Annotated in this window: 49 protein-coding genes and 1 pseudogene (1 of these 50 running past the window's edge); 9 read left to right on the top strand and 41 right to left on the bottom strand. The window is 42.8% G+C overall.

Going from position 1 to position 57,671, the window contains the following annotated elements:
* Positions 1 to 148, top strand: a pseudogene (locus tag BGP78_RS22875) (IS5/IS1182 family transposase); the annotation flags it as partial.
* Positions 149 to 374: 226 nt separating this feature from the next.
* Here BGP78_RS22875 and BGP78_RS07250 read toward each other — a convergent pair.
* From BGP78_RS07250 to BGP78_RS07360, 24 genes are all read right to left on the bottom strand, one after another.
* Positions 375 to 848 carry a hypothetical protein gene (locus BGP78_RS07250; protein ID WP_119860768.1) on the bottom strand — a complete coding sequence of 158 codons (474 nt, stop codon included), beginning with the start codon at positions 846 to 848 and terminating at the stop codon, positions 375 to 377.
* An 88-nt stretch (positions 849 to 936) separates the two neighbouring features.
* On the bottom strand, positions 937 to 1,542 hold the full coding sequence (locus BGP78_RS07255) for a hypothetical protein (RefSeq protein WP_119860769.1): 606 nt from the start codon (positions 1,540 to 1,542) through the stop codon (positions 937 to 939).
* A 247-nt stretch (positions 1,543 to 1,789) separates the two neighbouring features.
* Positions 1,790 to 3,580: a contractile injection system tape measure protein gene (locus tag BGP78_RS07260; RefSeq protein ID WP_119860770.1), complete on the bottom strand. Its 1,791-nt coding sequence runs from the start codon at positions 3,578 to 3,580 to the stop codon at positions 1,790 to 1,792.
* A gap of 80 nt (positions 3,581 to 3,660) precedes the next feature.
* The gene (locus BGP78_RS22880; protein ID WP_259386228.1) at positions 3,661 to 3,789 is read right to left on the bottom strand and encodes a hypothetical protein; all 129 of its coding nucleotides are present in this window, start codon (positions 3,787 to 3,789) and stop codon (positions 3,661 to 3,663) included.
* Positions 3,790 to 4,011: 222 nt separating this feature from the next.
* Positions 4,012 to 4,380 (bottom strand): hypothetical protein, encoded by a 369-nt coding sequence (locus BGP78_RS07265; protein WP_182912242.1) that lies wholly within the window; start codon positions 4,378 to 4,380, stop codon positions 4,012 to 4,014.
* Between the two features lie 45 nt (positions 4,381 to 4,425).
* Complete coding sequence (locus tag BGP78_RS07270) at positions 4,426 to 8,262, bottom strand: contractile injection system tape measure protein (RefSeq protein ID WP_119860772.1); 3,837 nt, start codon at positions 8,260 to 8,262, stop codon at positions 4,426 to 4,428.
* Positions 8,263 to 8,264: 2 nt separating this feature from the next.
* Positions 8,265 to 13,358 (bottom strand): hypothetical protein, encoded by a 5,094-nt coding sequence (locus BGP78_RS07275; protein WP_119860773.1) that lies wholly within the window; start codon positions 13,356 to 13,358, stop codon positions 8,265 to 8,267.
* A 14-nt stretch (positions 13,359 to 13,372) separates the two neighbouring features.
* Entirely contained in the window at positions 13,373 to 16,675 is a 3,303-nt protein-coding gene (locus BGP78_RS07280) for a hypothetical protein (protein WP_119860774.1), read from the bottom strand.
* Positions 16,676 to 16,795: 120 nt separating this feature from the next.
* Positions 16,796 to 19,978: a hypothetical protein gene (locus BGP78_RS07285; RefSeq protein ID WP_119860775.1), complete on the bottom strand. Its 3,183-nt coding sequence runs from the start codon at positions 19,976 to 19,978 to the stop codon at positions 16,796 to 16,798.
* 87 nt (positions 19,979 to 20,065) lie between these two features.
* Positions 20,066 to 20,470 carry a GPW/gp25 family protein gene (locus tag BGP78_RS07290; protein WP_119860776.1) on the bottom strand — a complete coding sequence of 135 codons (405 nt, stop codon included), beginning with the start codon at positions 20,468 to 20,470 and terminating at the stop codon, positions 20,066 to 20,068.
* A 36-nt stretch (positions 20,471 to 20,506) separates the two neighbouring features.
* The gene (locus BGP78_RS07295; RefSeq protein WP_119860777.1) at positions 20,507 to 22,141 is read right to left on the bottom strand and encodes a phage baseplate assembly protein V; all 1,635 of its coding nucleotides are present in this window, start codon (positions 22,139 to 22,141) and stop codon (positions 20,507 to 20,509) included.
* A 2-nt stretch (positions 22,142 to 22,143) separates the two neighbouring features.
* Positions 22,144 to 22,878 (bottom strand): hypothetical protein, encoded by a 735-nt coding sequence (locus tag BGP78_RS07300; protein WP_119860778.1) that lies wholly within the window; start codon positions 22,876 to 22,878, stop codon positions 22,144 to 22,146.
* A 2-nt stretch (positions 22,879 to 22,880) separates the two neighbouring features.
* Positions 22,881 to 23,072, bottom strand: coding sequence for a hypothetical protein (locus BGP78_RS07305; RefSeq protein ID WP_119860779.1), 192 nt, complete (start codon positions 23,070 to 23,072; stop codon positions 22,881 to 22,883).
* Between the two features lie 22 nt (positions 23,073 to 23,094).
* Positions 23,095 to 23,550 (bottom strand): phage tail protein, encoded by a 456-nt coding sequence (locus tag BGP78_RS07310; RefSeq protein WP_119860780.1) that lies wholly within the window; start codon positions 23,548 to 23,550, stop codon positions 23,095 to 23,097.
* A 50-nt stretch (positions 23,551 to 23,600) separates the two neighbouring features.
* On the bottom strand, positions 23,601 to 24,047 hold the full coding sequence (locus tag BGP78_RS07315; protein ID WP_119860781.1) for a phage tail protein: 447 nt from the start codon (positions 24,045 to 24,047) through the stop codon (positions 23,601 to 23,603).
* 131 nt (positions 24,048 to 24,178) lie between these two features.
* Positions 24,179 to 25,879, bottom strand: coding sequence for a phage tail sheath C-terminal domain-containing protein (locus BGP78_RS07320; protein WP_119860782.1), 1,701 nt, complete (start codon positions 25,877 to 25,879; stop codon positions 24,179 to 24,181).
* Positions 25,880 to 26,185: 306 nt separating this feature from the next.
* Entirely contained in the window at positions 26,186 to 27,859 is a 1,674-nt protein-coding gene (locus BGP78_RS07325) for a serine protease (protein ID WP_119860783.1), read from the bottom strand.
* Between the two features lie 29 nt (positions 27,860 to 27,888).
* Positions 27,889 to 28,776: a hypothetical protein gene (locus tag BGP78_RS07330; RefSeq protein ID WP_119860784.1), complete on the bottom strand. Its 888-nt coding sequence runs from the start codon at positions 28,774 to 28,776 to the stop codon at positions 27,889 to 27,891.
* Between the two features lie 7 nt (positions 28,777 to 28,783).
* Positions 28,784 to 29,740, bottom strand: coding sequence for a hypothetical protein (locus tag BGP78_RS07335; protein ID WP_119860785.1), 957 nt, complete (start codon positions 29,738 to 29,740; stop codon positions 28,784 to 28,786).
* Positions 29,741 to 29,750: 10 nt separating this feature from the next.
* The gene (locus tag BGP78_RS07340; RefSeq protein ID WP_119860786.1) at positions 29,751 to 30,710 is read right to left on the bottom strand and encodes a hypothetical protein; all 960 of its coding nucleotides are present in this window, start codon (positions 30,708 to 30,710) and stop codon (positions 29,751 to 29,753) included.
* Between the two features lie 130 nt (positions 30,711 to 30,840).
* On the bottom strand, positions 30,841 to 31,239 hold the full coding sequence (locus tag BGP78_RS07345) for a 3TM-type holin (protein ID WP_119860787.1): 399 nt from the start codon (positions 31,237 to 31,239) through the stop codon (positions 30,841 to 30,843).
* Between the two features lie 179 nt (positions 31,240 to 31,418).
* Positions 31,419 to 31,865: a hypothetical protein gene (locus BGP78_RS07350; RefSeq protein ID WP_259386229.1), complete on the bottom strand. Its 447-nt coding sequence runs from the start codon at positions 31,863 to 31,865 to the stop codon at positions 31,419 to 31,421.
* A gap of 222 nt (positions 31,866 to 32,087) precedes the next feature.
* On the bottom strand, positions 32,088 to 32,486 hold the full coding sequence (locus BGP78_RS07355; RefSeq protein ID WP_119860788.1) for a hypothetical protein: 399 nt from the start codon (positions 32,484 to 32,486) through the stop codon (positions 32,088 to 32,090).
* A gap of 116 nt (positions 32,487 to 32,602) precedes the next feature.
* The gene (locus tag BGP78_RS07360; RefSeq protein ID WP_119860789.1) at positions 32,603 to 32,929 is read right to left on the bottom strand and encodes a hypothetical protein; all 327 of its coding nucleotides are present in this window, start codon (positions 32,927 to 32,929) and stop codon (positions 32,603 to 32,605) included.
* A gap of 689 nt (positions 32,930 to 33,618) precedes the next feature.
* On the opposite strand from BGP78_RS07360, the gene BGP78_RS07365 reads away from it, so the two are divergent.
* The 5 genes from BGP78_RS07365 (at position 33,619) to BGP78_RS07385 (ending at position 36,275) form a co-directional block, all read left to right on the top strand.
* Positions 33,619 to 34,341 carry an SDR family NAD(P)-dependent oxidoreductase gene (locus BGP78_RS07365; protein ID WP_119860790.1) on the top strand — a complete coding sequence of 241 codons (723 nt, stop codon included), beginning with the start codon at positions 33,619 to 33,621 and terminating at the stop codon, positions 34,339 to 34,341.
* A gap of 347 nt (positions 34,342 to 34,688) precedes the next feature.
* The gene (locus BGP78_RS07370) at positions 34,689 to 34,913 is read left to right on the top strand and encodes a DUF4177 domain-containing protein (RefSeq protein ID WP_119860791.1); all 225 of its coding nucleotides are present in this window, start codon (positions 34,689 to 34,691) and stop codon (positions 34,911 to 34,913) included.
* Entirely contained in the window at positions 34,906 to 35,130 is a 225-nt protein-coding gene (gene yidD / locus BGP78_RS07375; RefSeq protein ID WP_119860792.1) for a membrane protein insertion efficiency factor YidD, read from the top strand. Before BGP78_RS07370 ends, yidD begins: the two co-directional genes overlap by 8 nt.
* Positions 35,131 to 35,140: 10 nt before the next feature.
* Positions 35,141 to 35,512: a TM2 domain-containing protein gene (locus BGP78_RS07380; RefSeq protein ID WP_119860793.1), complete on the top strand. Its 372-nt coding sequence runs from the start codon at positions 35,141 to 35,143 to the stop codon at positions 35,510 to 35,512.
* On the top strand, positions 35,490 to 36,275 hold the full coding sequence (locus BGP78_RS07385) for a M48 family metallopeptidase (RefSeq protein WP_119860794.1): 786 nt from the start codon (positions 35,490 to 35,492) through the stop codon (positions 36,273 to 36,275). The genes BGP78_RS07380 and BGP78_RS07385 overlap by 23 nt, the downstream gene beginning before the upstream one ends.
* A 748-nt stretch (positions 36,276 to 37,023) precedes the next feature.
* Here the strand turns inward: BGP78_RS07385 and BGP78_RS07390 are convergent.
* Positions 37,024 to 37,383 carry a hypothetical protein gene (locus tag BGP78_RS07390; RefSeq protein ID WP_119860795.1) on the bottom strand — a complete coding sequence of 120 codons (360 nt, stop codon included), beginning with the start codon at positions 37,381 to 37,383 and terminating at the stop codon, positions 37,024 to 37,026.
* Between the two features lie 328 nt (positions 37,384 to 37,711).
* Here BGP78_RS07390 and BGP78_RS07395 point away from each other — a divergent pair, with 328 nt between their 5' ends.
* Complete coding sequence (locus BGP78_RS07395; protein WP_119860796.1) at positions 37,712 to 37,888, top strand: transposase; 177 nt, start codon at positions 37,712 to 37,714, stop codon at positions 37,886 to 37,888.
* Here BGP78_RS07395 and BGP78_RS07400 read toward each other — a convergent pair.
* From BGP78_RS07400 to BGP78_RS07410, 3 genes are all read right to left on the bottom strand, one after another.
* Complete coding sequence (locus tag BGP78_RS07400) at positions 37,857 to 38,678, bottom strand: transposase (RefSeq protein WP_220475515.1); 822 nt, start codon at positions 38,676 to 38,678, stop codon at positions 37,857 to 37,859. The two genes, BGP78_RS07395 and BGP78_RS07400, sit on opposite strands and share 32 nt — an antisense overlap.
* A gap of 111 nt (positions 38,679 to 38,789) precedes the next feature.
* A complete protein-coding gene (locus BGP78_RS07405; RefSeq protein WP_119860798.1) occupies positions 38,790 to 39,233 on the bottom strand; it encodes a hypothetical protein in 444 nt (147 codons plus the stop codon).
* A gap of 18 nt (positions 39,234 to 39,251) precedes the next feature.
* The gene (locus BGP78_RS07410; protein WP_119860799.1) at positions 39,252 to 39,761 is read right to left on the bottom strand and encodes a hypothetical protein; all 510 of its coding nucleotides are present in this window, start codon (positions 39,759 to 39,761) and stop codon (positions 39,252 to 39,254) included.
* Positions 39,762 to 39,976: 215 nt separating this feature from the next.
* On the opposite strand from BGP78_RS07410, the gene BGP78_RS07415 reads away from it, so the two are divergent.
* Positions 39,977 to 41,185: an IS256 family transposase gene (locus BGP78_RS07415; RefSeq protein WP_119860800.1), complete on the top strand. Its 1,209-nt coding sequence runs from the start codon at positions 39,977 to 39,979 to the stop codon at positions 41,183 to 41,185.
* A gap of 70 nt (positions 41,186 to 41,255) precedes the next feature.
* Here the strand turns inward: BGP78_RS07415 and BGP78_RS07420 are convergent, their stop codons facing one another.
* The 13 genes from BGP78_RS07420 to BGP78_RS07480 form a co-directional block, all read right to left on the bottom strand.
* Positions 41,256 to 42,926, bottom strand: coding sequence for a hypothetical protein (locus BGP78_RS07420; RefSeq protein ID WP_119860801.1), 1,671 nt, complete (start codon positions 42,924 to 42,926; stop codon positions 41,256 to 41,258).
* 214 nt (positions 42,927 to 43,140) lie between these two features.
* Positions 43,141 to 45,375, bottom strand: a complete 2,235-nt coding sequence (locus BGP78_RS07425) for a GNAT family N-acetyltransferase (RefSeq protein WP_119860802.1) — start codon at positions 45,373 to 45,375, stop codon at positions 43,141 to 43,143.
* Between the two features lie 54 nt (positions 45,376 to 45,429).
* Positions 45,430 to 45,900: a hypothetical protein gene (locus BGP78_RS07430; protein WP_119860803.1), complete on the bottom strand. Its 471-nt coding sequence runs from the start codon at positions 45,898 to 45,900 to the stop codon at positions 45,430 to 45,432.
* A 105-nt stretch (positions 45,901 to 46,005) separates the two neighbouring features.
* The gene (locus tag BGP78_RS07435) at positions 46,006 to 46,389 is read right to left on the bottom strand and encodes a hypothetical protein (protein WP_119860804.1); all 384 of its coding nucleotides are present in this window, start codon (positions 46,387 to 46,389) and stop codon (positions 46,006 to 46,008) included.
* A gap of 152 nt (positions 46,390 to 46,541) precedes the next feature.
* Positions 46,542 to 46,976, bottom strand: a complete 435-nt coding sequence (locus tag BGP78_RS07440; protein WP_119860805.1) for a hypothetical protein — start codon at positions 46,974 to 46,976, stop codon at positions 46,542 to 46,544.
* A 184-nt stretch (positions 46,977 to 47,160) separates the two neighbouring features.
* Positions 47,161 to 49,173 (bottom strand): Ig-like domain-containing protein, encoded by a 2,013-nt coding sequence (locus BGP78_RS07445; protein WP_119860806.1) that lies wholly within the window; start codon positions 49,171 to 49,173, stop codon positions 47,161 to 47,163.
* A 15-nt stretch (positions 49,174 to 49,188) separates the two neighbouring features.
* On the bottom strand, positions 49,189 to 51,225 hold the full coding sequence (locus BGP78_RS07450; protein ID WP_119860807.1) for a tail fiber domain-containing protein: 2,037 nt from the start codon (positions 51,223 to 51,225) through the stop codon (positions 49,189 to 49,191).
* A gap of 115 nt (positions 51,226 to 51,340) precedes the next feature.
* The gene (locus tag BGP78_RS07455) at positions 51,341 to 51,964 is read right to left on the bottom strand and encodes a Pvc16 family protein (protein ID WP_119860808.1); all 624 of its coding nucleotides are present in this window, start codon (positions 51,962 to 51,964) and stop codon (positions 51,341 to 51,343) included.
* The gene (locus BGP78_RS07460; RefSeq protein WP_119860809.1) at positions 51,942 to 53,960 is read right to left on the bottom strand and encodes an ATP-binding protein; all 2,019 of its coding nucleotides are present in this window, start codon (positions 53,958 to 53,960) and stop codon (positions 51,942 to 51,944) included. The genes BGP78_RS07455 and BGP78_RS07460 overlap by 23 nt, the downstream gene beginning before the upstream one ends.
* Before the next feature lie 3 nt (positions 53,961 to 53,963).
* Positions 53,964 to 54,392 carry a glycoside hydrolase family protein gene (locus BGP78_RS07465; protein WP_119860810.1) on the bottom strand — a complete coding sequence of 143 codons (429 nt, stop codon included), beginning with the start codon at positions 54,390 to 54,392 and terminating at the stop codon, positions 53,964 to 53,966.
* Positions 54,385 to 54,909: a UpxY family transcription antiterminator gene (locus BGP78_RS07470; protein ID WP_119860811.1), complete on the bottom strand. Its 525-nt coding sequence runs from the start codon at positions 54,907 to 54,909 to the stop codon at positions 54,385 to 54,387. The genes BGP78_RS07465 and BGP78_RS07470 overlap by 8 nt, the downstream gene beginning before the upstream one ends.
* A 372-nt stretch (positions 54,910 to 55,281) precedes the next feature.
* The gene (locus BGP78_RS07475) at positions 55,282 to 55,854 is read right to left on the bottom strand and encodes an RNA polymerase sigma factor (protein ID WP_119860812.1); all 573 of its coding nucleotides are present in this window, start codon (positions 55,852 to 55,854) and stop codon (positions 55,282 to 55,284) included.
* A 595-nt stretch (positions 55,855 to 56,449) separates the two neighbouring features.
* Positions 56,450 to 57,124 (bottom strand): M15 family metallopeptidase, encoded by a 675-nt coding sequence (locus BGP78_RS07480; protein ID WP_119860813.1) that lies wholly within the window; start codon positions 57,122 to 57,124, stop codon positions 56,450 to 56,452.
* Positions 57,125 to 57,433: 309 nt separating this feature from the next.
* Here BGP78_RS07480 and BGP78_RS07485 point away from each other — a divergent pair, with 309 nt between their 5' ends.
* Positions 57,434 to 57,671, top strand: the start of a protein-coding gene (locus BGP78_RS07485; RefSeq protein ID WP_119860814.1) for a DUF4097 family beta strand repeat protein. It continues 746 nt past the right edge of the window; the window shows 238 of its 984 coding nt (coding positions 1-238); it begins with the start codon at positions 57,434 to 57,436; its stop codon lies beyond the right edge, outside the window.

The raw sequence follows: 57,671 nt of genomic DNA on the forward strand, positions 1-57,671 counted from the left end.
GACAGCGATGTATCGTTTTAAACAATTAATGGGTGATAAGCTAAAAAGTCGTCAATTCAATAGTCAGCATACAGAAACGATGATTAAAGTGAAGGCAATAAATAAAATGACTGGGCTAGGTATGCCCAAATATCAGCAACAGAGTTAAAACTGAGAAGTTGATTAGGAGTTAGCTATTTGATCAACAAGGCCAATAGAAAATGTTTTTAAAACAAACTTAACTACAATCCAATGATGATATTTTGCTCAATATCAAGGCACTTTTATGCAGTATTAGCGGGCTATTACAAATGAATGTAACGCCGAGAGTGTGAAAAATAGCTTTATTGAGCAAATTCGCTTATCCAGAGCTGAGGTTAAATAGCGATTAAAAACTAATGGCGTATAGTCAAAGTACTATGGTTAAGTAAGTAGCTTGGAATAGGAATTGTCGCTGTGGCGCTATCATTACCAGTGTCTAAATAAACAACACTCCAACACAACCACTCTTTCAATATTGAAGACATACAATCATTTAATATGTATAAAGTTTGATGACACACAACACCACTGCAGGGTAATGAAAATGTATTTTGTAACTTTATTAATATCTCTTCTAAGTAGCCTTTAACTGATGCTTTAAATAATAAATCAGCAACAAACTGAATCTTAATCAACTCTCCTTTAAGCTGTTTCCAAACCTCTATACAATATTGCTGACGAAATAAGACCAATAACTCATCAGGCTCAAATCCCATACTTATCAACGTTTTCCAGCAACCTAGTGAGTTTATATCGACATTAAAAATGTCGACCTCTGTCTGTGGAGCACGAAAGACATGATCAAAAGTAGTTTTATAATCAGCCATAATCACCCTAGTGTGTTTCAATCATATCTAATGACGGCGCCACATAGATTTTGTGAATAGAAGATCTTTGGGCTGATAACTTAATGGTTTATGCCGTCAGTTTTCCTCTCACCTGTAAGAAAACCAAATTAATAAAATCGGAAATAATACTCTGTGACTCACTGCTGTATGTATTACACGGCGGGTGATGAGGGTGCTCAGAGTCATAATGCCAATGAGGAGCTTGGGAATAATATCGACCACTTTCATCATAGAAATACAAAACCTGTACTTCACTTGAAGCTAACGCTGTAATATAACGCGCACTAATATAGTGTGAATGCTCACTAATAAAAAATAACAGGCGATTAGTCTCACTATTTTGGCTAGAGAGCACAGCATCACTACTATGTGAACCTGAAAACGACAATGTAACCTGGGTAATCGCATCTAATACAGAGTCGTCACCTTGCTGTATCGCCTTTCTTTTTATGACAATATCTGCACCGTAGCCATGTTCTGCCAGTAATGTTTTTGCCTGTTCAAGCTGGGGCAAAACATAACTTAAGAATTGACCGTTTAACACAGAGTGCCATTGGATGGTATCGGTAGAGTCTTGATCATGAGATTTTTGCTGAGCTGTTACATATTGCTCATAACGCGTCTGATGTTCATCAATCAACTTATATAGGGGGGTTGTGTGAACTAGTGACATAATTGTCCTCCGAAAAAATATGAACGTTAAACTTAGTAAGGTATTGGGGAAGTCCGGTTGTATGGGGGTATTCTCAGGTATCACCATGAGAGCTTTATAGACTCAATATGTTAAATATCGAGTACATTTAGAAGGCACTTTTCTCGCTCTATCATTATGATTTTTATAGAACATTATGAATCGGTTAGGAGAGTAACTTTTCAGCCACTCTCCCTTATCTGTATCAAGAAAAAAAGGTCCGAAGTACCTAAAAACCTCGGTGCCACTTAACATCAATAAGTAAGCTGGATAACCAAGGTAATTGGATCAGACCCAGGCCCCAAGGCATACGCATGATCAATATATCCTGCGGTTTGTCTTCAACCTCAATCTTCACACCCGTCTCAGTAAGGCACACTTCCCCTTCGCGCTGTAAGAAAAGCGCAGTAAAAGATGCTACTGACATATCTTGCAAAGCCGTCCAACGCGCAATCGCCGCATTGAGCATATGCTCAATAACTGCGCACTCATGGTCTTCTAACACAGTAGGTTCATCTATAACAATATCAGCAGGCAGTCCCAACAAAGCATTAATGGTGTATGTTGCGTGAAGGTGAGGATCTACTTTTGCAATGTAACACAGTACGCTGTGCGCTTTTGCCAAGGCTTGTTCACTCGTAAACTGTACATCTTCATTTTCTTCTACCACGGCTAACAAAGACAGTTTACTGAATAGTTGTGAAAAGAACGGCCAAAGTAGCACCACACCTGCATCTGCACTTATTAACGCCTCATTTTTTACAACGCTGCGTTCTATCCTCTTCGCTGCTTGTCGATTCTTTACCAAGAGTTGCGGGAGGCCCAAAGAAGATAAGTGCACTGCGTGTTTCATCTTTTGCCGCCGCATATTTTTTTGAATCTCGGTTGTTGCATGTCGTAGCTTTGCGAGCGCACCTGTACAAAAATCATGGGTGGTTGCCCTAGTGTCTGACGGCCCTAACTTCTCATCACTCTCGGGGCGAATATGCGCACTGATCTCATCATGTAACACAAGCAACTGTGCTAAGCGTTGTTGCACATCGCTCAATGAAGATCCATTGGTCAATGAATTCACCTCACAACACACTTGCTCCAGCAATCTGGTAAACCCATGATATAGCTTTGATTGAGAAAAGTTATGTGAAGCGTTATTTTGCTCAACGCGCCCTAATACAGCCACGGCGTCACGCTCAGTTTCATCTTGCTCAACATGCTGATTGGGCGCTAATAACAACTCATTAGATACCTCTGTATCTTTATGATCAGTGAAAGATCCCAGCGTGTCACAGCACCACTCGAGTAACGGTAATTGCCAATAATCAACGCGTTGTAGGTCTAACTTTATGACTGAGTTATGCTTATCAAGCTCAGCTTTAATTGCATTAACTTTTGCCATCGACCGAGCCATCGCATCTAACACCGCGGTCACTTTAATCTGTTGCTGACCCAAAGAATAATAACTTAACAACCAGGTGTTGAATTCGATGAGTCGCTCATAAACTTGATGCAGTGACAGATGAGCAACATCGGCCCTCTGGCTAAATACATGCAAATAAGAGTGCATTCTTATCACAAAGTAGCGCGTATCGCTGTGTGTCATATTGTCAGAACTAAGCTCACTCAGCGAAGTAAGTAGATCAGAGAGTTCAGCAGAAAAGCGACCCCATTCGTCTTGTAGCTTCTGCGCTTGCTGTTTTTCAAAACACGCTGCTATCTCCGAACTTTCTAAGCCAATAGGTCGAGACTTTAGATAAGAAATTGCCGTCATTAACTCATCGAGGGGTGGCTGACTTTGAACCGTTTCTATAGGCAGCGTTGTTAAGTACGCGTCTAATCCATTTGTGTCGTTAACGAGCCTAAATAACTGAATGCGCAACCATTGCGCCGCTGTAAATTGGGATTCAAAATACTTCAATAATAAGGTCATATCACGCTGACGTAAGGTGCCAAGTAGGAGGCTGTTTGTTATGCCCCCTGCGCGCTCTTGCGATAAATCCACAGCAGTGATCAGTTTTGTCATTGGATGTAAGCCAACCTCAACTGTTGTTGCTGCCAAATTTCATCACAGCATTGCTGTTTAAAAAGAAGGTACAACTCATATTAAGAAAAGCTTGCCCCTTGCATGGTTTGCCAGCAATCTAACTGATCAAGTACAACACAATAAACATCGGCCTTTTGACCACTGAGGGTCATTACTCTTCTAAACGCTTGCGCATAACTTGCCATCATCTACCTCATTTAGGACTTTTTTTAAATGACGCAATAAACGCCGATAGGTGATTTTAAATGCGGCTTAAATTGGCTCTTTTTTGAATGAAGGTCAGCGTCGTAAAATCGATAATAACCGACAGAGTGAACATGACCACCATGGTTGCAGTGAGTGTGTGTCGTTGGCACCGTATGAGTCGGTGGTAAATAGGTTCCCCCTTCACCGCTCAAATACCTGACTGCTCAGTTGCAAGGCGCGATAACGACATGCAATATGATTACTCCCCGTTTGAGTAAAAACACCAGTTGACTATCATCTTGAGTGGCAGTTGCATCGCCTAGCAGATCACCACTAAAAATAAATGTCACTTCGTTAATCACTTCAACCAGACTGTTTTCATGCTCCAGTTGCTCAGTTTTTATCTCTATTTCACAACCATATCCATGATTGGCCAATTCACTCTTGAGGGTATTCAACCCCGCCAACACATGCTGGGAGAACTGCTGATGTAAATGAGTTTTTCGCTGATACTCGCTGTGCATTCGCGTATTTTGAGCGTGCGTTCTTGCCTGTTCATAAAGTTGCGCTCTGTGTTGATACTCAAGGATCAACTCGTGGGCGCTTGGTTGTATGTATGCATAAATCATCCTCTGTATTTAAAAACCATATTTCCACTCAATGTGTAATAGCGCTTTACCAAGCCAAGGCAATTGCACCATGCCAAGCCCCCAAGGCAACTTCGACATCAAAACGTCTTGCGGCATCGTTACGGCACAAATATGACAGCCCGTATCGGTGTTCTCCACCGTCCCTTCGCGTGCGATAAACATCCGTATTAACTCCTCTTTTGGCATGCCTTTAAGCACCTCCCAACGACTGACAAGTGCGTTGAGCATGGCATCAATCGCGTTCATGGCCGCATCATCAAGTTCAATGGCCTGTTCTGGCTGCTGATATAAAGGCAACCCCAGTAATGCATTTACGGTCAAACTCACTTCTATCAATGGGTCAATGTTAGCGATGTAGCATAGGGCGGCATGCGCTTGCATCTGCGCTTCGTTATTCACAAACTGCCCAGCCAGTTCATGCTCACTAGGATGCAACAACTGTAATTTCGAAAATAAAGTGGGTAAAAAAGGCCATAAGATGACTAAACCAATATCAAATGTGAGCGGCTCGTCATCTTGATGCGGTGTTTGTTGCAACTGATTTAGCTCGTATTGCGTTTGCTTCATTGCCAATCGCGCAGCATGAAGGTCTGCCTTCATCCGAGTCGTATTACGCCGCTTTTGAAGTCGTTTTTTAGCCTCCCTGACTACCCACTCAAAGCGCTGTGATGAACCCGGCGTTACACCCACATGCGCTGTTAGCTCTTCCAGTAGTTGCTGTGCTTGATCGTGTGATTCAACCTGCGTTAATGCATTCAAGTACGCCACAGGAGCTTTGGCACGATAAGGTTTCCCCTCTAGCATCACCGAGTCTATTGCACGGCTATCATTTTTAGGTGTCTTTTGTGTGCGTCGCTCATCGTCATAACCATTAACGTGCTCATGCAATAATGTCTTCTGATGCTCTGCCTTAGTGCCTTCTCTGAGTTGCGGGTTATCGCGAGATTGGCTACATTCATCGGTTGCTGTGTACTTATCACTAGCCTGCTCTGACATGGCGGGCTCTACAGTTCCTTGGTGCCGTGCCACTTCAGCGTTACTCAGCGTTTGGCTGTCAGTTTTGTCACTCTGCCATAAAGGCAGTGTCTGCGAACTAGCATCATCAATTTGTGACTTGGTCTGGGCACTCATGCGGCTATGCTTCAACACATCATTATAAACGCCTTCACTTGATGATGAGGCCGTGCTCTGGTGCTTGCTAACCTCAGCATGATGATAGCCAGGTTCATTACCGCTAGGCATATCACGATGTGCACCAAACCACGTTTTATAACTGGTTTCGTCAAGTTGTTCACACACAAAATCAATCACAGGTGCATACCATGTATCTGGATCAACATTTGCCGAATGAATCAAGGGGATCTGTGCTTTTATCTCTTGCTCTAACATCCGCAACGATTTGAGGTGTGCAAGTATCACGCTGCGCACCTTTTTAGCATCAGGATTCACCTGTGCGGGTTGCTCCTCGTTCGCGATAAGCGCAATTTCTTTAATCAGCCAAGTTTTCTGTGATGAGATTAATGCCATCACACGTGCTACTGACAAAGGGCAAGCACGCAGCTGTGTTTCAAGCAGATTTGCCATTTTTCGCACGCGGGTGACGCCATGCCAAAGTACAGATTGCATTAATGGCGCTTGCTGTTGTGATAAGCCATTGTGCACTGCAATTGTTAAATAATTAGCCTGCAATGGCATTAGCATGCCTTGTTGATAAGCATGTATAAGCTTATCTAACTGAGCTTTGAGCTGCTGATACATCTTGCAAAACTGCTCACTCAGCTTACTTTCAATATCCCCAAGCTGAAGTTTCGCGTGCTGTATCGTGTTTGTATTTGCTTTTTCATTCTGTCGTGACTGAGTCGCTTGCGTGCTTGGTGTTAATTCAGCCAACAATTTATCAAGCACAGCCAACAGCTCATTGAAGCTGCTGCTGGTTTGAAGTAGCCCCCATACACTCGAATGGACATGGATCGGCAAGCTTTTCAACAATGCATTAATTGCCTGATGCATACTCGTTAATTGAGCGCGATCCAGATACACCTCGCTCATTACATGGTTATGTTCTTGTGCTGATATGTAAGATAGTTTGACCGTCGGTGATGCCGCTTGCTCCCCTTTGCGGGTAGCAACACGCTGCGGCCACACATGGTCGTTGTCGTCGCTGAAGTGACTTGCCGACAAAGCCGCACTCGATAACTGTTTTAGCCACGCTTTGACTGCTTGAAGGGTTGCAATCAGCGGTTTTCTCGCCTCATCAGTTTGCTCTATCAGCAGCGATTGCCCTTGCATCTGATGCCGATACTGTTCGCTCCATTGCGCTATATTATCTAACCAAACTCGTTGTGCTTTGGCTCTCTCCGCCCTCCCAAGCTCCCACAAAACCGGTCGAATGAGCAACTCTGCAGGGGTATCTGGCAAGCTGCTCAATAAGCTGTAAAGCTGTTGTAAGCGTTTTTTCTCATATAAGTTAGGACGCGCTACAGCCACTTCTTGGCGCTCTTCTTGGCGCAGTAATGCTGCAATGCGTTGCACATGTGCTAAATGCGCTTCAGAGGTCCCTCTAATAGGCTTCTCAAGGCTCTTCACAGAGGTCAACGACCTTAACAAAGTCGTTAATTTCGCTCCCAAACGGCTTTCACTCACGCGTATCATCTGTATGTCAAACAACGCCTTGAGCCAAGCTTTTGGAAGCAGCTCAGCATTAAGTAACTGCGCTAAATGTGCCTGTAATGTTGCTAGCAACTGATATCGTGCGTGATCAAAGCTTGCTACATATAACGCTTTATCTATATTTTGATTAGATAAAGCCGCTTTATTGGACTGAGGTTGCCATCCTGCTTCTTTCACTCCCACCAACTCAATTGCCATATCATGGGCTTTCGCTGCTTGCGTCACAAGGCGCTCTAATCCCAGTAAACTGCGCTGGTCATGAGCCTGATGTTGACTCTGTATCGCACACCAAACCCCAATAGCTTGCACTTGTTTTGCGCTTTGCATCGCGAGACACGCCTGCTTCAGTAGCCTTTCTTGAAAAGCATGACTGGCAACAAACCGTTCATGCAACGCAAGCAACACCTCATTACGCTGCACACGTTGTGCTGTGTTCGGCACCAACTCAAAACTCTGCTCCACATGCGTAATAAATGCCGTCAATTGCATCAATGAAAGCTTGCTGAGCAACGACTGTAAGCGCCCTAATTTCTCACTAGAAAATAACGGTGCTAACACAATCAATAACCCAGCTCTATCTTCATTCAGTACACGCAGTAAATGCGCCCGATAGGTTGGCCAGTTTGTCTTAATATGTAACTGCGCGAGCGAGTTACAAGGTGCATGTAACGCATCAATAATTTGACGTTTTACACTCAACTTCACGGAACTCTTATTCACCAAAGAAGCGGTCACCTCGCCCGTAAAAAAACGCAATAAGGCCAGTAAACTGGCATTCAACCTTGTGACCCTAAGCGAGTTAGGTTGAACCATTGACGATGATGGCTGCACCGTTTCATGAGTGACCTGCTGTGCTTTGGCTTGCTCAATAATACGGCGCTTGAGTTGTGGGAAAACATAACGCGTGAATGCGGCATAAGGGTCAACTTGCACATACGTCCAGTCTAGGTTTGCCAAGTCGATATCAATATCTGGCAGTTTAATCACCTCGTCGCCGAGTGAGAGTTCATCCAGTTCAGACCAATCCATTTGCGCCAGACCACGCATAAACCACTGCGAAAACTGGGCTTCCAAAGTATCCAGCCTGTTGCCTTCATTGAGTATCGACTGAGGGGCCTGTATGTCGGCCCCTATATGTTTAATAGACAGTTTCATGACTAAATGTGGTCGTTGCGCCAAGGCTTTGAGCCACACATAACAGGGCCATCTAGGTACAGCGCGTGCCACCAATAGTCTTGATGTGTGCCATCATCATGCGCGGTATCACACCCGCCACTGAAGATGTGCTTACCATCACCACTTTGTGCTTGATTCGCGCGCCAATAGCCTTGTGCCATCAAGTTTTTACACTTATAGGCCCCGCCGCCGTGCAACGTTGCGGTATTGTTCTGCGCCACAACCTGACAATCATTACAATAAGCCACCGCACCACCACTTTGTGCGCGACACATTGACACCTCAAGTATTGACCTTTTAAGACCAAATGCACCACCACCTTGGCGTGATGAACTACAGTGTTTAATATGACGCGCTTCAACACCGCTGACCTCAGCTTCACCATAAATTGCACCACCATCACCATTCACATGATGATTTTCAATTACACAGTTGAGTTTGGCGCTTTGTACATAACGTAAATGGAATGCCCCACCGTTTTCTTCAAATACACCGCCGTTGAGTAATGAGCCATCAAACGTAAAACCGCGCATTTCAACACCGCTGATCAAGGCATCACTTTGACCATGAAGCAAGAATCGACAACCTGAATGCGCCTTAACAATCCGCGTTTCTCGCTCATTAAAGCCAATGATGCTGACATTTGAGCCAATTCGAACCTGCTGCTTTAATTTATAAGCACGATTCATCTGTGGGTGACAAGTATGTGGCAGTAACAAAATAGTGATGTTAGAGAGTAATTCGCGTGCCATAACTTCATCAAACTCTTGCTGATTTTGAACCAACAACACTTTGTTATTTTCTGCTAATGTCCAACAATGGGCATCAACATACGCTTTCACTGCCGCTTGTGTTGCCAGTAGGCTATCAGAGGCCGTTTCATCGCCTAAATTAACATCGGCTGAAATACCACTAATTCGCTGCGTGTCACCGAGCTGCAAAGAAGCACTATCGAGCGCACCTGTCACAGAAAAATCACCTTGCGCAGCCGCCCCCTCACTCAATGTCAGTTGCTGGTCAACCACCAGAGCCTCACGCACACGCACACTGCCTGATACATCCAGTTTATGTTCTGGCATGTCTGTACCTAGGCCCACATCTCCGCTCGTATTGATATGCAATGCTTGCCCGTTTTGCGTATTCACACTCAACGGTGCCATGTCTTTATCTGAACACACACGAATAATGTGATCATCCGTCTGGCCTGTAACCGTGATTGATGCTGAGCGCATTTCGCCATCAGTGCGCAGTGCCGTTAAGCTGCTCAGTTCACCGTGTACCGTTACCGCATTTTTAAATGTTGCAGCCGGACTAACGCTCATCGTCGAGCCAGTTTCTAGCCCTTCAACAGTCAAGCCGCCTTGCAATGTGGTTTGTTTAGTAACCGCTAGCTCATCGCGTAATATCGCCTTTTTATGCACTGATAGCTCATCATTAAGCCTTACCGAGCCTTGGAAGGTACTTTCAGTTTTCATTTCCACATGACGGTTAAATGTGGCTTGTCCATCAACCAATAGCGTATCTTTGAGGTGTACATCGTCATTAACCGTCAAGTCTGAGCGAAGCTCCACATCGCCAAAGATTTTTGCACCATCAAAACACTCAACGCGGCCAGAGCCTCGCAATGTGCCATTAAGCACAATATCGCCTTGAATGACCGCGTTGCCCGCAACATCCAAAGCCTCTCTTGGGCTATCAGTTTGTATACCCAAACGCCCTTCTTCAATGACCACCGGCTTTTCGCCCTGGTGATAAACGGCGAACGCTTTAGCAAAGTGATTTTGATCGATGGCGACTTGCGCCACACCCGCTGGCATACCCGCTGATTCATCATCTGCACCACTGTTAAATGGCAAACCAAAACGTGCCTCTCCAGCGGCTTCTGTATTACCATGCACATTAATGTTACTTCTAAAACTTGCATACTCATCTACATGCAAACTTTCTTGCACTTCTAAACGCCCCTTGATTTCCACATCTTTTCTAAATTGGCTATCCTCTGCCACATCCAACATGAAATCAGGTCTATCAATACCAATACCTAAACGGCCATCATTGAACACCATGCCCACTTGGCCATTTTGACGTTCAATCAATAACCCTTGCTTGCCTTGTTCTTGAATGTGCACGCGGGCATTCGCAGGCAACTCTGATTGATTGAGTTTTAAATCGCCATTGATTGAAACATGACGGTCCATTAAGGTGTCACCTTGCACATGCAATGCATTACCTTCTGCGGACTTCACAATCACTCGATTGTTGGCGGTCACTAAATCATCCGCTGTGAGCGTGTTTTTAATCGTAGTCGGGCATTCAATCACCACGTCACGCTGATCCGCACGGCTGACATCGTTTTTCACATGCAGTCCATTGCACAGTTGTGTGTTTTCACTGACGGTTAATGTCCCTGACAACTTGCTGCTTCCCTCAACCTTAAGGGCATGCTTGGGGTCCTCCGCGGTATTTTGCGTCACACTGACAGTCAAGCCATTTTTAGCTGTAAGATGCTCATCAACCTGCGCCTCACCTTGCACATGCAATGCAATGCCTTCACCTAACAGTGTCAGGTTACCGTTGACCTGTGCTTGCCCTGTTAGTCCAAAATCCACCTCGTCTGTCGGCATTTGATTAATACCAAGTTGGCCCGTGATTTGGCTTTTTCCTGTCAGAGCGAACTGTGTACCATCAACTGGCCTTTGATTTATAGCAAGCTGACCTGCTGCGATATGCGTTTCACGTGTTTTTAACATGTCTTCTATTTTAAGTGCCGCGGGCTCAGCTAACTGCTTAATCAGCACCTGTGAATCTGCGGTGCTCAGCAAAGTCTCATCTGCCACTTTAATTTCGACGGTGCCATACGTGGTGCTATCACCCCAAATCGTTGCCCCGCCAAAGCTCTCAAATAAGGGAGTAGAGAGCGGGTTGCCCACACTCACGTTATCGTCAGTGACAGTAAATAGTGTTCCCTTGTCAGCGTCGCTATGGTTAACTGTAATTTGGCTGCTAAATTCAACCAAACCGTCAAACAATGCTTCGTCTCCCACATGTAACGCTCGGCTTGGCGCGCTATGCAATAAACCTACCTTACCCGCATCCGTGGTGATCAAGCGTTGAACGCTTTGTCCATTAAAGTGGCTAACGTCAAGTGCGGATGGCTTAAAGCTATCACTGAGCACCGCCAACTTGGCGTCACTCATCCAGCTGGCCTGCTCAGCAACCTGTGCAACTTTAACCTGACTATGCACACTCACGTGCTCATCAATATTAAGACGTGGTGCACTGATGGTATCGCTGGTACTTAACGTACCTTTGACATCAACTGGCACAGCCATGCCCTCTGTACCTACATTTACACCTTGCTTTTTAACACGCAACAGGTCGTTATCTTCATAGTCTTTGACTAATACTGCCGATTCTTCTGCTGTCGAGGCCTTAACCACTAACTTCCCGAGTTGGTCACTTTCTTCTGCACCAATAATCATACCCTGTGTGAGATGCGCATTTTTGGCCTTCAACGCAAGGTCTGTTACGATATCTTCGCTTGCTTGAATATCTTTAAATGTCGCGTGGTCTTTCACAGCCATGGTGGTATTTACTACCGCCCCCTTCGCACGGTCTTGTTCTGTCACACCGGTTTCGGTATCGCCAACCCACAGCTTTTTCGTGGTGGCTTTTTTAGAGATAGTGGCATCGGTCGTCACTGACAGTTCATTCACTGTGGTGTGACCTGCGGTTAATTGATTTGTTACTGTTGCCGTGTTAGCTGTTAATTGACCCATTGCTGTCACATCTTGTGCAGTTACGCTCTGGGCATTAACGCCAGCTTCAACATTCAAACTGTCTTTGACTTGGGTTGCTTGGTAAATGGTGACTTTGGCTTCATCTTGTAGCGGTGTATTAGTGACTTTAACAAACTGGTCATTGACAGTTGCGACATTAAATAGGTCACCACCTGCATCACCGTGCACATCCAACTTCGCTGTAGCGTCAGTTTTACCTAGCCCTAAATTTCCTGACACAGATAAAGAACCCGCCGCCATGGGCAAAGCCTCACTACCAATCGACGCTGAGTCCGCTACGCTAACGTGACCCTGGAAGTGACTTTTACCATCGCGGTTCAGCTGCACATAATTGCCATCGACCGTAGTGCCAAATTGTCCATTTCCAGTAACATGAAAATCAGCCTCTAACTGCGTAGTGCCGACCCCTACTCGACCTTCAGAGTTAATATAAAACGGCGTGCTGTCTTGCGTCTTATCATCAATACGTAGCAATGCACCTCTGTCATCACTGTCCTTGGCGATATGAAATTTTGCATCAGCGCTTTGCTCATCAATACCTACACTGATGGCTTCTCTGGTATGTAAATGGCCAGAAAATATCGCATTCTGAGCATCCAGTAGGCCTTCTAATGTGGCGATCTCTTTCACCGTTAATGTTTGCGCTGTTGCATGGTGCAAAGACGAAGTTGCCGAGACACTAAGATCATTTGTGGTCGTTGTTTGCGCCACATTCAGTGCTTGGCCCAATTCTAGCTTACCCATCACATGAACTTCTGGCTCATTTTCATCATTGAGCTTTGCTTGCACAATGTCTTGGCCACTGTGGGTCACATTGAGTGACTCTATCTCAACATTTGGGCTTGTCAACATCGAGTCAAGCTCAAGCCTATTAGCAGTTAAGGTTTGAGAAACAGCCACGGTTTCATCAGCTTTTGATACGGTTAGAGCATCTTCAAAAACGCGTAATGCATCCGCATCGACTGTCAGAGTTTGCGTGCCTTGTTGAGTCATGCTCAGTTGTGATGGCGTCAGTCTGACTTCCCCACTTTCTGGCGCAGTGCCTTTAACACTCAACGCCGATGAAATTTCAATTTCATCTTGGCCCGCGTGCTCCACCACCTGGATTGGGTCATCAATTTGGTTAAAACCAGAGCGGATCATAGCCTCAAAGTCATCACCTGATGGCGTTTTTAAATCATCAAACTTCTCGATTAAAGCCTGACGGTCTGCTTTTTCCACTAAAGTACTGGATTGGGCTGATAACGTAGCGTCTTGCTCATTAAGTGTGTTCATTAGTTGTTCCTTGATTAAATACGATTGGGCTTGCTGTGAGCAACGATAAACTTGGGCTGTTCAGACGAGCTCGGATTAATAGTTGAAATCGACAAAGGATAAAGGGGACGTAAATAAGGCAGCGGGGTATAGCCTATTGTCAGCCTCTTCGAGCGGTCGACATGATCAGAAATACTAGGGCGGCAAATTTCATCGATATAATGCTGAGCAGTGAGATAACAGATATCATCTACACTGAACCCGTCCGGAAAAGACCCCCTTTCTTCTAAACTGGTATCCTCACTGATGTTGACAAAGATAGTGTTGAGCACACTTTCATACACTTCATTAAAGGTGTTGCCCGATACCACGAAATCATACTGACCCCCAGCATACTGCTTTAATTGCTCTACGATGGTGGCTTTCACATCCCCCCAATCGCCATCAGTTTCTCCCTGATGCGTCATGATAATTTGGCTTATCGGCCAGAGGGATTCGATAAAATCGGGGAAGTAATACTGCGCGCTGTTACGCATAATGGAATAAGCGCTCGTGCCCTCTTTTAGGGGCGATTCTTCACCACCATCAAACGTAGCCAAGATTTCATCAACGCTTTGATAGATTTCATGCACCGACTGGCCTTCAATCACCAAGTCACGACGCCGAGGCTCATTTTTCTGTGACTTGATGAGCGCGTCGACAATTAGGGCTTTAATTTCTCCCCAAGAGTCAGCATGCTTTGCCTGGCGCGCTAGAATCAAGGTTGTAATTTGCCACGACGCCTGTGCATCATCATTCTCAGAATCTAAATAAAATTCCCCAGCTGCGGCTTTTAAAACCGTATTGACGTTAACCTCAGGCGACAAAGGAGCGGTGCCATCTGTATTCACTGTTTTGATAATGCCATCAACATTACTGTATATCTCGTTGAGCGACTCACCTTCAACCTCAACCGCTACGTCTTCACCTAACTGTTTTGTTAGTTCATTTTCAATTTCCTGCCTTACTGGACTCCATGTTTTACGAACTCGGGCCCATACAGAGAGCGTAAGCCAAGTGAGTGAACTTGGCGCAGCAGCGGGTGCGGTAAAAAAGTCACCTAAGATTTTACTCAGTTGCTGCTGTATCGCTTTCGATGAGCTACTAGGTTGTGTAAAGCGCACTTTTTGAGTTTGAGAAAAGTAATTCAACCAACCATAATACAATCGCTCGAAAGTACTCATCGCTTCTCTATCTAGCCACATGCAATAAACAGGCATATGCAAAGGGGCAAGTTCGCGAAGCTTGGCTTCTGTAAGCTGACGAAACTCTGAAGTGGCAAATCGCGTCGTCCAGTTTGGCAATACAAAAAACAGGCTACGCCCTAATTGCGCATTTTGCTGTGTATCTAGCGCGCTGCTCTTCAGCAAACTGCCTTCCACTAAGTAAAAACTTTCTCTGTTGTGCGTTGCCAATGGCATATGAGCTGGATGAGAGAAACCGAGTCGGCGCATCATCCCTTTTGACATGGAACTACATTGGCTGTGCTGAATATTACTCGCCAAATAGTCATAGCCTCTACATCGGTTTTGACCAAGCTCACTTAACTCCGTTAGTAGCCGACATTTATCGACATATTGACGGAGCAACACTAATCGCTCTAACAAAGGCTCTTTCGGGCATGGGTCTTGTTCGTCTTCTAAGCTGGCAACATAGAAAGAAAAAACGTCTTTATATTTTAATAGGTTGCTATCTAAGGGCCGCTCAGAAAATCGAGCAAGTAAATGATCTAAACTTTGATTTAAGCGTGTCAGCTGCGCGATAGAAAAGTCACTTTCTAAGGTTTGTTGCATCCCCTGCTGCCAATACGCATGTGACGCCGTATCCAGCAGATGCTCAATGCCACTGAGCCCCGTCAATGCCTGACTTAGCTGGGAGTGTGGTAAGGCCAATGCCTTTTGCCAAAACAGCTGCACTTGCTCGCTGTTCAGTGATTCACTGGCTAGCATGCTATCTTGTATTTTGCCAAGTACTTCGAATAACGATGGCTGTGGCAAGGATAAAATATCCGGTAAAATATCAAGCTGTTTATGTTGGTCAGCTAAAACTTGGTCAAATAGCTGCAAGTAGCCTTTAAACTGCAGTAACTGCGCCTTTTTTTCACTATCAATCCTGCCATTTAATACTTGCTCAGTCAGGGCAAACACGTCTGGCATTTCATGCTGTAAAGAGTGATACTCGCTCAATGCGATATGAGGCGTTGCTGGCAACGCTGTTAAATAGCTCGACTGCGGGGGCAAATAAGGTCGATTTAATATCGTCAGTCCATCACGTATCTGAGCTTGTTCCGTGTCGCTCAATTGATAGGGTTGACCATCAATGTAAAGATTTAGCGCTTTAAAAAACTCAGCCTCCTCAAACCCCAACTGAGCAATATTAACAATTTGTGCATTGTCATCGCTGCCAAATTGTACTTGCCAAAACTCATAACCATCTTGTGCGTTGTAGTTATTTTGTGCGCCTTCCCCATTCAAAAAATGGAATGCTTGCACTTGCTCAATGTGCTTGTGTTCATGCAGCGTGCTGAGGATATTGGAGCTAAATAAACGCACGCTATAGGCAGATTTATTCAGCTCTTCGTCCAAGACAAAGCCACGCTCTAAGCGAGGACCTTGATAAATATCACCAACCCTTAGCCCCTTGTTCACTAATTGCTGCGCTGTGTATTTCGTCACATCGGGGGAGATTTCACGACCAATTAGCGTATAGATCTCAATCAGTAGAGGTACTAATGCGTCGACATCTCGCAATGCCAAGGTCATCCCTACGTTTATTTTGCTAATCTCATAAAACACGATGTCGCCCAGCACATGATTGACACAGCGCCCCCGTGCAAAAGCTTGATTTATTTGCTCAGTCACCGCGGCTTTCTTGCCATCATCTTCGACATACAGCAGCACATTAAAATCGACCGCTATGGTGTTTGAATCTGCCAACTGCCGTATGTTGACGTGAACATTTTTAACGTCTTGTAAATCCAGAATAAGGCGGCGGTAGTCACTTTCTGTAACACAATGGCTAAATAGTACCTGCTCCGGTTCATAGAATTTGGTACTACCACCCGCTTGCGCTTGAGTTAACAATTGCGCTACTGGGTAATCTAGCTTGTAACTGAGATCTGATAACACATAAACCAACGCTTCTAACAATGTGATACCGGGATCAAAACGGTTATGATCGGTCCACGTCGAAGGCGCAAATTGCTGTATACGCGCAATGCCTTGCTGACGGAGTTGTGCCAAATCCTGGCCAAGATTATTTGGCACAGCATTGGTTAACTGCTGAGCTTGATTGTCCATAACTTTCCTGAATTAATGGTGTTGATAACGACAAGACGCAGGCGCAGCAAGGTTGTGAAAATAAATTTCACCTAGGCTGGTTGCGTCTTTACGAGAATTGAGTGGAGTAAATAAAAACGGTTACTGAACGACGAAGTCGAGTTCAATTTCCCACTTGCCGATGCCTTCGAAGACATCGCCCAAGGTATTGGCTAGCGAGATTTTATGATTACGCGCCGGAACTAAAATGTCGTGGGGGTTATCTGCATGAATAACACTGTAGTGCTTTTGCGCATTTCCTCCCTTTGTCGCGCGGATCACTTGGACCATATCGACGGCTGGGTGTGTTTCGAGCACCTGCGCGACAGAAGCCAAATAAATTGTCCGCACCAATGGTTTATCTAACTTGTTCCATGGCGTGAGTGTATCAAGCACCATATCGTTTAGCTCAATCACCGTGCTCTGAATATCATACAAGGGGTCAATTTTTACAATGAGCTCCAACTGCACTTCAACGTAGTTAGGATCATCGACCTCAACAACCAGTTTAGGCACCGACAAAGCATTCACTTGGTCACGAATTTGTCGTTTCAAATAACGTGGCACTTTTGGTTGTAAAACCGAGACATCGTGATTCACAGGAACCACCACTAAGCTTATGCCTTGTTGATTAACAACTGGGCGAACCGAATGCAGCTGCGAAAAGCGCTGTAATGTGAAGTGTTCATAATCCCAGCCTGTTAACAGCCTTTGTCTATGCGCTAGACGCTCGCTGACTCGACGGTCAAACTGGGAAGTGGCTTCAGCCACTTTGGCACCAAACGAGGCAAAAGGCTGTATCACTTTATCAACGCGTGGATCAGGCAACAGCAATTTGGCAATGGACTCACTCGCTAACGGCTGTTCAAAGTGCGTTGCATCATTGTCTTGGCTCGTTAAGGTAACTTTGACACCTTGTGTAAACACGCCCTTGAGTTTTGAGTAAACCGGAGACATATTGCTAAACTGGTTGGGCATTTCATTAGCTGCATGATTCAGTTTCGCTCGGATCCACAGCTTACCATCATGATTGAATGAACCGCCTTGAGATAACTCAGGAAGGTAAAACACCACTAAACCAGAGTCTAATAGATCATAACTGCTGTCTGAGAGCAGTCGTCCTTCACCAGATTGACCTTGCGACTCTTCTCGTTTAAAGCGATGCCACCTGCCTTGATCAAAGTACTCCCAAACGAATAACGGATTATCACCCATGTTATAACCATCAACAGGGTCGACTTGAAAATACATCCGTACTTGCCCTGGCGTCGTCATTTGACTGATTGCCATATACAAATAACCAAATTCTTCCATGCGAGGTAACAAAGACACCAAGCTTTGCTCTGTCATTTGTTCGCTAGGACGACCAACGGGGGCGATATGTTCAACAAAAATCGGATTGCCGCGCATCTGTCCTGATGACGTTACACTTTCACTCTCATAATGCACACGCAAGCTGTCAAGCACAGGCGTATAAGGCGGATTAACTAAAAACGGCTCATCCTCGGTGGCATTTTTATAAGCAAAATATTCGATCACTTTGGCGTAATCTTGATGACCAAAATCTTGTTTTGATAATTCGAGGGTATACCACTTAGGCCACAGCGTTGCTTTTGTTTCATCAAAAGGCAATGCCAAAAATGTACTTTTGGCATTATTATCGTCACTCGCAAAGGGCAAGGTGTTGAGCGCAACATTATTTTCTGAATTAGGCAACGTATTGTCACTGGGGTTATAAAATAAGCGCTGCGTGCTTTGCCCACTATCTGATGCATCTGAGCGTGATATTTTTACCTCACTGTCTGGCCATACGAGACAATCGCATTCGGGCGACATAAGATCACTGATACTTACACCAACCTCCTCACTCGACTTCGATGAGGTACACGTTGCGGTGCTGTCAAAATAGTTTGTACGGTTTAACTTTTGGTTATAAAAATAGCTATACGCTTGATAGTAATCATGGAAGCTATCAGGCCTGTCTAACCAAGCAAACTCAATCTGTGCATTGATAATCCGCTTAGTGACTAGTTCCGGATGCGTAAAGTGTAGCTTGGTTGCCAACCTAGGGGCTAAACCAAAAGGCTCAAAAGGTTTACTGGTATCTAAATCAACTTCACCATTATTCGCAATAACGCCGCTTAACCCCGTCACTTTCGTTGTCAAACTAACTTGGGTAATACTAAAGCGGCTAAAACGTGTATACACATCGCTACCATCGCCGTACAACAAATGGTAATACTCTGGTTTCAGTTCAAATGTGATAAATGGCAACGCTTTATCTGCAGCGATAGGCGTCGTCTCTATGTGAGTGATGGCTGGAAACAGACTATCCACAGTCAAGACTAACCGATGGTGCAGCGCATCTACACTCACTTGAGCGCTATCGAGCGCTAACACGCCGTCACTGGTAGAAACAGAAAAATTAAACCAATCTAACCAGTCATTCAACTGCGCTTGATCACCAAAGTGCAACGCAATTTCTCTTTGCCCCCCGCTTAAAAATAAATCTTGTGAAGCAACCTTGAGCCCAACGTCAACCGCGTTTGGAGTCGCTCCAAGTCCATTACCGAAACTCGGTTCGCCTTGTGTGAGCTCTATTCCTTGCTCAGTATCCAGCAAAACCTGATGATTCAGTGCAATTTGCCCGCTGCTTTTTGTCTTGTTCACCGTTGCAACATGGTCAATGTTTGCTTTGTTAATGGTCACAACCTCTGTGGTGCTATAAATCAAAGGCTTACCACCTTGGTCTTTCCCACCATCAAACTGCGTGCCCGCAGGCAACGTAAGTGCATCAGTATTATTCAATGCAACCACTAAATGTGCGCTATCAGCTGATGCACCCAATGGCTCAAACTTTAATACTTGCCTATAAAAGTGATCTAAATGGCGTGCAACAAACGCATTAAACTGCGCATTACTATGTCCTAATAAATCAATAAAAGTCAGCAGTAATGCAATATCTGGACGACTGGCTATCTCAACAAGGGCCTCATCCGCTTCACCAGATTCAACTAACTTCGCAAGACCCGCCAGCTTCTCCGCTTCGGGTAAAATTCCTTGCCATGTTCCTTGTGCTGATAACGTTCGATCGTCAATATAATTAACTTGCTTGGCGAGTGAAGACACATACTCTAACCAAGCCTTTACTGTGCGAGATTCAATACTAAAAAATGAGCGCGACAGGGCATTGAGCTGTCTTCCAAGCTGACTTCGCCCCACTTCACTTGGATTGACGACATGCTGTGCCGCCAAGGTGGTTGTGTTGTTAGACTTTACAGTCATGATCGTACCTTGATAAATAGAAGGTTAATTTGAGCAAAGCGTGTCGGCCAGATGCTCATAGGTATTTAAAAAATAGGGGTTGGTGGGTCACACCGATTGCTCTGTTAAGTAGAATGGGAAAACCATATTGCTACGGCTATTAGTTTGTCGAATGACATAATTCAACTGCACCAGTAATATTCCCTCATACAGCTCACTGCTATCAAAATCGATGGACTCTAAAATAATACGTGGTTCATGGTTGAGTATGACAGTGGCGATTTCCTGACGAAGCTGCGCCAAACTTTGCTCATTCGCATCAGTAAATGAATAACTCCCAAGACCTGATCCCATCTCTGGCCATAACGGGCGCTCACCAACCAGGGTGTTGAGCGTTAAATGAATGGCCTGCTGCAACAGCGACTCACCATTATCGATGGCAGGCCCACTGGTTGGGCTTCGAAAGCGCACAGGAAAGTGCCAGCCTGCGCCCAAAAATGCTTGATTAAACATGCTTACTCCTTGTTCGTAGATTGTTTGGCCCTAAAACTATTTCACATCAACCCCTTTGCCCTTGAGCGTGATGTTGTCAGAAGAGGTGACATTAATGGCTTTATCAGCCTTCAATGTGAGCTTATCTTTGGTAATAATTGCCATCGCTTTACCCGCTGCGATCGTCGTCATACCTTTTTGAACAAGCTTGAGGCCGTTCTTACCATCAAAGGTGACTCGATGATCTTTGCTCGCCTGCACCTTAAATTGAGATTCGTTTTCTTTCTCTTTGAGGGTAAATTGCAAGGCAAGTGCCTGCTTTTTAAAGAACAAACCACGTTGCTCATTCTTATCATCATATTCAAAAGGAGGCTTGGCTTTGGGGTTATGACATGCCCCTAAAATCACTGGGTAGCGACTATCCGAGCCGATGAAACCAACAACAACTTCGGTATCAACATCCGGTGGTAAAAATAACCCTTCTTCGTTTCCTGCAAATGGGCTGGCTAAACGTGCCCAAACTGGCTTTTCGCCCGCCGCACTTGGTAACAGAACGGGGATCCGATGAAGCGCTTGTGCATCGGCCTTAAATGCCGCCACTTTACCTATGAGCATAGGTGTATCAGGATGTTGATTATGTTCAGAGTAAAGGCTTAAGCTCAAAGGAACACCAAACATAAAGTCACAAAACCAGCCATCATTCGATAAATGATGCTGTATCTCACCCACCACATAGTCCCCCGCATAGGTTTTACCCACACCAGATAAAGTCAACGAGTCAAGTAACTTCACTTTTAATGGCGCTTTCGCAGCGGACATATCAATACGCGTATACCCCTGATACATATCCAACATGCGATAGTATTGCTCTGCACTGGCCTTGGCAGCCAACTCCACTTTATCAATGGGCGCTTGAGCGAGGCGCAAGGTATCGGGCAAGGCTAATGCGGCATCTGCATCAGCATGGCTTTTAAACTTAGCCGCAGGCGCTACGGGATCGGCATTATCATTGAGTTTTTGTTCTTGAATATCCCAACTACTGTATTGAAGCTTTTTTAAATGGGCACGCACATCACAATGCAGTTCAAAGTCAGTACACCCATCCATCGCCACATTAAACTCATGGGCCGTCGGTGTGTGCTTAGCTAAGTCTAAAACATGGTTTTTACCATCATTAATAAACGCAAAACCGTTCGTTAGCACTCGGCGCATAAACACGGACCATGGCTGCTCATCAACCACTAAAAATTGCGGGTGTACAATTTGGCTGGTAGCAACCTCTCCGGGTGTAGCGCCGAATGTCGTTAGCAAGTCGCTCAAGATGTCACTATCTTTGCTTTTGTCATCATACAATTTGCTGAACGCATTTTGACAAAGCTTGACGATATCTGCGCTGGCCTCAATTTGCATAAAGGGCTGTTTTTCATACCCGATGCTTTGTCCAGTAATGATGCCGCTGAATAGTAACGTTTGTTCGCCATCGCCAAAGCCTGCTTTTAGCTCAATCGCTTTACCCATTTTAAATAGGCCTTCGTCCATTTTGTCGAAGGTTTCTTTGGCCATATCTCCATCTTCAATCTTTAAGCAAAGCTGTGAGATTTGGTTTACGCCATTTTTAACTCGGGCTTCAATGAGAGCAATTTTGTCACTGACAGGGCTACCATCAACCGTAATGGTATATCTTAAGTCCATAATTATCGCTCCAGCGGCGGATATAAAATATCTGCACCGACCTCAGCACCACGGATTGAAGCAAGTCGATTCACCTTAGCAACCTGATGTACAAATTGAGGGTTACCATAGATGCTGGCACTTTGAGATAACACTGAGCGACCAGCTTTGTGCTGGATCACATGGGTTAAATCGGGAGAGCTTTTACCTGATTTGAGCTTAATTTCTTTTTCTGACAAACACTCAACAACACAGCAATGGACTTTCGCTTTCAGGCGACGGCCTTTGTTATCAACCAGCTCCGTCTCAACCAAGGTGCTACAAATCAATCCACTAAAGCTCATATTTGGCCCATCGTTGAGAGTCATATTCAAAGGTTGAATAGTCACATAAGCCGGTTCATGGGTTTCACTTTGTACCGCTGTGCCATATTTCAGTAGTGTCTGAATATTATCTTCCGTTTCGATATTGCCCATAAGCTTAGCCGCTAATGAAGTCGGGTCTTCAATGACGGTATCGTCTAACACAAAAGTGATATTTAACTTGGATGGTGATGACTTTTGATATCGCGTTGCACCACTCTCGGCGCCGATCGCTTGTGATTTTACAATGTCATTGGCGTATGTGGTTTGTAGTGTTTTTGTGTCATACGGTAGCGTTAACTTTTTAATCTGGTTGCTATTACCACGCTCTATTTTACTAAAAAAGGTGACATCACACATCGGCACCCCTGGTGAGATTGAACCAAGTAATGACATATCTATGGCCTCCTTTGTTTAATAAATTGTTGAAATTGCCTATCTACGTAGCGTTTCAAGGATTTTTCTAATTGTGCGACCGTGTCGCTGGTGGTACATGAAGCTTGCTGACCACCCGCCTCATTGGTTTGCTCGCTGCCAGACTTTTCGGATAGTTTCGCCTTCACTCTAATGGCATCACATTGTATTTCCACGTTTAAGCCCTCCCATAGGAAATCAAGTAAAAGGAATTGGCACAGTCACCAAACTTTGGTAGCTAAAGCTGATTGATTCGATCAGCACATCATTGCGCGTTGCATCTAAACTGTCCCACTCCCAACTTTCCATAAAAGCACGCGTGACTAACCATGCTTTCGTTGGCAAATTGTTATCGTTTAATAAAGTGATCAAAATATCATTACGAACCGCAAACTGGTTCCATTGCGGCAGGCTAATAAAATTGGTAATTTCAAGGGTACTACCTGTACGTAATACGCCTCGTTTGAAAGTGAGCGTGCGCGTTTGCCTTTCATTTTTTATGGAGACTCGGTTGCCTTCGTAATCAATGCTGCGACTCACTTTCAGACCGCTTATCTCTTTGAAGAAAATATCAATCGGGTTGGGTATGGCTGCCGAAGTGATTAAGGCCGCAAAGCGATACCCCACCATAGGTGTAGTAAGTTCTTGAATCATAATAATGTCCAAAAAGGGCACATAAGTGCCCAAGACAAGGAGAATATCAATTAGTGAAATTCGATCTTAATGTCGTCCGCCATCATTTCTAATGACTCAACACTCGCTTCGTTAGAACCACCGTTTATGCTCGGTGCAGTCAACTTTTTAGGGAATGCGTTGATCACTTTCCAAGTCACTAATGGCTGAGAGCGGTCTTCATTCGTCAGTGAAATGGTGATGTCTTTTTTATCAACCAAATTAAGGCTGATAGACGAAATCCAATCATAAAACTGACTCTTCTGACGCACTAAACCACGTTTAAGTGTGATGTTTACGTCTGCGGGCTGGCCAGGCATATGTTTTTTGCCGTAGCCATCTTTGTAAGTGATGGTTTCAACACCAATGTCTAATCCTGAAACCTCAGAGAACGGAATGCTCTCTTCCCCAAAACTAACCACAAATCGATAGACCGGGATCGGATATTCTGCTGCGATGTCTGCTGCTGTAGTAGCCATAAAAACTCCAAAAAATAATAAGTTCAGAAACCTGAGTGGGATAACACCCAAGAAAAATAAAAATGGAAAGATTGGCTGAGGGGGCAAAGAAACGTGAACAAGCACACCTCAACCAATCTTGGTTGGGTTCATTAGCCTTCTAAGCTCTTATGCGAGAATGTCAGCACAATAAATTCAGCAGGGCGTACTGCCGCTAAACCGATTTCAATATTCATAATGCCGTTGTTGATGTCATCTTCGGTCATCGTCTGGCCAAGGCCAACGTTCACGAAAAATGCTTGTGCGGGAGACTCACCAAAGAACGCACCTTGACGCCATAAGTTCTCAAGGTAGCTTTCAATCATGGTTTTCAGCTTAAGCCAAGTAAAAGGCGTATTGGGCTCAAAAACCGCAAACTGTGTTGTCTTTTGGATTGATTCTTCAACCATGTTGAATAAGCGACGAACAGAGACATAACGCCATTCGTTGTCGTTACCCGCCAGTGTGCGTGCGCCCCAAACTAAGGTGCCTTTACCCACAAACGTACGAATCGCATTAATTGATTTACCTGAGATTGCGTCCACATTTAGGTTTTCTTGCTCTGCATTATCAATAGCGAGTGATGGAGCTAAGACTTGAGACAATGCAACGTTAGCTGGCGCTTTCCATACACCTCGCTCTTTGTCAGTTTTGGCCATCACACCAGCAACAGCAGGTGAAGGAGGAAGTACTAAATAGTTTTTGGCCAAGCTAGATTTAACCGCATTGTAAATTTCCGCGGAAGAAAATGGGTAACTCGGATCGCCTAATTTGTCCAGTGTATGAACGCCTGACGGTTCTGCATACGTTAACATAGCTGCATCAAATACATCACCGTTTTCTTGTTTATCTAGCTGCTTTTTGGTCGCATTGTATGTAACTTCATAAAGCCCTTTTAGAGCATATAGCTTACTAGCGTGTTCGATATAAACTTGATCAATGGATGCAGAAAGAGTGAGAGAGCCCGCTACATACGTGTAATCATCTGCCATATCTGTCAAATCAGCATCGCCCAAAAAGACCTTTAGTGCATAAGGCGCACCTTCACCAATTACGACCGGCACTGACAAGTGAACCCTTACCTTTTTCTCATCATAGCTACGCGCCATAGTCGTTCGTAAATATGGGTAATATGATGCACCATATTGCAGCCCAGAAGTCACATTATTACGCATAACTAGCGCATCATTCGTATTTGCAGAGCTACCAGCAGGTGGTTGCTGCATTAACACATCAACTAAAGCAATACGATCCATGCGGCTTTTACTATGGTCCAATGCTTCGTTCTGTACCGAATAATGTGCTGTCGCATCTAGTCCAATCGACTCAGGACATGAAATTAAAGTTACTTCATCAACTTTATTTAGCAAATCAATTGCCGTCTCATAGTCTGCTTGTGCCGGTTTACCTAACACGCCAGCTAGGCCAACACTTACGACAAAACACGCACCGCCACCATTGGCAAAAAAGTGACTAACCGATTGATGAAGGAAGAATTTTGCAGCCATTAAAGGGCTATTTGTATCATCTGTATTGTCCTCATTACCATCATTGGCATAAATATCATACCCTCCAGTTGCTTTGGGTATGACTGTGAATCCTTCCTTATATGGGCCACCGAAATTTGCTTCAAACTCCACCATACTAGTGATGCGTACTGGTGTACTTTGCAGTGCCGCCATTGTAGGGTCGGTTTCTGAAACTTTTGTTGTATAACCAATAAACGCAGGGATCGCCGTCGCTACTTCTGCCACAGATGGCGGCAAAATAGACTTTTCTCTAACATAGACGTCAGGGGTTTTGTATTGAGACATAATGTTTCCTTTCGTTGAATAAACATATTCTTAAGCGCCGAGTCGGCAAGAATTTTGAGATGGGGTGCAAGCTTAATTATTTGTAAGGCATACCAATTAGTGCTGTGGTTGGGAACATAACTAATAGGCTAAACTTGCACCCCAAAAGACTTTTGAGCCTTTGCCACGGCTCCGCCACATCAGCCCCAGCCAATGTGTGCGTATTAATCTGTTTGTACAAGGAAGACGCCATTGCTTGACGGCTGTGAATACTTTTAATGATTTAAATCGAACGACCCTAACAACCTTTAATACCGGCTTATCTGCCTAGGGGTAAAAACGGTTAGAAAAACCCATTAAATGGGCACTCATGAAAGTTGAAAATGCAACGTCAATTGAATTACAAAACGCGATTTGGTCCTGGGTGAGTGATATTGCTGAACAGTTGACCCCCTGATAACGAACCAGTTTCTTTAAATAATCATCACTGAAAGCCGTATTGATAGCTTGCGCCTGAAACCAGTTATCTCGGTTGGTGGCTATTAGTAAATAATTTAACTCATAGTTTTCGACGAAAGGCTCATTGAAGTTCGCAAAGACACTATTAAGTACGTAGCGTCTGTCTCCGAAGTGACGGATGGTTTGAAAGTCCGTATATTCGAAAAATTCACCTTCCTCATTTAACTCTTTAGCATGGTCGTTTAAACGTTCTCGCATAAAAACCAGAGGCTGGGATAACATATTTCGGCGGTCTACTTTATCGAGAGTCTGACCATGAAACTGTAATTCATAAGGGCATAGCCTACACAAATGCGTACTTTGTGTGACTAAATACCCGTTATCATCCACAATAAGTGAAGCGCCATGAGGCACAACCAGATTAATGCCATAATATGCATCGGTGTACACATCAAATTGTGTGTTACTGAAGTCTATACCTCGGCCATTAAATATCTTTGTAAACAACACGACCGCTCGATGAATTTCTGCAGGTCTAGCAGAACTTGCCAGCAACTGCGCCAAGCTACGCGTTTTTACCTTAGTAAACAGATAGTTTTTATACCTCACCTGCGTGACACGAATTGGCTCTGATGAAGAGATAAGCGGTCGCATTTCACGGGGGTTACTTGCGTAGACTGAGGGCAAAAACAAATCTTTAAACCGAGGTTTAAATGGTGGAACATACGCTTTATAAGCATGCACGGCCTGAGTATCCAAAGTGAATACGCTGGCACTAATATTGAGTAACTTAGGGAGCTGTACTATTGGGGAGTGTACTAAGTTTGTCAGGTGATAAGCTGGGATCACCCAGCTTACACTGGCAGCGCCATCTTCAAGCCCTCCATTGCCAATCCCAATTAATTGGCCTTCCCTATCAAATACGGGTGCCCCAGAAAAGCCTGGCAGCAAGCTCCCATCGAGGTAGTAAATAGGTAAGTTAATGTCTGGAATATTAGATACACTCAACTTTTCAACCGCATTAGGGGGTAAAAACTGTTTTAAAACCTCCGGTTTAGCATACCCTTTTAACAGCTCTCTGGTGCTCATTGCGAGTGCCCCACGGTTAAAGCCGAGGGCGGTGACTGACGCTCGATAAGTGGGTTTTTCTGTTTGAAAAGCGCGTAGCGGCTGCCAGTTTTTCAATGGCCGACTCACGGTTAACAGTACTAAATCTGCCTCTGGCAATATTTTACTGACTGACGCTCTGCGTCGCTTTTTGTTAAATTCAATAATGATTTGAGCATTAGGGTGACTACCAAGTACATGTAATGATGTCACTATCTGGCTAGGTGTTTGCCATACAAACCCAGTGGCAACCCCCTTTACACCTTCCGTACTTTTTATGACGACTTTCACGGTGCTCATGCTGAGTGTTTCTGGATCAAATTGCGCGCCACTGGCAAGATTAACAGTCAGTAATGCGCCAGTCACAGCTCTAACGTATAGTGCTGCAACATATCTCAGCACACGTAATCCTAACGAGCGTTGTCGGTGTATCATAGGGTTCTCTGCCTAATAGGGCGCTAACGTCATAATTCAGGCTGACATAAAATACGATTTATCAGCTGTAATAATTGCCACTTCTGGGGTTGTGATAGCTCAGTAGCCTTTATCACTTGGGTGATTTTTTGCCAACTTTCAGACAAGGCTAAACGCGTAAAATCAAAGTCTGTATTAGTAAACTGATGAAGCTTATTTTCACACACACTAGCGACTATTTTCCTTGTGGTTTGGTGATCATTCGGCGCTGTTGAGCACAGCGTATCGCGCAGCACTAACAGCATATCTTTTTGCTCGCTGTTACTGAGTAAACCTGAAAAATTAGCAGATAATTCAATCGCAAACTGCTCCCAAATCCCCCCGGTTAGTGCAAAATTATTAAACACCTCATCCAAAGGTAAACTGCTGTCGGTATAAACTAATTCATCACATCCACTGAGTGTTACCGGCGCACTAAATAGTACACTGCTATGTTGCTTATGCATCGCTATGTTTGGCTCGATATTCGTACTTAAGGCTGACGATATTGCCGCAGAATGCTGTTTAGGGGGAGTATGTAAGCTAAAACCAAACGCTTTTAAGGTAATGAGCTCCAAAGCTTGTTGTTCGGTATAACCCACTCCCTGATACTGTGCTTTTAATGTTAGTAAAGCGGGGGCCAAAACATTATGTGCTCGAACATATAGCCCCATATAAGCCCCCACGACACACGCGAAACCAAATGCACCAATGCGCAGTGCTTTGTTGCTATTAAAGTGTTGATCGTTCAACCCCAAAATAGCCGCTAATAATGTCGTTAAAGCCCCTAACATCATTGTGACTGTGGGTGTCACACTGGTCCCCATGATCACACCGAATAGCAACCCAATCCCAGCACCGCCAAACAAGGCACACTTATCATTGAATGATATTTTCATGCACTGCTCACTTGATCAATAAGTTGGGCATTTTATAACGACGTTTACGCCGTTTGGTTTTTGTCACGCCAAAGCGGTATTCGTAATTTACAGCCCAGGTTTGCATTGATTGACCTTGACCTTTAAACCCTCGTTCTAACCTCATGCTCAATAATGAGGTGTCAGTTAAACGGTATTCAATGTGCGTACTTAAAACATAAAATGCGTGACTCTCCCAATAGCTGTTTGGATCATACTGAGGGAAATATGACACTCGCCCTGACAAATACGCATTCAAAGCATGTGCACTGTAAAATTGATAATTTAGCAGTACGGTATGAAACACTTGGCTTTGAGAAGCGAGTTGCGCAGAACCTGGGCTTAAATGTCGATAACTCAGAATATAATCAATATCAAATTGATTATTAATACTCTGTGGCTTCATGCTAAATACAACAGCACCACCAGCATATTTATCTTTGCGGGTTTTCGAGTCCATAGACTGCCGGTATTGCTCAGAGGCAAAATACAGATCAGCACCAATACTCAACTGTGAGGTAAGCGCAAATTCATAAAATATTTCAATCTGTGATTTATAGCGCTGATAATCCAAAAAATCGGTGCTCATACTTTCACCTTCGCGTCTGATATCTCCCTTTAGCTGGGTTTTATCTATCAGCAGATCAGCATAAACAATACTGCGCTTGAACAACTTCCCACCCACAGAGGCGGTGGCGATTAATGCGCTATGCTCACCTGAGAACTTATCAGTATGTATTGCCCTATTCGAGGGTTGACGTGAGAGTCTTAAGTCCTGTTTTTGCTGCGATACATGGGCGAAATAATTCACTTTTTTATACCATGGTTGCGCTTGCTTGGTCACAGAAAAGGCGTCACTGCTTGACCATGCAGACTCTGCAACCACCAAGCATGGGGTCAAAAGTAATCCACTAAAGCCAATTAAGCCGTAAATTAACTGCTTCATACATCGGTCCTTAATTTCCTGAGCGGCCAAAAGCCCCTGTAATATTACGTTGTGCATTAGTCATGCTTATATCGGAGCGTAATTGGCGGCTTTGCAGCGCAAACGCAGCAAAGTTAATACGTCTTTGTCTGGCGACACTGATTTGATTTGTCACTTGCTGTGACACATTGGCAACATAGGCGCTGGCGAGTAACTCGTATGCGGTATCCAGTATTTGGTTTTTTTGTGCCTCTAAAGCACTCTGTAATTGATGATTATTCGGCTCATGATATGCCGCAACAATAGTGGCCGACAAAGTTGGTAAATAAGAGATATGTGCTGACATCGCTGCATTAACTATGCTCATCGCGTCAATCTCTTCATCTGCTATTGTCAGGTTTTGTAGCGGCTTAGATAAAAAGTTGCCTGAATCCATGGGCAAATTGAGCGCATATGACACTAAATTGCTGGCACTGACACTCACCTTCTCAACCCCATTTTGGTATACGCCATCGAGTAGCTGCGCTGCCACTAAATCATGGACCAAAGTGGTGAATACATTAAGTTGACGCGTTTGTGTCTGAGCGTGTGAAGAAATAAATGAAGTCAGCTGTAAGCCTGCTATTTCGCTCGCTATGATAGGCTCGCCAAATTGTGCGATCACGTTATCATTCGTATCAAAACAAAATACAGCATCACATTGCATTATAGTGCTGTGGTTAACTTTGCTGCGTAGAGTGTAAATACTATTTTCAAGCGCACTAAACTGACTTTGAAACTGACCGTTTACATCGCTTGTTCCCTGCCAAATAACGTGGTGATCAATATCTTCGATATAAATATCTGCGTGGGCCATAGTCCCTTTTAATAACGAGCCGTTTAACAACAATTCATTGCTACCACGAATTTCACCTTCTTTAAAACATCCCGTAAGCAGCACTATTGTGACGCAAGCGCACATAACGCACGTTAGCCTAGTAGGCTTCATCATATCGATCCCCTTTAAAAATGTATTTGAATTGCAACTGATAGAGGTAGACCCCTCTGAAATCGTTGGTTTTATTGAGAGTGTTAACTTAATTTATTGATAGATATCTACTTTCAATACTTTAGTGGTAAGGTTATTTAGCCACTCCTTTGACTTTTTCGACGGTGCGCAAGCCGGCTAGCCCTAGCATGGCTAATGTCAGCTCTAACATAGCTGCCAATGGTAACTGCGGTGTGCCAACATCAGGCCATATCCACTGTAAAATAGGGTTAATTACAAATGCGAACAAAAACCCCAAACCACATACCCACATTAAAAACGGTCGAGCACCCGCGACAAACAAGCTTCGATGACTCGCCTGAACCTGATTAATTTTGCTTTGTACCAAGTTTGGCTGCTGTGCAACCCGTTGCTTCAATATCTCAAGATTGACAGCCTCTTCGTCACTGGTATACAGCTCATCAAGTAATGACCCAATTGCTGCTACAGGCGCCTGTATATTTGATGAAAATAGAGTAGAAAAAAGTCCCATAGAAAACCCCTCATTGTGGTTGGAAAATTAGGTGGAGTCACAGTAGTAGGCGTGTTGCTGAGCACGCACTAATCGTTTCATAATGCCTAAATCACGCACTGTTAAATCAAATGCTGCACTCACCCATTTATTTACAACTTCCTCGATTAACTCCTCTAGTGCCTATAAAAACTGTCCCCCTAAGCAATGGTCAATTTAGTTTGTCCAGGATCAGTAAATTCAACCGTAATGTTAATGACCGCAACCGGATCTGACACCCCTTGTGGGTCTTGAGCTGGTTTTGACACTTGTAATATCGCCATCACTACCGTGTCTTTAGTCACTAACGCTGTTTTAGATTTCCCCTTAACAGTTAGGTTAGGTTTCCCTGAGACCGCCTTGCCCATCGCAATCCCCCCTTTAAATGCCGTATTGTCATAATTTGACTGATATTTTTGTAGCCATTGCTTGACATCATCAACCACTAAAACAGGTTTCTTGCCTTGCGAGAGTTTATTTTTTGTCGCTGAAGGAATGTTATCAGTGGTTTTTACTAACTGCTGTGCGCCGTTTACAGTAATTTTAACCGCCGCGCCATCAACACATACAAGGGGCATAATGGGTTTACTCACAATTTGCTTAATCATTCAATATACAGCTGACGTAAAAATCACGTGAGTGTGAAAAGTATTCGTGCTGCTAATTAAAAAACGCCATGAATATTGTTTGCCAACGTCTATTTCTGATGCAAAATGGCTATGTTGGAATAAAGGATAAGAAAGTAACCTAGGGTGTTACACAAAACCTGTTACAGGCTCCAGAAATTATTGATAGGCTTTACGGGGTAACTTAACGGTTTTACATAGACTTTATTTACGCACCTCTGCTAAGCGCCTATCTACAACTTTTTCGAATTCACCAGGTACTTTGTCTTGCATTTCATCTATTTTATTCATGGAAGCGCCCACATTCCCTACTTTCGATGTCCAAATATAGGTACCACTTATTGGCAGCTTTTCTCGTTCTGATTTCAGTGTTTGATAGATTTTATTAAATTCATTTCGTTGGCTTATCGAAGTAAGTAAGTCTGAATAACGTTCGCTCACATTTTGCTTGAGCGCCGGGCTAAAGTGTCCATACACCGTTTTTCTCGCCACTTCCGTTAGCTTATATCGCGCTTCTGAGCTGGAGTATTTAATATGACGACCCCCTTTTTCTAATTGAGCAATCCATTTATCGACACCTAACGGTTGCTTAGTGATTTCCACCGGCTTCGGCTTACGGTCGCTAACCCCCCATCGGTAATAGCAACTTTGTAGCCGTTACCATCAGCTGTTTTGCTCATAGTACCAGCAAGCTTGTATTCACCTAATGTCCAATCTCCTTAGGTGACTGACGCCAACTCCTTTTCAAATGTGAGTACTTTTGCTCTTAATGACGCCCCCACTTGCGCTTCTAAAGCTCCCGTTAAGCTAAAATTACCGGTCATAGGCCAATCATTGTCTATCCCAAAGTGACCAAAACTGTTTTGCTTTTGGCTGTGGGTGTATTTTAAGCCACCGGTTACGCCTGCCTCCCCTTTAACAACGCCACGGATCTCACCAAACAAACCGCCTTGTACTTTTGCCAAATAAGGCACGCCCACAAATGCGCCGGCTTCAATTCTCGCTTTTGCTTTCGCTGACGCTGTGCCCGCTACCGAGAAAAACATCTGTGAAAGAATTGCGGTATCTTTAAAATGGCGGTGTTAATTCAAAACATTAAAATGTCAAATAAAGCCGTGTGTGAGTAACTCAGTTAATACCTTTCAATTGAACGTGTTCAGCCAAACAAAGGCCCTAACAGTTTAGCTCTAGCTGATATGACAATAGACTTGTTGTGCGATTGAATACGGGGACATTACATTAAATGCTTATCCCGCTTTAAAGTCTAAATGGCATCATCTGGTGTGAAGTACTCCATAACTTCATCGTCTATAGTGCATGCTAATATCTGGTTGGCAGTTCAACACAACTCACTAATAATATGGCTAAAACTTGCGGAATATCAATAACCAAAATTAATGCCCAATATATGATTTAGCCCGTTTATTGCAAACTTTCACGCCTTCCCAGTAAGGAAATTAAACCAACGGAGTGAATGAGCAACACACTTTTTCATAATAAAGTCAGAAAGGGTTAGTAACCCAGAAAATGACACAGTATAACTATACACATTTAGATTTAACCCGTATGATTTGAATGAATTTTGTACTTTGTGGAAAAATAAATATGGGAGAATCACAGACAGTATTTAAATGTCACATGCCTCTGAGTATGGATTTTTATACTTGCCCAGCGGCAACAACATAAAATTAACTGAGCTAGCAAGAAAAAGTAAACGTTATCAAGGAATGTGTACATGAATAAAACCGTGTTAATTACTGGTGGAACGCGCGGCATAGGTAAGGCGTTGGTCAAACAATACGTAGACCGTGGATATAAAGTAATCGCAACTGGCAGTTCTCTGAAAAGTCTGGAGCGAAGTAAAATAGTCTACCCCGAGGTGCGATGGTACGAATGTAACTTAAAATCCGTAGACAGTGTAAAAGCATTTGCCGACGCTTTGGCCTGTGAGCCGTTGCATATGGTGATCCACAATGCAGGTGTGCAACAAACACGCAATTTATTTGTTGCCAGCGAAGAACTGATCACTATAGAAGAAGAAACCATGATCAACTTTACAGCACCTATTTTACTCTCTCGTTTGTTATTTAAAAATGTAGACCGAGTAGCGGGGACTTGGGTTTTTGCAACTTCCGGGCTGGCCATTTCACCAAAGCAAAGCTCTCCGATTTACTGTGCAAACAAAGCCGGCCTCAGGGCTTTTTGTAAGTCATTTAATGGTCAAATAAAAGTGCATAAAAGTAACATTAAAGTCTGTGAGGCAATTTTACCTTTCATAGAAACTGATATAACTCATAGTCACAAAAAAGGAAAAATTTCTTCTTCGCAGGCCGCGCTTGAGATTTTTGAAGGTGCAGAAAAAGGCAAAAAAGAAATCCATATAGGCAAAATGCGCTTAATGATGAGGATGCGCGCTTTATTCCCTAACCTGATAGAGAATGTGATGTTAAAAAACTAAAAACAGCCAATACTAACGAATACATTTTGCTTTAAGCTCTGGGGCGTTAGCTTGGTCTACATCCATCAATTAAATAAATCATAGAATTTACCACCTAGTTTGCGTTCTCTCCCTTAAGTATAACGCACACAGCCTCATCTATACCTTTTTGCCAATCAGGATTTGTCGCTGGCGTTCATCTCGTCCAACACAGTTATAATATTGAAAGAACTAAGCCCATATATTGACACAACACCATTGTAAGCAATCTCATTGTCCCTCAATTACAAATTAAATGGTTGTATCAGTCAGTCAGTAACTATAAGATAATAAAAGACTTAATTACGATAATAAATCAGGGAAGTATTATGACTCAATATGATGAATATAAAGTGATCCATGTAGTCGAAGGTGGATGTGGTACCTTGTTATTAGGCTCAAGTGGTTTACCATTGAAGAAGCTAGAGGCAACGCTGAACAGAGAAGCACAAGATGGCTGGCAACTCGTATTTCAAGTCATAGAGAATAAGCGATTTTTGTTATTTTGGAGCCGTGAAGCGGTCATTCTGACGCTTGGCCGAAAGCGTGCTTAAACGTGTTGTGCTGCGTGCCATTCGCGCTTACCAAGCGAATGGTGGTGCAAAAGCACACTTTAACTTGTCTTGTAATTTTACCCCCTCATGTTCTGAATATACTTATCAAGCCATTGATAAGTATGGCTTATGTAGGGGCGCCCGCCTTAGTTTCAACCGTATTAAACGGTGTAACGATCCGGATTGTATTGACGTTAAAGCCGACCCACTACCTTAGGAGGTACAGCATGGATGATTCAATTTTAAGAGCACGAGAAGACGCACTGCGTCAATCTGTTTCAGAGTTACCTGAAGACGCCAGAAAACAATACTACCAATTAGAGCTTGAGCTGATAAAAGACCCAGATACCTACGCTGTACTCAACTACTTTTTCGCAGCTGGGTTACATCATTTCTACCTAGGAAAAACCCTGCGGGGCATGATTAATCTCGTTTTAATGCTTATTGGCCTTGCCACCCTATCAAGCATTGGCATTTTTGTTATCTTATTAGTCATCGTTATAGAGTTGCCTCAGCTGTTTCGCAGTCAAAAAATAATTACTGAGCATAATATTACCGTTATGGAAGACGTGATCAATGAACTCAAGTCTAGAGAGTAGAGTACAAAAGGATAAACAAAAGCAACGAGTATGGATGATCACAAGCACATTAGTCGTGACGCTTTTTGCTGGCTATCAGTTTTATACGCAATCTATTCCGTATTTAGCGGAAAAAATAGCAACCGCTATTCCTGAGCCTATTTACCGTATTGTTGATGAAAGCAGCCTTGAGGCGTTAGACGAGTCTGAATTTAGTCACTCCCAATTAGATGTGAATAAACAAAAAGAAGTCCAGACGCTATTTTTGCAATTAGTAGAAAATGAGAAAGCCGCTCACAGGCAGTTCACTCTAGCACTGCGCCACTGGCAGGGCCAAGCCAATGCCATGGCGTTAGCCAACGGCTCCGTAATCATTACTGATGCCATGGTCAACTTAACAGCTAACCCACAAGAATTAAGTGCGATTTTGCTCCATGAAATAGGGCATGTGAAACATAACCATGTGATGGAGTCGATTGTCAGCTCATCAATTGTATTTGCTGGCTTGAGCGTCATTTTTGGCGATATTTCAGCCCTGTCAGACATGATATTGCAAGGCACCATGACAGGGGTTACCCAAAGCTATTCCAGGCATGCTGAACTCGAAGCCGATAGGTACGCCGCACAACAACTGACAGCTTTGTATGGTAGTCACGAAGCTATGACCGAGATATTTAAGAAGTTAAACAAGCAGCATCCAGATGGCCCTAGCTGGTTAAGTACACACCCAAGTTTTGGTGAACGAATTGAAAAGCTCACTAAAAGTAAGCTGGCCATTGAGTAAATACCAACGGTGCTGCAGGGGGTACTAACGACAAGGCAATCAAGTAATCCACCGAGCGTCTGTACCGATACGGGTCATATAATTAACGCTTAATTGGCATTGAAAATTTTTATTTGAGTGCCATTAAGCAAGAATAAATTGGGCACAGATTGTAAACCTCAGGTTTATTGTTGTTCATTATGCAACCAACGCAGAATAAGGGGGTGAGATGAAATTTTTTATGACACCTACAAAAAATAACAAAGCGTCATTAAAAATTTAAATGGTTATATAAGGAAAACGCTCACTAATCGACTAGATACAAGGTTAAATAAAATAGTATAAATATTGAACTTCTGGCCAAGTTGGTTTTATAAAGCACACAGTAACTTCAAATTTTCATCACACAAACAATGTAAAAAAACAGCAGTAGCCATAATAATTTGCAACCACATTAATCACATAATAAAACGCTTGTTCTTACTAAATTTGCTGGGATCTTAGCATCTTGTGTGACCTTGGTTATGTCTCCTTATTTAAAAAAGTCGCGTTATATTATGAAACAAGCGACTTAGCACCTTTTTTTCTTAATCAGTAAAATCCGCACAGCCTAAAAATACAAAGCGCCCGATGAAATACATCGAGCGCTTAAATCTTAAAAGTGTCTACCGATACTAGAGTGGGTCAAAAGTGCTCTGATTTGACTACCCAGAACACTTTACTCCTTTTCTCTCTACGGCCCAGAAAATCACAAGCCATAAAAGAATATTTATGCAGTTTCTACATCAGTCATACTTGATACATTAACGAGTATCTTACCTTCTTTTTGATAGAAAGTGCCCGCAATAATGGCAGTAGCTGGCGTCACAGCCAAATCTGCAACAGAGTTAAGTAACTTTGACACGGTACCCACAAATGCGGTATCGACAACTGCACTTAATTTTGCTTTTGTTAAATTAACATCATCGACTAGACAAGTATCAATTGCAAAGGTTACAACCTCTGAATCACCCAAACACGCATCGGAAGCCGGAGCGATAGCATTAATTTTTACTTCCAAGTTTGAAAAAGATGGATTGAAAATAGTTGAAGTTTGTTCAGGTGTGCATCCACATGTATTATCAGACATAAGTTATCCTTTATTTATTAATTTATTTACGCTAAACATCATTGATTAGCTAAACATAATGACGATAACCATCAAAATTTGTGATGAAAATAAACTTAACACACCCGTGATTTATTTAATTCAATACTAATACTTAAACCAATTAAGTACTTTTTATTTTTTACCCTGCACAAAGGTTGAGAAATAGCATTAATAGCTATGAAGGCCAGTCATATATTTTTCTACAAAAAAGATTATTGCTCCATACATTTATTCTTTAAAAAATGATCTACTTTAATCAAGTAGGACACTTTAATAATGGAATATAATCCAATTATTGAGGTGTTAAATGACAAAACGAACAAACAGAAATTATACGGCTGAATTTAAGCAAGAAGCTGTGGCATTGGTAACTGAGCAAGGTTACAGCGTACCAAAAGCAGCGGCGTCTTTAGGTATCACAGATAAAATACTTAAAACTTGGAAACTTGGGGTCAGGTCTTACCTTTTGCTATTATTCGACTGATCCGAGAATAATGAAGATTAAAGAACTCTCCTAACTCTTTTTGGCTATAGTGTCCTGATAAGTAGGCTTGTTGTATCGCTTCATTGCGATTTCGGCTAGTTTGCTCATATTGTCGTAAGGTCAATGCTTTCGCCCGAACTTGCTTTTTAGGGACTTCTGATAAATCAGCCTTCAGCACCTCTTCGTTTGATAAAAAACGCTGAACAAAAGCATCACTACCTAAAAACACTTGGTTAGTAATGTTTTGCCACAGATTTATCCCTATTCCATTAGCAACAAACTCAGCAAAGCGTGACCGAGCCAACTGGCGGTTGGCCGAAAAATGCCTTAAAAGGCTATCAACGTCGAGCCAGTTGGGCGCATCACTTAAACCCATCACGCAATGCCAGCTACTCCAAGGCCATTGCTCCAGTGTTTCGACCATATTTGCTCTGATAGAATTAAGTACAATGTAACGATTTAATTCGAGTAGGTATGCATCTTTATCCACCAATATAGACTTAAATCTACCTTGGAATAAATGCCCTACTCGGCAATGAGCGCGATTAAAAGACTGGGTATAAACCCCATTGAGCTGCCGCATACCTGCACTTAAGTTGGCTTCAAGTGTTTCAACAAGCAAATTATAGTGGTTGGTCATTAAACAATAAGCGTGAATGCACGAATTAAACCGTTCACATACTCGTTCTAGCTGCGCTAAAAATAAGTCAAAATCCGCCGGTTCAAGATAAATCGGCTTTCTCTTATTACCGCGCGACATTGCATGATATCGCGCACCAGCAAACTCCAATCGTAGTGGTCACAATTGTTATTCCATGAACACAGATAGTTGGGGTATTGAGTGCAGTTGGTGTGATGAGATAAGACTAAAAGGCAAGACCCGACCCCAAGGCTAGTCGCCTTATTTTAAAAGTTCAATATTATCAATCGGTATTTCACGGTCTACCGCCACTTCTTCCTGCTCTGCATATACTAAGTTTTGAAAGCCATTCGTTTCACTAAAGTCGTACCCCAATAAACCCGCGGCTCTTATTTTGTATATATAAAATTGTTCTTTAGTTTGGTTCGCGCTTGCAAAATCCCGCGCAGCAGATTCAGATTTAGCCGTACTTATAATATTTCCACCATTCGCTTTCATAAATTGATATTGCCGAAGCTCAGCTCCCGTCAAGACAGCTCTGTAATCAGGTGATAAAGGGTTAAACCCTCCAGCTTTTTTGATTTCATCATAAGAACGCCTATCGGCTCGATACAAATAACCATAATCTTTTAGAGCTTTTGGGATCACCCCACTTTGAGCACCAAAAACCTTCTCAACACCTTTTTTATAAAGATTTCTCATCATATTTATTATCTCCTATTTTTACTCATCATTATCATTAAGCACTGTTGGCTGCGAGAAATTTTGCGATATGAAATACATTGCTGTCGGAACAAAAACAAACCAAGCTAAACGTCGATACTTGTTTCTGGCCAACAATCGTGCTCTTTCTAGAGCTTCATGTTGAAGGTCATAATTTTTGTAGTATGGATTAAACTTATATCCACTAAAAAGATTTAAGTTATAGCGGATATCTGTGTTTTTTATTATATCCTTCGCTGTCAACTCTGCTTCATTGAACTTGCTCGTAGTTGCTGGTATCAATTCATCAGCAGTGCGTATCTCGTAAGTATTACCTTTTGGTATTGAAAACTTTCTGGCTGTAAACCAATCTACTGTTGTACTAATCCACCTAGATGGCGTGTTATTGTCCCAAAATTCTTGTAACGTTACACTACCATCTTTAGGTTTTCGGGCCTTAAAACCATCTGAGAATACGACTTCAGGAGAACGTTTATCTCCCCTGTAAACAGTTTGTTCTTGCTCTTGCATGTTGTGGTTCCTTTTAATAAGTGGTGGGTTGTTAGCTCTTGAACTATTGCACCTGCCTCAACTTGAAAACGTTGTCTATACACTTCAAATGCCCATGAATAAACATTTTGATTAGTAAGAAAGCATCGAGTAAGTTTGTCAGGGTAGGCATGAGCCTGTAATTTAAATTGTGTATCTGCTTATAATTAAGCCAGTAATGGCTGAGGATAAGCAATATGGATAAGAAAGCTTTAGAAGCCTTCGCTCGCGAAGCAGCTAAGTCGATTAAGACTCCTTCTGATCTTGATGACTTTAGGAAAATGTTAACCAAGGTGACGGTTGAGACAGCCTTAAATGCTGAACTTAATGAGCACCTTGGTTACGAAAAAAACTCACCAACTAACGATAGTAACAGTCGAAATGGCTACTCATCTAAACGCCTAATTACAGACGATGGTGAGATCCAGTTAGAAGTCCCTCGTGACCGTGACGCGTCCTTTGAACCTAAGCTTGTTCGTAAACATCAAACCCGATTTCAATCGATGGACGACAAGATCTTAAGCCTATATGCCAAAGGAATAACTACCCGTGAAATCGTCGCAACATTCAAAGAAATGTACGACGCGGATATCTCCGCCAGTCTAATATCAAAAGTTACAGATGCTGTTTTAGAACAAGTGGTTGAGTGGCAATCTCGCCCGCTTGATGCGGTCTACCCCATCGTTTATCTCGATTGTATCGTCGTGAAAGTACGCCAGAATAAGCAGGTTATCAACAAAGCCATTTATCTCGCACTTGGCGTAAATATGGAAGGTCAGAAAGAACTTCTTGGGATGTGGATGTCCGAAACCGAAGGAGCGAAGTTCTGGCTTAGCGTACTCACCGAACTTCAAAATCGAAGTGTGAATGATATCTTCATCGCGTGTGTTGATGGCCTCAAGGGCTTTCCTGATGCCATCAATGCCGTTTATCCAAAAACTCAAATTCAGCTCTGTATCGTACACATGGTGCGAAACTCAATGAAATACGTCCCATGGAAAGACTACAAGGCAATTACCACTGACTTAAAAGAAATCTATCAAGCAACAACGGAAGATGAAGCCCTGTTGGCGTTAGAGCACTTTGGTGATAAATGGGATGAAAAGTACCCTCAAATCAGCCGCTCCTGGACGGCTCATTGGGATAATCTCAATACTCTATTTAGCTACCCTCAAGATATTCGTAAAGCTATCTACACGACAAATGCTATTGAATCTCTGAACAGTGTGATCAGAAAAGCGACCAAGAAACGTAAACTGTTCCCGACAGATGAATCCGCTAGCAAGGTGGTGTACTTAGCGATAATGGATGCTTCCAAGAGGTGGACAATGCCTATTCATCACTGGAAGCAAGCTCTAAACCGTTTTATGATTATGTTTGAAGACCGACTAACTGAATACTTGTAACTAAGAGCAGTTACACAGAATTATTTACAGGGTCTATAATTCGGCAATATGTTCTACTTATAATGTGGATTTATATCCCCTTGTTTATCCAATTTTTCGCTTCCACATTTCTAAATTCAACCACCAGTCCTTTTTTTGTTTGCCCGTCTTCCTTCATGGTGCCCGTTGGCAAATAGGTGTCCTGGCGCACACCTATTTGGTCATCTCTGTCTTCCATAAAGTCGGGCCTTTCACTTTGAGGAGGTAGTGTCATCTGTTCGAGTAGAGGGACCTCTTGTTTTATCCGCTCTTCCATTACTTTTTTTAATTGTTCCGCGTTCAATATTATTTCTTTGTTTGTATTTATGCCGGCGTAATTACGCTTACTTGTCGTGAGTGCCAATATTATATTTTTAAATTCTGGTTCCGTTACTTCAAATAATTCCAATATTTGAGAAAAACTGGCCTTAATCCAATAACCATTTATATCTTTAACGCGCGAATGCATCTTAATACCAGCGCCCTGCAAGTTCTTGGATGTAGAGTTTTGAATTTTTCTCCCGGTAATTTTAGCGGCCCTCATCTTCCTTGTCTTTCGGTCAATATCCACATAAGCCCGCGCTGCAGCGAGGCGTAGTACATTTTCACATACCAGTTTTAGCGCAAGCCTCTCATCTTTACTCCTGTCACTATTTAGCTTTAAGGTGATTTCGATTGTTGGAAGCCACATATCCCCTTTGTTATTCATTCCGAGTTCGGTGATCATTTTAGTTATTTCATCGCGCCCGAGTATTGCGTTCGTCTGCGTCATTGTGCCACCACCGTGTTTTTTATTGTAACTCGATAGTTCTATGTTATTTATGGGCACGGAGCCTTTACCTGTTAGGTACTTATTTGATAGTGATTGCTTGTTTAGATTCATCGGACCATAGTTGGCATTCTCTTTCAGTGTGAGGTGCTTATGCCCGAACAGGTATTTGTTAAAAGCATTAACCAAATCTGGTAGCTTATACCCACTAGTCTTATTCAGATTGGCCTTCATTGCCGCCACGTGTTCGTTCAGATGCGGCTTATAGTGTTTATTAGGGTATATAAGGGGGGGCCCTACTAGCTCTAGTTCGTTGCTGGCATCTGTTTCTAAGGCATACCCCATGTCACCATCGGGGCCGTAACCTCCGTTGTGGGTGGTCAGTTGTACATGCGTAAGACCTTGCAGCGGTGATCCTGCTGCAAATTCCCCGAATTCATATTCTACACCTATGGTGCGGTAGTCGTTTATTTGATTTAATGGTTTCTTAGAAATGTGCTGGATTTGATGAGTGAGTCGCAAATTCCACAGGTCATGTCCCCACAAACCAGTTTCCAGGTGCTGCTGATGTTTTTCAAGATTTTCTCTCTCATATGTTTCCTGCTGTTCTTGCTCCTGTTTTTTTACCTCGGCAATTATATCATTCAATCTACTCGTTAGCTTTGCAGTCAAGTCTATATCTTCGTCCTGTATTTCAATTTTTTTCCAAGTCTCATAATCTTTTGGACGATTATCTTTAGACAATAATTTCCATAGGTTGCTAGTACTTTTTACATTATATCTACTTATAATAGAGTCAATACTCCAAGGGGGTATATTTCCCACATATTCGTTCTTATCTTTGAATTTCGGCGGTTCAATTAAAGTCTGATAATCTTGGTTAACTGCCCCGACAATCTGCGGGAGATATTGTTGTAATTGTTCAATTTTCCTTTGTTCATCTTTTCCAATCATCACTTATACCTCTATTATTTATTTTTTTAATAGATAAAACCTTTCCATTACATTCAAATACACAGCGACTGAGAAAGGCAGAAAACAAGATCTACTCAATACTTTCAATATTTTCTCTTGCTGCAAATCGTTTTTTGTATTTCGAATAGACCTTATGAGTTGAGTCAAATTTCATATAAATACTCGTGAACATTACCCCTATCTACTCCAACAACTAAAGTTTTATGAAGCTCAAACAATAAAACACCTCCTGTTCAACCCCTTCACCTTTAACACGACCATATTCTTCAAAACCAATATGATTCAAAATACGCCTTGAAGAAGTGTTATGGACCCAAGCTGAAGTAGTTATTTGGCAGATATTTAAGCACTCAGCGAGTTGCTGAATATGGTCAATGGCTAACTTAACACCAAGTTTTCCATAGCCTTGACCTTGATAGTCACAACCTATCCAAAATGATAACTGTGCGCTGTTTAATGATGGGTTTGGGCTGTGCCTTGCCGGGCTACCTAGCTCTTCGGTTTGATTGTGTTCTGGTTCTAAATCTACAACTACACCACCGATAAAGCCCAATTCACTGTGTATTATGGCAAAATGCGCTTTTTGCCCTTCATCACCTTCTTGCTTCCAATGGAACCAAAGTTGTTCAAGTTGTGAAAAGCTCTCAAGTTTTACACCTCGAAGGCGCTGAGCAACGTCTTTACGGCGGTATTGCATATAAAACTCAGCCAAATTTTGTTGGCCTAATGGCAGTAATTGCAGTTGCTGACCATCGTTCAGCTCAACGCTGTGGTTTACTGCATCATCGAACCAAGTAAGCTGTGCTTGGCGCGCTTGATATGCCGTCATGTCGTTATGCAACCGTTGTGCTTTTTTATCATCTGGGTTTAATTCCAACGCAAGCTCAATACACTGTTTGGCGAGTGCTTCTTGCCCTGTTGCATGTGCTACAAGCGCTAAGTTATGTAAACAAGCCGTAATGGGTCCATCCAATTCCGTTAAAGTCAAAAAACACTGCCGCGCTAGGGGCCAATAACTTAAATCAATGGCAAATAACCCCAATTGAAATACAAATTCATCACGCTTATTTGAAGGTACATAAGCTTGCCAAACCTGCTCTAATACTTGATGCCACGTTATCCTTAAGTCGGCCGCAACCCCCTGCTCTAGTAGGCGTGGTAAAAAAAGAGCAAGTAGCTTAGGTTCATAATTATATTGGCGCATAAACGCTAATACTTGCGTATCCCCCAGAGCCTTAGTCGCCCCAGCTAGGCTTTGTATAATGCGTTCACAATCTTCTGGCGATTGCTCAGCAAAGTAGCGGTAAAACGTCTGCTGTGTATGCCTATATAGTTGCTGTGTTTGACTCGATTTAACATGCATCAGGGTAGATTTTTTGTATTGGCTGCTGCTGGCCAACCACTGTAAAAATGGGCTGCTTTCTACCATTAATGCCGAGAAGTTAAGCGAAAACCTTATGCCAGCGTCATCGTCATTATTGGGAAGTGTAATATCCACCTCTGAGGTTGTCGAAAAATCACTTACTAGCGTTAAGCTTCCATCGCACAGTGATTGCTCTAGCCCTGCCAGCAAGCTGTGCGCAGCAACAGGTAGGGCGAACGTTTGACAAATGCCTTGTTGTGAGTAGCGGTGTAGTGTCTGAGTAAAATGCCCTTGAACTTGTTCAGGCAGTAGTGATAACACCTTCTCTACGCTCGTTTCTTGCCAACGATAAGTCAACTGTGCGTGATTTTTAGGTTCAGGTTTTTCAAACTTTTGAGTGCCTGCTTTTTGCCAACCTAAAGGCAATGTTAAAGGTGGTTTTCTTTCTAAAGCCAGTTTGGCAACTTGAGCTATATAGAGATCTTGATAATGCACTTGCAGCAGCATTTGTGGCAACTGCGACAACACACCATTGGCAATAAATACACTAGGATTGGCAGCTAAATTTAGCAACTCTCCTTCTTCATCACGTTCAGGCAACACATCGTTTTTTTCTAGCTGCCAATGCAACGTTGTCACTTGGTTGTGCTGTTTATAGTGCACAAAGTATGGATGCTCAGTAAGCTTGGCTAACTGAGCTTGCTCTGTGTCGGCAAAAATATAACACAGCTTTACATCTTTAAATTCAGGCTGCGTCAGTGCTGAAGTCAGTTTATCTAGCAAAGCCAAACCAAATTGCCCAGCGCTTGCTTGTGCTTGCAATATATAAATGGGATTATTTAAGTTAAATAACTGGTTATTAACACCATCGTACAGCCAAGCAACGATGGTTTGCGTATAAGCTTCTAGCCATGCCTGATTAAACCAGCTAACCTGAGCACTCGCAATGGGCGTTATAGGCCAAATATCGGCGTCTAGTGTTGCTGTATATTCCCCCACTAATTTGGCGTTTTCAGGTATGAGGGTTGCTTGGGGTGCTGGCGAAAGGTTGGCAATTTCGAGCATGTTAGTTCCTCTATTCTACATTCGATCTTTTAAGTTGATTCACGCAAGGCTGCTCTAACGAATTTTGATAATATACTTCACATCAGTGAGTGCCGTTGTTTTGGCTGGGTTTTCCATAGTGATGTTTTGCTTGTCAATAAGCACATTATTCATAACTGAATATTCGTATAACATTGTGGGCCGACCTTGCAAGCCATCGCAAAGCGCATACCCATCGGGAAGGTCTTCACCAAACCATAATATAATGGCCCCGACAGGCAGGCTATGTGCACTGCCATTGCTGTGACTTGCTGCGTTCGGTGCGGTATTATTTGATCTATTGGCGAGCCAAACCGTACCATCGACTCTTAAGTCTCCTCGCACTGTTAGGTTGTCGGTTAGCTCAGCATTGCCATGCTCGTCGATTCGAATTCCATCATCTTCCCCAATCATACAATGATCAATCAACTCAGCAAATTGCGCCCCGGTCGGCTTGGCTCCCGCTGAAAAGAAGCGTTTTAATTTGGTTCTCACGGTATCGATCATTCTTATTACTCTAACTAAGTGGGTAACATGACGATGCATTACACCGTCGAACTAAACAGGGCTGCAAAGGCAGAATTTGCATAATGTATAGTGCAATTCTCATCATCAACTTGATGAAAGATCCGTCAATATAAATGGCTGCCAAGTGTGTATTGCGCCTTGTTTTGCTACCAGTTCATAATAGGTATATTGCCCAAATTCATCAGGGTGTTTACTGGTCACTAAATTGCCAACTTCTAAATCGCCACGTAACGCCTGCCATTGCCCTGTCTCACGAATGAGATACACGCCATTTTGAGCCGCATCGAGTTGCTGAGTTAATAAATGCACGGTTTGCCAATATTTTGGCGAAGCTATTTGGTTAATATCGACGTTTTCATTATGAATAACATCCACTTCCTGTTTAACACCTATATATCGCTCTAAGTGCTGCGCTTTTCTGATGACGCTTGCAAACATATCGTTAAGATTCAGATAGTCTAAAGGCATAATCGCTCCAAATGGATACTCGTATCTTGTGACCCGGCTCAATATTTGATGACAAATAGAGGGTATTTAAAAAAGGTATGTACAGAGACGAATTATTACGCCTCTGCACACGCATCAATAGCTCATAATTATATTGAGCTACTCTATATACGCTACACAGCTACAGGGGGTGTATCGTGGTAAATTTCTTTGCTCCAAACTTGCCCTGATACATCGTCCTTACTGGTTAATCGCCAAAGCACCGTTTGTTCGTCATTGTTATGATTTAAGTCATCGACCATGTTGCCTACATCATAAGCACGGTCAACTTTGATTAAATCACCAGTGACATCGAGTTTATAAATACCATTTTCTAAACTCGCAGCTTGGCCCGCTAATAATACATATTGACCAATTTCAACCTGTGGATTTGCGTATGCTGGTAGCGGCGTATCAACCTCTTCAACAGTCTCCACCTGCTGAATAATGCCTAAATAACGGTAGAGCGAATTTGCGCGCACCGCATTATCAATGATTTTGTCTTCTCGTCCTGGTACATTACCTTGTAAACTCGCTAATCGAGCTGATAGAGAGAGTGTATTCGCCATAAAGGCCTCCTGTTTATTAAATAGAGTGCATACAATGTCAACAAAACATATGCACGACTGATCAAGCCAATGCAAAATAAGCATTAACTAATTGAAAATAGGTAGATTAAAATAATAACAGTGCCATCAATCCACTTTATTAGATAGAAAAGCTATGCAATGTTTAAAATGAATGAGCGCAACGCTAAGCCGTTAAATCGAACAAACGATACGATACAACCTGATAGTGAACATACGCACTGGTGCCATTGTTGTTACCAATTGCAGTAATACGACCAACAATACCGCCTTCAATCACTACCGTCCCCCCCACATAGTTAGTGCCAATTAAATCAATACCCTTATCTGCGAACCAATCTTGTGTGCCGAGATTATTAGCACCGGGGGTATTTACATTATGGCTATGTGCCGATGTGGTTAGGAGCGTAGGTTTTCCAATTAACGCGTTACGTTCTTCTGTACCTTGGGCATATAATCCTAACACTCGCGCACCCACTCCCGCGCCATTTTGCCCTAAATTTTGATCACCAAGTGTATATTGACGCTGATCAAGTAACTTTTCATCTTGCCACTGTGCATTGTCAACTAAGCGACCTAACCGTGTTACCGAACCGCTTGATATTAGGTATCGCTCTAATGTTTCGGGGTTAAACACTTTGCGAATATAGCCTAAATGACTTTGAATAGTGCCCGGCACTACTTGCCAGCGATTATCGCTGTACTCCCAGCACTGGTTATTCTGCATATCATAGATTTTACTTGTATCTAGGCCACCATTAAATTCAATATCTAAATAAGTAGAGCCTGCTTGCGAATGAGTGTAATAGCCGTATTGTTGCGCCCCTTTAAATACATTAAGTCGACTGTCACTATTTAAATCAACCGTTATTTTTGATGCGGCTTGGTAATTGTTTACATCATTCCAGTTAGTGGTATAACACGTAATTACATCGCCTTGACGCTGTATTTTCACCCGCGTTTGAGCGCCACTAAACCCGCCCGCAACGCCATCAATATTGATATCGTTAATGACCCAAGTGGGCGGCCAAGGTCCATTTTCACTATAAATCAACCCATATCCTTGATTTGGCCCCATGCCCCCTTTGGTTCTGACCAACGCTAAGAACTTATTGACGCTACCTTCACGCACAAAAGCAACAATTAGCCCAATCGTATCGTCGTCTGAATCAGGCGAGGTAAGCGTTGCCTCAAAAGAGAAATTGTCTAATTTATCAAGTGAGATAAAGCCACAGCCAGCGCCGGTATTGGTGGGCATAGAAACCCGATCTGGAGAGCGTAAAAATTGCCAATCTGCGGCTTCACCGGTTGCTGAACTTGCATCAGGAAAATAAGCTGCGCCAGCAAACCGGCCCCAACTGTTGAATACATCTTCCATTGTGGGAGGGCTGTAACTCGCAATGGTACTCGACACTTCGGATTGCGTCCGATATACAAAGGCTTCGAGCTCTGGAAGCGGGGTAACATTTATGAACACAGTCCCTGTTTGCTGCTGGTTTAGGCCATTTTTGACCTGATATTTAAATTCTGCGGGTTGCTCCGCAAGCCCAGTAGAGACAAACGTAATGGTATTACCTGAAAGGCTTACATGGCCACCAACAGCTGCATTAACCGCCTGTAATGTGATCCCAGAACCTGAGCTATCTTCATCATTGGCAATCAGCTCTGAAGCACTGATGAACAATGATTCACTCTGCTGTAAACTAAACGTGTCCGGGTTACATATAAGTGGTGGAATGACCACCACATTCATCGTGACAAAATGTGTTTTTCTTACGCCAATACTATTTTCAACAACGTAATCAAACCTGGCTGCGCTGTCCGCGTCGCTTGATGACGTAAACACCACATTCACACCCTCAATTTTCACTGTGCCAAATTGTGCATTAGATACAGCGACCAGCCTGATTGCAGCCTGACCATCACTATATTCATCAAAACTCCCTGCAAGAATATTGGCAATGGGAATGGTACTCTGCCGATAAGTATATACATCATATGATTTATCTAATAACACAATGGTGTTTGCTGAACGACCATAAAACTCACTTATAGCAATGGTCTGTCCTTGTGTCTTCTCTAGGTGTTCGCTATAAAGACTTAACGCATGAGGGCGCTCACCACTGTACTCTAGTGCAATGTCCTCAAGTGAAATAGGTCCGCTATTTTGCAATGGCATACTCGTTTCCTTAAATTACATCGTTGACACATTATCAACGTTATTCAGCTTATTTTCTAAGTGAGTCACTTTACTATTGAGCTCTTTGATACTCTCAATCAATAGCCCCACCATATTGCCGTATGCCACCGATAGATAGAGCCCTTCTTGATGAACAACCTCAGGAAAAATAGCTTCAACTTGCTGAGCGATAACCCCTGAATACCTACGGCCATCCTCTAAATCGGTTCGAGAAAATGTCACCCCGTCTAACTGCGTCAGCTTTTCAAGGGCACGTTCTATCTTGCTCACATCGCTTTTTAAGCGCGCATCTGAAAACGCGGTCACGTCTTTACTCGCCACAATTGCACCTTGTACATTAAGGTCGCCTACCAAGCTCGCCGCAGTCACATTATATGGTCCACTGAGTGTGTCACCCGTTTTCAGAACATACCGACTATCTGACTCACCTTTGGTGTAACGCGCTGCACTTTCTGCCGTTCGGGTATCGGTTTCAGTTTGTAATGCTTCAGTGATGGCTAACCCTTGATCTATGCGCGCTTGCGATTCCGTTGCAAGGGATTCTGTGAATGTCGTATCTTGTTCGCTACGGTGCTGCGACTCTATTGCCAAACCTTGCTCAATTTGCGTACTGCGTAAGTCATTACTTTGTACATACCCGGCAAAAGCTTCGTCTGACTCAGTGTCTACCGAGTTAATTAACGCCACTATTTCAGCAAAAGAATCTTTATCGGCATCACTTGCAGCAAGAATACTATCAATGCGTGCTTTCTCAGTATCAATCTTAGCAGTGTAATCATCGCTCAATATGGTTGATGTCTGTTGAAGGGTTAAGCCCAATACGTCAGCATCGACCACTTTTTCAGTTTCTCGGCTTTGTACATCAAGTGCCGACGCAAAGTCGACACTGATCAGGTTATTGTCGCTATTTAATCCGCCACCTACTGTTGATAAAGAAGACACTGGCTGCCAATAGTAATCCGTCATATCGTCGTTGATATACTCTGCAGACACCACAAACACACTGCCTCGATGAGTATTACCTTGCTCTATTGCAACCGCATCCCCTGTCGATAGAGTAGAGAGTTCACCGACAGTTACCGCGTTAAGTCGTGCCGGAGAAGTATGCATATCAAGCTGCCAAACCCCATTCTGACTTGGTGTATGTTGCGCACTAAGCAGGACGTAATCATTATGCTCAAGTAAGACATTATCGATGTGGGTAGGCGGCTGCAACACATCTATCGATACTGAGGTTTCAACGCAGCGCACAGGTGTATTTTTTAACACCGGGCACGCTAATGATTCTAGTTTATGATTAAACCAAGTCCCCAGTTCAGAGTTAAATACTTTATCGGTTACCCCATTACGAATATCATCTACGCTCGAAAAACTAAAACGTGCTGACGGTACTTTCCCTGATGTCAGTTCATCGGCATTTAACGAATGAATGTCACTGCCATCTCCCTCAAATTGGCCGGAAAATAACTTCGCCGTGACTTTCGAATCAATGCCATTTTTTGTCAAATCAATCTTTTCTGGCAACCGTGCATTTCGCAAATAAGGAGCCATATACTCTGGGATATCAAAGTTTGTTAGCAACTGCCATGCGTAAGCACTGCTATCCTCGCCAACTTGAGCGTAAACGTAAAAGCTTGCTGATCCCTCTTTAGAACGATTCGCTTTTAAAAGCATCCCCGTGCCGACGTTAAGATTTTGTTTGTGCAATTCAAGCGTTGGCGGGTCCTCAGCAGCAAATACTTTGTAAACCCCGTTTACAGTAGAGTCATCTTGCAAGTAAACCAGCACCGACTCTCCTTCTGTTAAGTGGTAACTTTGTATAGTGCTATCATCATGTAAGTTGCCAGAGAGTGAATCTAGCTCGTCTGTAATAACGCAATCTGTTGTTATACCGAACAAATGTGCCATTAAACTAAACGTGGCACGATTATCCGTTGCCGCATCAATCAGTTCAGCAAACTGTTCTTGAGTGGGTATATCTCCGCGTGAAAAATGCTCTCTAATACTGGTATTCAGATCTGAATGTTTCATGTTTGTCCCTTGGGTTGTTCTCTCAGATGTGAGACGCGGGGCATGCGTTAGCTATGCACCTACGGGTAAATTAAAGTTTAGGGTTTTTGATAGTTAAACGCTCTAGAGCTGAGGTTTATGATTGTTGATCTAGTAGGTTATTAATTTCTCGAACAATTGGCAGTTCAATGGGCTCAAAGACAGGTATTGGCAACGAAAGAGAATATAATAATGTGGGTTTAGGTGACGACCCCAATGCTTGCCATACTTGCCCACTCACTTTGTCACTTTGCTCATTACCAAATAACTGCGCTCGAATACCATAAGGGTTAAGTTGAATATTATGAGCGTTTAATATTTCCGAAGGCAAAAAGTCATAACGCCCTAACCCACAGAGCAGATAGCTCAATATCAAATGTTCCACTTCAGCACTTTTTTCATCATCTTTACTCCACGCTGTCAGCATGTAAGTCAAGGTTACAAACTTTGGCTCCTTGTAATAGATACTGCCCGTTTGCGTATCATTTACTTGCATACGAGGGATCTCACTTTGGCGTCGATTTATGTCTTCTCCTACGCCAATTAAATAACAATTTACAGTAGGGACGTTATTCACTACCTTGTCAAAGAATGACTTATCAGGCACCCTAAAACTCAATTGGACATCTTGATCAACCTGCCCATCCGTAAGTGCTAAAATACGTTCATTTATAAATGTTTTTAATGCTTTTTGTAGTTTAAAGACCAGCGTTGGATCCATGTGAATCTCCTTGTAACCACGTTGAAATATCTTGTTGAGCCATAAACCCTGCATGCTGCTTTTCTAGCTCTCGCTTCAAAGCAGAGGCAATATCATCTCGACTAATTAAAGAGCGGTTCGCCATTAAAGCTTGTAATAATGCAGTCTCTGTTATATTCATTATTTGTGAGCCACTGAGTTCAAATTGCTCCGCAAGCGCCGCTGTTGCATCTAATAAGTCATACTCCGCATTATTTGATAAACTCCGAGACCAAAGTTCAACACGTTCTCTTTTACTGGGTAAAGTAAACTCAATCACATTATGAAAACGCCTCAAGAATGCATCGTCTAAATTCGACTTATAGTTTGTGCTTAACAACAATAATCCAGTGTAATGCTCCATGCGCTGCAACAAATAACTTACGCCCATATTGGCATTCTTGTCATGACTTGACTCCACGTCACTGCGCTTGGCAAAAATAGCGTCGGCTTCATCAAACATCAGTACGGCATTATTGCGCTGAGCAGCGTCAAACAGCTGAGCTAAATGCTTCTCTGATTCACCAATCCACTTACTGGCAATATTGGCCAAATTCACCACATATAACGGTAACTTAAGTTCACCGGCAATCGCTTCTGCCGCCATAGATTTTCCAGTCCCGGGCTTCCCCCAAAACAAGGCTTTGCACCCAGTGTTAAGTCGCGGTAAACGAGACTCTAATTCATCTTGTAACGTCCCTCTTGCAACCAACTCTTTCATTGGATTTTCGATATGAGGAGATAACACCATATCCGCCAATACAAAGCGGGGCTGACATAGTTTCGCTAAGTCCTCACATGCTTCACTTTGCGATTCCAAACACAAAGCTTGCAATACAGACCAATAGGTGTGCGGCTCGCTGCTTGTTTTAATCGCCTGCTGGGCAAGCAAATTCATCTGCCACATCGCAACTGGATAATGCGATGCTAACAGCTTCGCGCTGTCTATATCCGTACGATATGGCTCAGGTGCCAGCTTGTGCCATGCCGTCACAATGTTTGCGTTAGAAGGTGCCTCAATGGTTAATACTTTTACACGCGCCGTATACCGATTCTTTGGCAATATATGGGTATGTGAAACAATAAATATTTGTGGGAACTGTGCTAAAACCTTAAGCAATGTATGATAAGAGGCCTGTAAATACTGCACCCAGTTAGGCCAGTAAACGACTACTGGTTGCCCTTCACTTTTTACAATCAGTTCAGCAAGTTCTGTCAAAATAGTCTGAGAGTCATAATACTTGTTTGTGTTTGGTATCACGTTTTTATCGCTCAGGGTATCGTTGGCCGTCTCGTCAAGAAATACACTAAATTGATACTGTGCATCAGAGGCCAACTGGCTGGCATACCAAAGTGAAAACTGTCCATCAGCACTGTTTAAAACTGTATTTTGAGCAATGCGACTCTGTTGTGGATAAAGACAACGAAATGCAGGGTCTACCTCCATGCATTCAAGCAGAGAAAATAAACATGCATCATTTTGCTGCACATGTCCGCAGTGAAGGTATTGCTGTATATACGGTGCAATGTCGACTGAACTACAAATACTTATCTGAGTACTCGCTTGCCTTAATAATCCTAAATTAAATACCGTAGACGCACCAATACCATCGGCGAGAAGTGCCCGTTTATTAAGTGCACTGCTTTGCAGTGTAAGGAGTTTATCTAAGCTTAATGTAGGACCTTGTTCAAACCAGTTCAGCCCCAAAAATGGAGCCAAACAATCTGGTTCAAGCGTTTGAATATACACGAGTACCACGAGTTCAAGCTCAGCGTCCGTCAATCTAAACCACGTTTGCAGATCACTGAAACGATCCGTTTCTGCCAATTCAGACAATGCATAATGCAGTCGTTGTGTGTGCTGCTCAATATCGTCGCTACCAGCTTTTAAAGCATGACCGAGCTCATAAATACTGAGCGCTAACGCACGCTCTCTAATAACCATGGCACTCCTATCTGGCGTTGTTGTATTCACCATTCATCACCCTTGTGCCATCATATCGGCAAGCTCGTTAGCGCGATGGCCTACTTGTTTAGCCCATTTAGAGTTCAACATTTCTTGAGCTGCCAGGTTAAACTCTTCCACACATAACGCCGCTAGCATTTTTTTGAATTTTTTTAATCCACCTACCCCCAAATTAAAGGCCATGTTTAATAGCACCAATTGCCGAACTTCACTGACGTTATTAAATATCGGGATTTCGTTCGCCACTTCACTCAATACACTGTGTATGTCGTTATCCAATAGATACTCAGCCTCTTGCTCAGTGATCCCTCTGTCTTCTAGGTTACGGCCAACACCAATCGTTAACTTACCCGCTGTGCATGTGTAAGGCTTACATAGCAGCCCTTCATGGCAGATCAGCTGCGCTTTTAATGCATATAATGCATGTTTCGATAATTTAGCCATACTGCGGTGCTCCTATCACTTTAAGTAACTCTATCGGAATAGTGACCAACATACTTTGTTCAAGGCCACGCACTTCTATTGCCACAGACTGCTTGTTTTGCCGTTCAATCAACGTGCCTCGATAGCCCTGTAAGCTGCCAGCAATGATCTCAACTTCTACACCTAGAACTAAACGGCTGGCTAATGATGAAACCGCATAACTTGATTGAAGTGACTGCTTAATTAGATGTATATGTGCATTTGATACAGTGGCTGGTTGATTATTGAATCGCACATAGTTTACAAACCCCACCATACGTTTGAGCTGTTGAAACTCATCACCGTTAACATAAACAAACACATATGATTTAAACAATGGTACCGTAATCGTTTTTGTTCTATCACTCCATTTGCGAGTTTCAACTGTAAGCGGTAAATAAGCTTCACAGCCGCCCTGCAAGCGCTGCACTTGTTGCGTAAACTTTTTTTCGGCGTTGGATTTGGTATATACCACATACCACTGTCTTTCATTTATCATATTGAGTCCTGATAAGCTCCGCCACATCACTCCCGCTATGGTGTAATGTGGAACAATATTGTTATCACAGCAAAAGTCTGTTTTTGCTGAATTTACTAACAGTGTTAACTGCTATTACAGTGCTGACGTATCAGTCCAAAATATGTGAAATAAAAAGCTGTTTTATATATAAGTGAGTTGATTTAATGAGTAAGAAAACATAAAGCAAAGACTATGAAACACGATTTAAAATACTTAATGTGTAAAATCGAATATGGAGGTTACACACCACATTTTATATGCCCACATCACGTATAAGGTAAAAATAATAAGAAAATTAAAAATTAGCGCAACGTATTAACCATAACTTGCGCTAAATCATAAAAACCCCACCTAAGCGTGATATTCTTCTCTTATTTTTGATAATTTTTGCCTTGCTAATTGAACACGCTTGCGGACGTTCTCTTGACTCAGTTGCATTTTTTTTGCAATTTCTGGATAGGCCAAGTCATGCATAAATTTATACTCTACGACCTGGCGCAAATCGGCAGGTAAATGGGCTATTTGCTGCATTAAACGATTGTAGATATTTGTTTGAATAAGATCTGATTCAAGCGTTCGAGAATAACTGTCGGCAAAATAAAATTCTTGGGGGAGGTCCGTTACTTGATTTACTAACTCTTGTTGTTTTGTATTTACTCGATGCACATCCATGCATGTATTATGTGCAATTCTACAAAGCCAAGCAAATGCATTCTCTATATTATCATTATGATTTGTATATGCTTTATATGCTTTTTCACATGACTGAGCTACAGCATCTTCTACTTTATCCACATCATTATATAACCATTTATAGCAACATCTTACTATACGCTCTTCATGCTCACTCCACATAAACCAAAAGTCACTGTGACCTTTGAATGCGCGAGGATCGACAGCCGAGTAATTCCTGGTATTTAACATCACTTCTCCGATTAATATTTAAATATCGGAGGAGTGACGTTCAATAAATAATTATGTGAAAATAATTATTTAGCATTTTACATACCAATGAATAACAAATGTAAACGCAAAGTTCTATAAAAATAAGGGTATAGTCACTTTGTTATTTTTCTTGCAGCGAGCCAGTATATCTAAAACGGCTCTTTGATCAATTACGCCTTATTACAGCGCACGCCTTTCGAGCATAAATTATTTATATTAACAAAACGAAGGAGTAGATAACGCAAGGATAGAAATTTATAAGATAAACGTTGACGTTTATTTAGGCATTGTTTTTAAGAATAAAAAAACATAAAAATGTTAACGAGAACATAAGGGGCTCTGTAAATAACCACAAAAAAGTGCGCATAAACGCAACAATCAAATACAGAGCCAATGAAGGTAATCAAAAGCAGGAGAAGAACACGCACTAACCATAAGACTGAACATGTGTAATCAAAAAATATTTAGCCGCCTCTCATAAATGATGATGTAAAAAGCACAATTTTTCGCTTAAATTGCTCTGTTGTCAAAATATTGCCAACCCGATTGACAAACTCCTTAAGCATATCGATCTCTATTTATCAGTGATCGCCACATCAAAGTACTGCGCTTTAAAAGGTTCATTGTTCAAGGTAAAGTGCCACCACTCTTCTTTTAATCCTTTAAAGCCAGCATTAAGCATCACTTTCGCTAACAGCATGCGATTTGCACGCTGCTGTAAGCTAACTTTAGTCGAAGCAGGCCAAGACAATGGCGAGAAATAATCCCAGGTTGTGCCCATATCAAGCTCAGTGCCTGAACGCGCATCAATTAAAGTAACATCTAATGTGCTACCTCTTGAATGACCTGATTTGGCAGCGATATACCCTAATTTAAATAGCTGAGACTTATCGACATCAGGATAGAATTTGGCTTTATTTTTTGTATCATCTAAATCTTCAGCCCATGATACAAAATGATCTACCGCGCGTTGTGGTCGATAGCAATCATATACTTTAAGGCTTAGCCCAAACTGCTGCACCGATGTTTGCGCGACTTTGAGTGCCGCGAGCGCACCAAGCGATAATAGACACTTAGGGGCTGCATAACCCGTGATACGGGTACCCACAAAATTATCGGTGCCAAAATAACGAATATCAGTCACTAATGACGGTATGGCTTTTTTTACATCATAAAGGTCTTGTGCTTGTACAGATAAAGCCATAAAAGACGCGCCAAGTAGTACGCAAGATTGAATGCTTTTTTTCATAATAAAGGCCTTAAATATGATGTACTTGAAAACTAGCAAAACAATATGTACGAAGTATGAAGCCTATGGTTCAAAGAGCACACAGTGTGGTATGCCTTAGAATGTGCATCATAAGCACATAAGCTCGTTAAAAACGATATTAGTCAAAATGTTTAACCTTGCAGTCAAAAACACAACTTATTGGTCAATTTTATCATTTTCACACTTCCGAATTTAAAATAACTCTAAACTTTACAATGACTTAAACTTTGGCATCATGATTGCTATAGTATGAGCAAATAAAAGTATAAAAATTCTAGGAACAACACAATGATGAAACTACTTACTCCAATATGCGCAGCATTCATGTTAAGCGGCTGTATTGTCCACATTGGTGGTTCGGCAGCACATGCAGATCAGCACACAGAGCAGCAATTGGTATTAGATGCGGCGCAATTAACCACCCTGAACGCCAACTTAGAAGCAGGTTCATTAACCATTATTGGTTCACCAACAGCGACCGAGATAAAAGTAAATGCCGATATTTATACCTTTGAGAACTCAGAAT

This window comes from Pseudoalteromonas sp. MSK9-3, assembly GCF_003590335.1.
Lineage (GTDB): Bacteria > Pseudomonadota > Gammaproteobacteria > Enterobacterales > Alteromonadaceae > Pseudoalteromonas.

Excerpts from the sequence above, each read along its gene's own strand:
- BGP78_RS07300 (WP_119860778.1), bottom strand. The coding sequence starts at position 22,878 with ATGTCATTACTTGGTTCAATCTCACCAGGGGTGCCGATGTGTGATGTC.
- BGP78_RS07260 (WP_119860770.1), bottom strand. The coding sequence starts at position 3,580 with ATGACAAAACTGATCACTGCTGTGGATTTATCGCAAGAGCGCGCAGGG.
- BGP78_RS07250 (WP_119860768.1), bottom strand. The coding sequence starts at position 848 with ATGGCTGATTATAAAACTACTTTTGATCATGTCTTTCGTGCTCCACAG.
- BGP78_RS07340 (WP_119860786.1), bottom strand. The coding sequence starts at position 30,710 with ATGATGAAGCCTACTAGGCTAACGTGCGTTATGTGCGCTTGCGTCACA.
- BGP78_RS22880 (WP_259386228.1), bottom strand. The coding sequence starts at position 3,789 with ATGATGGCAAGTTATGCGCAAGCGTTTAGAAGAGTAATGACCCTCAGT.
- BGP78_RS07255 (WP_119860769.1), bottom strand. The coding sequence starts at position 1,542 with ATGTCACTAGTTCACACAACCCCCCTATATAAGTTGATTGATGAACAT.
- BGP78_RS07350 (WP_259386229.1), bottom strand. The coding sequence starts at position 31,865 with ATGATTAAGCAAATTGTGAGTAAACCCATTATGCCCCTTGTATGTGTT.
- BGP78_RS07475 (WP_119860812.1), bottom strand. The coding sequence starts at position 55,854 with ATGTTAAATACCAGGAATTACTCGGCTGTCGATCCTCGCGCATTCAAA.
- BGP78_RS07445 (WP_119860806.1), bottom strand. The coding sequence starts at position 49,173 with ATGCCATTGCAAAATAGCGGACCTATTTCACTTGAGGACATTGCACTA.
- BGP78_RS07425 (WP_119860802.1), bottom strand. The coding sequence starts at position 45,375 with ATGCTCGAAATTGCCAACCTTTCGCCAGCACCCCAAGCAACCCTCATA.
- BGP78_RS07440 (WP_119860805.1), bottom strand. The coding sequence starts at position 46,976 with ATGGCGAATACACTCTCTCTATCAGCTCGATTAGCGAGTTTACAAGGT.
- BGP78_RS07315 (WP_119860781.1), bottom strand. The coding sequence starts at position 24,047 with ATGGCTACTACAGCAGCAGACATCGCAGCAGAATATCCGATCCCGGTC.
- BGP78_RS07385 (WP_119860794.1), top strand. The coding sequence starts at position 35,490 with ATGAACTCAAGTCTAGAGAGTAGAGTACAAAAGGATAAACAAAAGCAA.
- BGP78_RS07335 (WP_119860785.1), bottom strand. The coding sequence starts at position 29,740 with ATGAAGCAGTTAATTTACGGCTTAATTGGCTTTAGTGGATTACTTTTG.
- BGP78_RS07320 (WP_119860782.1), bottom strand. The coding sequence starts at position 25,879 with ATGTCTCAATACAAAACCCCTGACGTCTATGTTAGAGAAAAGTCTATT.
- BGP78_RS07280 (WP_119860774.1), bottom strand. The coding sequence starts at position 16,675 with ATGGACAATCAAGCTCAGCAGTTAACCAATGCTGTGCCAAATAATCTT.
- BGP78_RS07430 (WP_119860803.1), bottom strand. The coding sequence starts at position 45,900 with ATGATCGATACCGTGAGAACCAAATTAAAACGCTTCTTTTCAGCGGGA.
- BGP78_RS07465 (WP_119860810.1), bottom strand. The coding sequence starts at position 54,392 with ATGGCTAAATTATCGAAACATGCATTATATGCATTAAAAGCGCAGCTG.
- BGP78_RS07470 (WP_119860811.1), bottom strand. The coding sequence starts at position 54,909 with ATGATAAATGAAAGACAGTGGTATGTGGTATATACCAAATCCAACGCC.
- BGP78_RS07330 (WP_119860784.1), bottom strand. The coding sequence starts at position 28,776 with ATGAAAATATCATTCAATGATAAGTGTGCCTTGTTTGGCGGTGCTGGG.
- BGP78_RS07450 (WP_119860807.1), bottom strand. The coding sequence starts at position 51,225 with ATGAAACATTCAGATCTGAATACCAGTATTAGAGAGCATTTTTCACGC.
- BGP78_RS07270 (WP_119860772.1), bottom strand. The coding sequence starts at position 8,262 with ATGAAACTGTCTATTAAACATATAGGGGCCGACATACAGGCCCCTCAG.
- BGP78_RS07370 (WP_119860791.1), top strand. The coding sequence starts at position 34,689 with ATGACTCAATATGATGAATATAAAGTGATCCATGTAGTCGAAGGTGGA.
- BGP78_RS07435 (WP_119860804.1), bottom strand. The coding sequence starts at position 46,389 with ATGCCTTTAGACTATCTGAATCTTAACGATATGTTTGCAAGCGTCATC.
- BGP78_RS07365 (WP_119860790.1), top strand. The coding sequence starts at position 33,619 with ATGAATAAAACCGTGTTAATTACTGGTGGAACGCGCGGCATAGGTAAG.
- BGP78_RS07345 (WP_119860787.1), bottom strand. The coding sequence starts at position 31,239 with ATGGGACTTTTTTCTACTCTATTTTCATCAAATATACAGGCGCCTGTA.
- BGP78_RS07390 (WP_119860795.1), bottom strand. The coding sequence starts at position 37,383 with ATGTCTGATAATACATGTGGATGCACACCTGAACAAACTTCAACTATT.
- BGP78_RS07285 (WP_119860775.1), bottom strand. The coding sequence starts at position 19,978 with ATGACTGTAAAGTCTAACAACACAACCACCTTGGCGGCACAGCATGTC.
- BGP78_RS07410 (WP_119860799.1), bottom strand. The coding sequence starts at position 39,761 with ATGCAAGAGCAAGAACAAACTGTTTACAGGGGAGATAAACGTTCTCCT.
- BGP78_RS07415 (WP_119860800.1), top strand. The coding sequence starts at position 39,977 with ATGGATAAGAAAGCTTTAGAAGCCTTCGCTCGCGAAGCAGCTAAGTCG.
- BGP78_RS07480 (WP_119860813.1), bottom strand. The coding sequence starts at position 57,124 with ATGAAAAAAAGCATTCAATCTTGCGTACTACTTGGCGCGTCTTTTATG.
- BGP78_RS07420 (WP_119860801.1), bottom strand. The coding sequence starts at position 42,926 with ATGATTGGAAAAGATGAACAAAGGAAAATTGAACAATTACAACAATAT.
- BGP78_RS07380 (WP_119860793.1), top strand. The coding sequence starts at position 35,141 with ATGGATGATTCAATTTTAAGAGCACGAGAAGACGCACTGCGTCAATCT.
- BGP78_RS07460 (WP_119860809.1), bottom strand. The coding sequence starts at position 53,960 with ATGGTGAATACAACAACGCCAGATAGGAGTGCCATGGTTATTAGAGAG.
- BGP78_RS07295 (WP_119860777.1), bottom strand. The coding sequence starts at position 22,141 with ATGGACTTAAGATATACCATTACGGTTGATGGTAGCCCTGTCAGTGAC.
- BGP78_RS07405 (WP_119860798.1), bottom strand. The coding sequence starts at position 39,233 with ATGATGAGAAATCTTTATAAAAAAGGTGTTGAGAAGGTTTTTGGTGCT.
- BGP78_RS07275 (WP_119860773.1), bottom strand. The coding sequence starts at position 13,358 with ATGAACACACTTAATGAGCAAGACGCTACGTTATCAGCCCAATCCAGT.
- BGP78_RS07395 (WP_119860796.1), top strand. The coding sequence starts at position 37,712 with ATGACAAAACGAACAAACAGAAATTATACGGCTGAATTTAAGCAAGAA.
- BGP78_RS07290 (WP_119860776.1), bottom strand. The coding sequence starts at position 20,470 with ATGTTTAATCAAGCATTTTTGGGCGCAGGCTGGCACTTTCCTGTGCGC.
- BGP78_RS07455 (WP_119860808.1), bottom strand. The coding sequence starts at position 51,964 with ATGGATCCAACGCTGGTCTTTAAACTACAAAAAGCATTAAAAACATTT.
- BGP78_RS07310 (WP_119860780.1), bottom strand. The coding sequence starts at position 23,550 with ATGATTCAAGAACTTACTACACCTATGGTGGGGTATCGCTTTGCGGCC.
- BGP78_RS07325 (WP_119860783.1), bottom strand. The coding sequence starts at position 27,859 with ATGATACACCGACAACGCTCGTTAGGATTACGTGTGCTGAGATATGTT.
- BGP78_RS07360 (WP_119860789.1), bottom strand. The coding sequence starts at position 32,929 with ATGTTTTTCTCGGTAGCGGGCACAGCGTCAGCGAAAGCAAAAGCGAGA.